At 66.4% G+C, this 55,755-nt stretch carries 56 protein-coding genes (2 of these 56 running past the window's edge); 33 read left to right on the top strand and 23 right to left on the bottom strand.

What is annotated here, in order from left to right; all coding sequences use genetic code 11:
* Nucleotides 1-18: the start of a GAF domain-containing protein gene (locus AC1DRO_RS12310; protein WP_243178242.1), read on the bottom strand. 801 nt of this gene lie to the left of the window's left edge; 18 of the gene's 819 nt are visible here — the first part of the coding sequence; it begins with the start codon at nt 16-18; its stop codon lies beyond the left edge, outside the window.
* 501 nt (nt 19-519) lie between these two features.
* Between AC1DRO_RS12310 and AC1DRO_RS12305 the strand changes: the two genes are divergently transcribed.
* Both AC1DRO_RS12305 and AC1DRO_RS12300 read left to right on the top strand, forming a co-directional pair.
* Nucleotides 520-981: a hypothetical protein gene (locus tag AC1DRO_RS12305; RefSeq protein WP_459383551.1), complete on the top strand. Its 462-nt coding sequence runs from the start codon at nt 520-522 to the stop codon at nt 979-981.
* 134 nt (nt 982-1,115) lie between these two features.
* Nucleotides 1,116-1,772 carry a M15 family metallopeptidase gene (locus AC1DRO_RS12300; RefSeq protein ID WP_459383550.1) on the top strand — a complete coding sequence of 219 codons (657 nt, stop codon included), beginning with the start codon at nt 1,116-1,118 and terminating at the stop codon, nt 1,770-1,772.
* Between the two features lie 90 nt (nt 1,773-1,862).
* Here the strand turns inward: AC1DRO_RS12300 and AC1DRO_RS12295 are convergent, their stop codons facing one another.
* From AC1DRO_RS12295 to AC1DRO_RS12280, 4 genes are all read right to left on the bottom strand, one after another.
* Nucleotides 1,863-2,099: a hypothetical protein gene (locus AC1DRO_RS12295; protein ID WP_476951005.1), complete on the bottom strand. Its 237-nt coding sequence runs from the start codon at nt 2,097-2,099 to the stop codon at nt 1,863-1,865.
* Nucleotides 2,100-2,380: 281 nt separating this feature from the next.
* On the bottom strand, nt 2,381-3,997 hold the full coding sequence (locus AC1DRO_RS12290) for a glycoside hydrolase family 32 protein (RefSeq protein WP_476951004.1): 1,617 nt from the start codon (nt 3,995-3,997) through the stop codon (nt 2,381-2,383).
* A 111-nt stretch (nt 3,998-4,108) separates the two neighbouring features.
* Nucleotides 4,109-5,707 carry a glycoside hydrolase family 68 protein gene (locus AC1DRO_RS12285; RefSeq protein WP_476951003.1) on the bottom strand — a complete coding sequence of 533 codons (1,599 nt, stop codon included), beginning with the start codon at nt 5,705-5,707 and terminating at the stop codon, nt 4,109-4,111.
* A gap of 468 nt (nt 5,708-6,175) precedes the next feature.
* Nucleotides 6,176-7,654, bottom strand: a complete 1,479-nt coding sequence (locus tag AC1DRO_RS12280) for an MFS transporter (protein ID WP_476951002.1) — start codon at nt 7,652-7,654, stop codon at nt 6,176-6,178.
* Between the two features lie 84 nt (nt 7,655-7,738).
* On the opposite strand from AC1DRO_RS12280, the gene AC1DRO_RS12275 reads away from it, so the two are divergent.
* A complete protein-coding gene (locus AC1DRO_RS12275) occupies nt 7,739-8,116 on the top strand; it encodes a MarR family winged helix-turn-helix transcriptional regulator (RefSeq protein ID WP_459383547.1) in 378 nt (125 codons plus the stop codon).
* 124 nt (nt 8,117-8,240) lie between these two features.
* Nucleotides 8,241-9,116, top strand: coding sequence for a PhzF family phenazine biosynthesis protein (locus AC1DRO_RS12270; RefSeq protein WP_476951001.1), 876 nt, complete (start codon nt 8,241-8,243; stop codon nt 9,114-9,116).
* Nucleotides 9,117-9,121: 5 nt separating this feature from the next.
* Here the strand turns inward: AC1DRO_RS12270 and AC1DRO_RS12265 are convergent, their stop codons facing one another.
* Both AC1DRO_RS12265 and AC1DRO_RS12260 read right to left on the bottom strand, forming a co-directional pair.
* A complete protein-coding gene (locus AC1DRO_RS12265; protein ID WP_476951000.1) occupies nt 9,122-9,328 on the bottom strand; it encodes a hypothetical protein in 207 nt (68 codons plus the stop codon).
* A 430-nt stretch (nt 9,329-9,758) separates the two neighbouring features.
* Nucleotides 9,759-10,016, bottom strand: a complete 258-nt coding sequence (locus tag AC1DRO_RS12260) for a hypothetical protein (RefSeq protein WP_079552554.1) — start codon at nt 10,014-10,016, stop codon at nt 9,759-9,761.
* A 274-nt stretch (nt 10,017-10,290) separates the two neighbouring features.
* Here AC1DRO_RS12260 and AC1DRO_RS12255 point away from each other — a divergent pair, with 274 nt between their 5' ends.
* Complete coding sequence (locus AC1DRO_RS12255) at nt 10,291-11,004, top strand: TetR/AcrR family transcriptional regulator C-terminal domain-containing protein (protein ID WP_476950999.1); 714 nt, start codon at nt 10,291-10,293, stop codon at nt 11,002-11,004.
* 34 nt (nt 11,005-11,038) lie between these two features.
* Here the strand turns inward: AC1DRO_RS12255 and AC1DRO_RS12250 are convergent, their stop codons facing one another.
* Nucleotides 11,039-11,515, bottom strand: coding sequence for a DUF4188 domain-containing protein (locus tag AC1DRO_RS12250; RefSeq protein WP_476950998.1), 477 nt, complete (start codon nt 11,513-11,515; stop codon nt 11,039-11,041).
* 71 nt (nt 11,516-11,586) lie between these two features.
* On the opposite strand from AC1DRO_RS12250, the gene AC1DRO_RS12245 reads away from it, so the two are divergent.
* Nucleotides 11,587-12,204, top strand: a complete 618-nt coding sequence (locus AC1DRO_RS12245; RefSeq protein ID WP_476950997.1) for a MerR family transcriptional regulator — start codon at nt 11,587-11,589, stop codon at nt 12,202-12,204.
* Here AC1DRO_RS12245 and AC1DRO_RS12240 read toward each other — a convergent pair.
* From AC1DRO_RS12240 to AC1DRO_RS12230, 3 genes are all read right to left on the bottom strand, one after another.
* Nucleotides 12,201-12,686, bottom strand: a complete 486-nt coding sequence (locus AC1DRO_RS12240) for a GNAT family N-acetyltransferase (RefSeq protein ID WP_043436934.1) — start codon at nt 12,684-12,686, stop codon at nt 12,201-12,203. The genes AC1DRO_RS12245 and AC1DRO_RS12240 overlap by 4 nt on opposite strands.
* A 32-nt stretch (nt 12,687-12,718) precedes the next feature.
* Nucleotides 12,719-13,069 (bottom strand): ArsR/SmtB family transcription factor, encoded by a 351-nt coding sequence (locus tag AC1DRO_RS12235; RefSeq protein ID WP_028278154.1) that lies wholly within the window; start codon nt 13,067-13,069, stop codon nt 12,719-12,721.
* A 121-nt stretch (nt 13,070-13,190) separates the two neighbouring features.
* Nucleotides 13,191-13,931 carry an aquaporin gene (locus AC1DRO_RS12230; RefSeq protein WP_028278155.1) on the bottom strand — a complete coding sequence of 247 codons (741 nt, stop codon included), beginning with the start codon at nt 13,929-13,931 and terminating at the stop codon, nt 13,191-13,193.
* A 45-nt stretch (nt 13,932-13,976) separates the two neighbouring features.
* On the opposite strand from AC1DRO_RS12230, the gene AC1DRO_RS12225 reads away from it, so the two are divergent.
* The 11 genes from AC1DRO_RS12225 (at nt 13,977) to AC1DRO_RS12175 (ending at nt 22,849) form a co-directional block, all read left to right on the top strand.
* Nucleotides 13,977-14,651 (top strand): metalloregulator ArsR/SmtB family transcription factor, encoded by a 675-nt coding sequence (locus AC1DRO_RS12225; protein WP_028278156.1) that lies wholly within the window; start codon nt 13,977-13,979, stop codon nt 14,649-14,651.
* A 163-nt stretch (nt 14,652-14,814) separates the two neighbouring features.
* Nucleotides 14,815-15,237 carry an arsenate reductase ArsC gene (locus tag AC1DRO_RS12220; protein WP_476950996.1) on the top strand — a complete coding sequence of 141 codons (423 nt, stop codon included), beginning with the start codon at nt 14,815-14,817 and terminating at the stop codon, nt 15,235-15,237.
* 195 nt (nt 15,238-15,432) lie between these two features.
* A complete protein-coding gene (locus tag AC1DRO_RS12215) occupies nt 15,433-16,863 on the top strand; it encodes an FAD-dependent oxidoreductase (RefSeq protein ID WP_476950995.1) in 1,431 nt (476 codons plus the stop codon).
* Nucleotides 16,860-17,282, top strand: a complete 423-nt coding sequence (locus tag AC1DRO_RS12210) for an arsenate-mycothiol transferase ArsC (protein WP_476950994.1) — start codon at nt 16,860-16,862, stop codon at nt 17,280-17,282. Before AC1DRO_RS12215 ends, AC1DRO_RS12210 begins: the two co-directional genes overlap by 4 nt.
* 3 nt (nt 17,283-17,285) lie before the next feature.
* Entirely contained in the window at nt 17,286-18,503 is a 1,218-nt protein-coding gene (locus AC1DRO_RS12205) for an MFS transporter (protein WP_476950993.1), read from the top strand.
* Between the two features lie 81 nt (nt 18,504-18,584).
* Nucleotides 18,585-19,127 carry a DinB family protein gene (locus tag AC1DRO_RS12200; protein ID WP_476950992.1) on the top strand — a complete coding sequence of 181 codons (543 nt, stop codon included), beginning with the start codon at nt 18,585-18,587 and terminating at the stop codon, nt 19,125-19,127.
* Between the two features lie 69 nt (nt 19,128-19,196).
* Nucleotides 19,197-19,574 (top strand): ArsR/SmtB family transcription factor, encoded by a 378-nt coding sequence (locus tag AC1DRO_RS12195; protein WP_223914797.1) that lies wholly within the window; start codon nt 19,197-19,199, stop codon nt 19,572-19,574.
* Nucleotides 19,571-20,647 (top strand): cation diffusion facilitator family transporter, encoded by a 1,077-nt coding sequence (locus tag AC1DRO_RS12190; protein WP_476950991.1) that lies wholly within the window; start codon nt 19,571-19,573, stop codon nt 20,645-20,647. Before AC1DRO_RS12195 ends, AC1DRO_RS12190 begins: the two co-directional genes overlap by 4 nt.
* Before the next feature lie 114 nt (nt 20,648-20,761).
* Nucleotides 20,762-21,676, top strand: a complete 915-nt coding sequence (locus AC1DRO_RS12185) for an alpha/beta fold hydrolase (protein WP_476950990.1) — start codon at nt 20,762-20,764, stop codon at nt 21,674-21,676.
* A 153-nt stretch (nt 21,677-21,829) separates the two neighbouring features.
* A complete protein-coding gene (locus AC1DRO_RS12180) occupies nt 21,830-22,435 on the top strand; it encodes a PadR family transcriptional regulator (protein WP_476950989.1) in 606 nt (201 codons plus the stop codon).
* Between the two features lie 237 nt (nt 22,436-22,672).
* Nucleotides 22,673-22,849 (top strand): CsbD family protein, encoded by a 177-nt coding sequence (locus tag AC1DRO_RS12175; RefSeq protein WP_243178219.1) that lies wholly within the window; start codon nt 22,673-22,675, stop codon nt 22,847-22,849.
* 80 nt (nt 22,850-22,929) lie between these two features.
* On the opposite strand, the gene AC1DRO_RS12170 is transcribed toward AC1DRO_RS12175, so the two are convergent.
* Nucleotides 22,930-23,868 carry a 5'-3' exonuclease gene (locus AC1DRO_RS12170; RefSeq protein WP_476950988.1) on the bottom strand — a complete coding sequence of 313 codons (939 nt, stop codon included), beginning with the start codon at nt 23,866-23,868 and terminating at the stop codon, nt 22,930-22,932.
* A 180-nt stretch (nt 23,869-24,048) separates the two neighbouring features.
* Nucleotides 24,049-25,566: a CYTH and CHAD domain-containing protein gene (locus AC1DRO_RS12165; RefSeq protein ID WP_476950987.1), complete on the bottom strand. Its 1,518-nt coding sequence runs from the start codon at nt 25,564-25,566 to the stop codon at nt 24,049-24,051.
* Between the two features lie 417 nt (nt 25,567-25,983).
* Between AC1DRO_RS12165 and AC1DRO_RS12160 the strand changes: the two genes are divergently transcribed.
* The 12 genes from AC1DRO_RS12160 (at nt 25,984) to AC1DRO_RS12105 (ending at nt 40,806) form a co-directional block, all read left to right on the top strand.
* On the top strand, nt 25,984-27,486 hold the full coding sequence (locus tag AC1DRO_RS12160; RefSeq protein WP_476950986.1) for a xylulokinase: 1,503 nt from the start codon (nt 25,984-25,986) through the stop codon (nt 27,484-27,486).
* Nucleotides 27,470-28,840 carry an iron-containing alcohol dehydrogenase gene (locus tag AC1DRO_RS12155; protein WP_476950985.1) on the top strand — a complete coding sequence of 457 codons (1,371 nt, stop codon included), beginning with the start codon at nt 27,470-27,472 and terminating at the stop codon, nt 28,838-28,840. Before AC1DRO_RS12160 ends, AC1DRO_RS12155 begins: the two co-directional genes overlap by 17 nt.
* 131 nt (nt 28,841-28,971) lie before the next feature.
* Nucleotides 28,972-30,723, top strand: a complete 1,752-nt coding sequence (locus AC1DRO_RS12150; protein ID WP_476950984.1) for a glycerol-3-phosphate dehydrogenase/oxidase — start codon at nt 28,972-28,974, stop codon at nt 30,721-30,723.
* A gap of 288 nt (nt 30,724-31,011) precedes the next feature.
* Nucleotides 31,012-32,421 (top strand): ethanolamine permease, encoded by a 1,410-nt coding sequence (eat, locus tag AC1DRO_RS12145; RefSeq protein ID WP_028278167.1) that lies wholly within the window; start codon nt 31,012-31,014, stop codon nt 32,419-32,421.
* Nucleotides 32,422-32,647: 226 nt separating this feature from the next.
* Nucleotides 32,648-33,469: an HAD-IIA family hydrolase gene (locus AC1DRO_RS12140; RefSeq protein ID WP_043436900.1), complete on the top strand. Its 822-nt coding sequence runs from the start codon at nt 32,648-32,650 to the stop codon at nt 33,467-33,469.
* A 73-nt stretch (nt 33,470-33,542) separates the two neighbouring features.
* On the top strand, nt 33,543-34,232 hold the full coding sequence (locus AC1DRO_RS12135; protein WP_476950983.1) for a beta/alpha barrel domain-containing protein: 690 nt from the start codon (nt 33,543-33,545) through the stop codon (nt 34,230-34,232).
* Nucleotides 34,233-34,283: 51 nt separating this feature from the next.
* Nucleotides 34,284-35,051 (top strand): GntR family transcriptional regulator, encoded by a 768-nt coding sequence (locus AC1DRO_RS12130; RefSeq protein ID WP_476950982.1) that lies wholly within the window; start codon nt 34,284-34,286, stop codon nt 35,049-35,051.
* Between the two features lie 288 nt (nt 35,052-35,339).
* The gene (locus AC1DRO_RS12125; protein ID WP_476950981.1) at nt 35,340-36,554 is read left to right on the top strand and encodes a PP2C family protein-serine/threonine phosphatase; all 1,215 of its coding nucleotides are present in this window, start codon (nt 35,340-35,342) and stop codon (nt 36,552-36,554) included.
* A 140-nt stretch (nt 36,555-36,694) separates the two neighbouring features.
* Nucleotides 36,695-38,692 (top strand): glycosyltransferase family 2 protein, encoded by a 1,998-nt coding sequence (locus tag AC1DRO_RS12120; RefSeq protein ID WP_476951029.1) that lies wholly within the window; start codon nt 36,695-36,697, stop codon nt 38,690-38,692.
* On the top strand, nt 38,676-39,008 hold the full coding sequence (locus AC1DRO_RS12115) for an STAS domain-containing protein (protein WP_079552596.1): 333 nt from the start codon (nt 38,676-38,678) through the stop codon (nt 39,006-39,008). Before AC1DRO_RS12120 ends, AC1DRO_RS12115 begins: the two co-directional genes overlap by 17 nt.
* The gene (locus AC1DRO_RS12110) at nt 39,001-39,429 is read left to right on the top strand and encodes an ATP-binding protein (protein WP_243178209.1); all 429 of its coding nucleotides are present in this window, start codon (nt 39,001-39,003) and stop codon (nt 39,427-39,429) included. Before AC1DRO_RS12115 ends, AC1DRO_RS12110 begins: the two co-directional genes overlap by 8 nt.
* Before the next feature lie 150 nt (nt 39,430-39,579).
* Entirely contained in the window at nt 39,580-40,806 is a 1,227-nt protein-coding gene (locus tag AC1DRO_RS12105) for a glycosyl hydrolase (protein WP_476950980.1), read from the top strand.
* A 65-nt stretch (nt 40,807-40,871) separates the two neighbouring features.
* Here the strand turns inward: AC1DRO_RS12105 and AC1DRO_RS12100 are convergent, their stop codons facing one another.
* From AC1DRO_RS12100 to AC1DRO_RS12085, 4 genes are all read right to left on the bottom strand, one after another.
* Nucleotides 40,872-42,620: an acetyl/propionyl/methylcrotonyl-CoA carboxylase subunit alpha gene (locus AC1DRO_RS12100; protein ID WP_476950979.1), complete on the bottom strand. Its 1,749-nt coding sequence runs from the start codon at nt 42,618-42,620 to the stop codon at nt 40,872-40,874.
* Nucleotides 42,620-44,368, bottom strand: a complete 1,749-nt coding sequence (locus AC1DRO_RS12095; RefSeq protein ID WP_476951028.1) for a 5-oxoprolinase subunit B/C family protein — start codon at nt 44,366-44,368, stop codon at nt 42,620-42,622. Before AC1DRO_RS12095 ends, AC1DRO_RS12100 begins: the two co-directional genes overlap by 1 nt.
* A 46-nt stretch (nt 44,369-44,414) precedes the next feature.
* The gene (locus AC1DRO_RS12090; protein WP_243178206.1) at nt 44,415-45,755 is read right to left on the bottom strand and encodes an MFS transporter; all 1,341 of its coding nucleotides are present in this window, start codon (nt 45,753-45,755) and stop codon (nt 44,415-44,417) included.
* 94 nt (nt 45,756-45,849) lie between these two features.
* Nucleotides 45,850-46,608 carry a LamB/YcsF family protein gene (locus tag AC1DRO_RS12085; RefSeq protein WP_476946245.1) on the bottom strand — a complete coding sequence of 253 codons (759 nt, stop codon included), beginning with the start codon at nt 46,606-46,608 and terminating at the stop codon, nt 45,850-45,852.
* 106 nt (nt 46,609-46,714) lie between these two features.
* On the opposite strand from AC1DRO_RS12085, the gene AC1DRO_RS12080 reads away from it, so the two are divergent.
* Genes AC1DRO_RS12080 through AC1DRO_RS12065 form a run of 4 tightly spaced genes read left to right on the top strand, consistent with a single transcriptional unit; the run spans nt 46,715 to nt 48,338 of the window.
* Entirely contained in the window at nt 46,715-47,407 is a 693-nt protein-coding gene (locus AC1DRO_RS12080) for a GntR family transcriptional regulator (protein WP_230007789.1), read from the top strand.
* Nucleotides 47,408-47,461: 54 nt separating this feature from the next.
* Nucleotides 47,462-47,743 (top strand): LacI family DNA-binding transcriptional regulator, encoded by a 282-nt coding sequence (locus tag AC1DRO_RS12075; RefSeq protein WP_476950978.1) that lies wholly within the window; start codon nt 47,462-47,464, stop codon nt 47,741-47,743.
* Nucleotides 47,740-47,976, top strand: coding sequence for a PfkB family carbohydrate kinase (locus AC1DRO_RS12070; protein ID WP_476950977.1), 237 nt, complete (start codon nt 47,740-47,742; stop codon nt 47,974-47,976). The genes AC1DRO_RS12075 and AC1DRO_RS12070 overlap by 4 nt, the downstream gene beginning before the upstream one ends.
* Entirely contained in the window at nt 47,973-48,338 is a 366-nt protein-coding gene (locus tag AC1DRO_RS12065; protein ID WP_476950976.1) for a PfkB family carbohydrate kinase, read from the top strand. The genes AC1DRO_RS12070 and AC1DRO_RS12065 overlap by 4 nt, the downstream gene beginning before the upstream one ends.
* 295 nt (nt 48,339-48,633) lie before the next feature.
* Here AC1DRO_RS12065 and mmsB read toward each other — a convergent pair whose 3' ends face one another.
* The 6 genes from mmsB to AC1DRO_RS12035 all read right to left on the bottom strand — a co-directional run.
* Nucleotides 48,634-49,923, bottom strand: coding sequence for a multiple monosaccharide ABC transporter permease (gene mmsB, locus AC1DRO_RS12060; protein WP_028278178.1), 1,290 nt, complete (start codon nt 49,921-49,923; stop codon nt 48,634-48,636).
* 5 nt (nt 49,924-49,928) lie between these two features.
* On the bottom strand, nt 49,929-51,458 hold the full coding sequence (gene mmsA, locus AC1DRO_RS12055; RefSeq protein ID WP_476950975.1) for a multiple monosaccharide ABC transporter ATP-binding protein: 1,530 nt from the start codon (nt 51,456-51,458) through the stop codon (nt 49,929-49,931).
* 107 nt (nt 51,459-51,565) lie between these two features.
* Nucleotides 51,566-52,690, bottom strand: coding sequence for a multiple monosaccharide ABC transporter substrate-binding protein (gene chvE, locus AC1DRO_RS12050; RefSeq protein WP_368859392.1), 1,125 nt, complete (start codon nt 52,688-52,690; stop codon nt 51,566-51,568).
* A gap of 243 nt (nt 52,691-52,933) precedes the next feature.
* Complete coding sequence (locus AC1DRO_RS12045; RefSeq protein ID WP_476950974.1) at nt 52,934-53,836, bottom strand: aldose 1-epimerase family protein; 903 nt, start codon at nt 53,834-53,836, stop codon at nt 52,934-52,936.
* Nucleotides 53,833-55,353, bottom strand: coding sequence for an L-arabinose isomerase (gene araA / locus AC1DRO_RS12040; protein WP_243178197.1), 1,521 nt, complete (start codon nt 55,351-55,353; stop codon nt 53,833-53,835). Before araA ends, AC1DRO_RS12045 begins: the two co-directional genes overlap by 4 nt.
* A 55-nt stretch (nt 55,354-55,408) precedes the next feature.
* Nucleotides 55,409-55,755, bottom strand: the 3' portion of a protein-coding gene (locus AC1DRO_RS12035; RefSeq protein ID WP_476950973.1) for an L-ribulose-5-phosphate 4-epimerase. 334 nt of this gene lie beyond the right edge of the window; only the last 347 of its 681 coding nucleotides appear in the window; its start codon lies beyond the right edge, outside the window; the stop codon is at nt 55,409-55,411.

Here is a 55,755-nt window from a genome sequence, read left to right as displayed (position 1 = left end):
TGCAATTCCTTGGGTCATGTTCCACGCTCGAGATCAAAGCACGCAGCTCACTGCTGAACCGATGAAAACAGCATACGTCCGGGCGGACACCGCCGCGCCTCCCATTTGTCAGAGCCAGGGCCTCCGTCGCATTGGGATGGTTCCGGGCTGTCCCGGCGACCTGTTTCGATTAACTGTTCCTCAGCTGTTCCGGCAGCTGTTCCGCTGAGCTGTTCCCGTGACAGCGGGAAATCCGCTTCAGCGCCGCGGCGGCCCAGGGAGGCTTTTAACATCCGCCCTGGACCGCCCGCCCCGGCTTCAACACCAGTCGCGGAGGACCCGTCCCGCCGTGGCACAACCATTAATACCCGCGTTCCGCCGGTCCCAAAAGGGCCTTTGGGCCCGTGCGGGCCGGCAGGGCACTACCGCCCATTTCACCCCCGGCGGATGAGGTCCGCACCCGCGTCCCGGCAGACGATGGATATGCCCTTCGATGCCCCACTGCTCGGGGGCGATCCCAGCTGGGAGAGGAGCCCTCAAATGTCAAGACCGCACGCAATCACCGTGGGATCCATCGCGCTTGCGACCGCCGTCGTACTGCTCACCGGATGCAGCCCCACGAGTCCGCCGGCTGCCACCCCAAGCCCCACAGCGGCCATCTCGAGCCCGCCCGCGAGCGTGTCGGAAATCTGCGCTGCTGCCGATGCCCATGCCGCGGCTCTGGCGAATTTCAAGGCCACGCTGAAGCCGGACGCCACCATCGAGCAGGTGCGCGCGGCCCAAGACCAGGTCTCCAAGACCTATGAAGAGCTGGCCAAGGCAAGCGAGAACCTCGCCCAGCAACGGGCGGAGGCGGTGATGGCCGCCGAAGCCAAGTTCAATGCCGCAGTCGCCGCGGTGCCTGACAACGCCACGTTGACTCAAGCAGCTGATTCCCTCCGGGACGAAGCCTCCAACGTCGAGGCCGCGATTCGCGACCTCAGGACCGAGGTCAAGTGCTGACGGTCCCGTGCGGACCGCCGTGGGCGCGTAGTTGTTCCGGATCCCTCTCGACCACGGACCCTGCAGGCCGGTAGAGTTCCCGAATCTGTTCCGGACACTTCTAGGAGGCCACCGTGCTTAGAGGAATCAGCAGGATGACGGGTGCTGTGGCGGGGCTGGTGCTTTCGCTCGGCATGATCGCACCGTCCGTGACGGCAGTGGCCGCGGCGGGCTACGACTTTGATTCTGCCTCCAGCCTGCAGGTGGTGGTCAACAAGCACCGGCAGCTGAACCCGGCCGCTTATGTACCGGGGCAGCTGGTCAGGGTCCAAGCGGAACGGTTGCGGGCGCCGGCCGCGGACGCCTACAAGCAGTTTGCCAAAGCCGCCAAGGCGGCCGGCGTGAACGTCATGCCGATCAGCGGCTACCGTTCGTTCAGCGAGCAGGCCAGCCTCTATGACAGCTACGTGCGCCAGTACGGACAGGCGACGGCGGACACCCTTGCTGCCCGGCCCGGCTACAGCGAACACCAGACCGGCCTGGCGATGGACATCGGCAATGCCAGCGGAACCTGTGCCCTGCAAGCCTGCTTCGCCAATACCCCGGCAGGGCGGTGGGCGGCCGAGCACGGCTGGGAGTACGGATTCATCATCCGATATCCGGCCGGGGCCGAGGCCACTACCGGCTACACCTACGAGCCATGGCATCTGCGCTATGTGGGAAAGGTTATCGCCGAGGATATGCAAAGCACCGGGATTGCCACCCTTGAGAAGTACTTCGGTCTGGAAGCGGCGCCCGATTATCTCCAATAGAGGGTTCTCTTTCCCGTCGCGGCCGATTGGGCGCCAAGGACAGCTCGCCCACGCAGGACCCCCCGGAGACGGGGTTAGGGTTGGGCGGAATCAAAGAAAGCGGTCATCCGAAAGGCCGCGGGCGGCTTCGCGTGCCTTGCCCTGGATGAACTCCCTGTCCTCGTCGCTAAGCACGGCTTCGCCATGGGTGTCGATGTCGGCGTTTTCGCCCGTTTCCTTGTTGAAAATTGCCGTCAGGGTGCGGGGCAGCACCATGCATCCAGGGTTGTCCATCAGCCACTGCTGGGTGGTCGGATCGAGCCGGTTCCATTGTTCCTTGATGTGCATGTTAGTCACTGCTGCCTCTCAGGCATCGGTTCAACGAAAAACCTGTCGGGCTTTTGCTGACAGGGGAATACGTGCGATGCCATCGGGCTGACTGGATATTGACTGCCGATGCTGACAACCCTACGTGTTCCAGGTTCGAATGAACCGTCCGTCAACATGACAAAACTAAAAACTCGTAGCCTCGTTCCCATGGAACCTGGCCCAGGCCTCTTGCCGGTAGCGATAGAGCGGAATTTCATCTCATCGACGTGGATCTCTGTGATCCTCCAAACGGGTGCTGGTCAGTGTGTGGCGGCCAGCTGCCTGGAGCTGAAGGACTTCAGCGTCAGCGTGCCCCCCGCCGTGACGGCCTTGATGTTCGGCGTCCCCGCGGTGGGGAAGACCAGTGACGTGATGGTCTTTTCTCCGCCATTGATGAAAACCTCCACCGAGCTGTAGTCGACGAAAATCGACAGCTCCACTTTCCCGTCTCGCGCTGGGCTGACTGCCCGCCGCGATGCCCGATAGTCCGGACTGAGTTCGGCCTTGCCGGTGGCGGCAGCATCAGCCTCGCGGGAGATGAATGCCGATTCTTCGGAAAAGTCATATCCGACCGTCGCGAACGTTCCGCCGTCGCTTCCGAGCTCGATCCTCGCTTCGGATCCGTCGTCTTCCTCCGTCCGCTCAAGAGTCACATCGAGCCGGTACGCCCGACCCTCCGGAACCGGCAACTGCCCTGCGCCATCCTGTGTCAATCGACGTTCCCCAGTTGTTGCCGCCGGGCCTTCAATGGACTTCATGGCGGCGGTGGGGTTCGAGACAAGAGTCGGCTCTCCCGCGATTGTTTCCAGCCGAATGTCGCGCACAATGGTGTCGGCACCGCCGTGCCAGTCCTCGGTGGGCAGTTGCCGGGCGTACGCCCAGTTGTTCATCCACCCGAGAGCGTGCCGGGAGGACATCCGCTGGCTTTCGCTAAGCCTCGGATCATCCCACGTCACGGCGGCGTAGAAGTCGGAGCCGGCGTCGAGCCACTGATGCGGTCGGCCGGACGGGGTGAATCGGGTCCCGTCCCACTCGCCAGTCCAGTAGGCAACGCCCGTGGTGAATCCCTCTTCACTCCCGTTGGCGCTGGCGGCAAGGACCCAGGTCCGTTTGGCTGGATCACCGTCGAGATCCAGCTGGAAGAGGTCCGGGCATTCCAAGGTGCCAAGACCGGTGCGTTCGACGCCCGAGGCGTAGCGCCAATTCTTCAGGTCCGGCGAGGTGTACATGCCGATTTTGCTGCCTTCGGCCAGGGCCATCACCCATTGGCCGTGGGCTTCATCGCGGATGATCTTAGGGTCCCGCCAGTCCGGTTCGCCAGGATTTTCCATGACCGGATTCTGCGAATACGCGGTGAATGAGTATCCGTTGTCGGTGGAATAGAACAAGGATTGGCGCTGGACGCCCTGGTCCTGCTGCGTCATTACCGCGATGACGGCTCCCTTGCCGAAGCCGGCCGAATTGTCGTGGTCCACCACGGCGCTTCCGGTCTCGATGTCGCCCAGCCCGTTTTTGTACTTGCTGATCGCCACCCCCTCCTCCTTCCAATGCACCAGGTCCGTGCTGGTTAGGTGGTACCACTCGGTGCCGTTCTCCTTCGGGTAACCCGCGTTGTAGAGGTAGTAGTAGTGCCACACGCCGTCGAGCAGGATGGGACGCTGCGGATCATTCATCCAGTGCTTTCCGGGCGTGATGTGATAGCTCGGCCGGAACTCGGATGCTCCCTCGGCCCGGCCGAAAGCTGAAACAGTGGGCGCCGGCTCGGCCTGGCTCTGGGGGCCCGGACGGGATCCCGTCGCAGGGACCAGCGCCACAGCGACAAGAACGGCCACGGCCGTTGCTGCCAGCACAATCCAGATCGTCCGACGGTTTTTCATGATTCTTCCTGGTTCTGGCGGAAGCCATCCCGCCCCACCTGTGGCTTGTATATGCGAAGGACGGAAGCACCCGGGATTCCGGGCGCTTCCGCCTCATGACTGCCTACTGCACTACTTGTACAGCCCGGCACCGCCGACGTTGAGGTTCGTGGGCAGGTACCCGAACGGGCCCAGGCCGTTCTGGCCGAAAGTGCGGTCAACGGCCGAAACTCCGTTGCGGAAGTTGATCTTCACGGTGGGCGAGAGGGAACCGCCGCGGACGCCGTCCACGTTGTCGATAAAGGACTGCACCAGCCCGCCCGGCTGCACGTAGTGCGAGTAGGCCTGGAACTGGCGGCCATTCTGGCGGGGATCCGGCCCTTCGGGCGCATTGGCTGGCATGTTCAGGTCCGTGGGGGATGCCAGCGTCAGGCCGCTGTTGTTCATGGGCTGGTAGTCGGAACGGACGCCGTCGCCAACGAAGCCATAAACGCCGTCGGGGCCGCGCATTCCATCCGCATAGGTGAACTGGTGGCTGATGGTGAACAGGTAGTACTTGTTCTTGCCGCCCTCGCTCTGGATGAAGATCTGCGGACGCTCGGTCTGGTCGTTGACGCAGTTGGCGGACAGGATCGGCGGCAGGAAGTGCCACTTGGTCAGGTCTTTGTTGTCCGCCACGGCCAGGCCCACGTTGGCGGTCTGGAACCATGCACCGGTGGTGGTGTTGACGGTGTTCGCGGATTCGGCGCGGGTGTCCCCGGGCTGGTAGCCCAGGTCCTGGTCCGTGCACTTGTAGTCGCCCCGCTGGCCACCGGTGTTGCCTTCGAAGACCATGAAGGTCTTGCCCGGGTGCGCCGGGTCTGCGAACGTGTAGGGGTCCCGGAAGGCGAACCCTGGGTTCTGGGCCTTGTTCTGGTACATGACGCCGTCCGGCTCAAGGAGTTTGGTGTGCTCGAAGCCGTCGAAGCTCACGCCGTTCTTGTCAGCGTGGATGTTGCCCAGCGCCTTGGCAATCACGGCATCCGGGGCGATTCCGCCGCCGCCGGCGTTGCGCTCGGCAACGTCGTAGAACGTCGTTGCGGTGTAGAAGACGTTGACGTGGTTCCCCTGCATGAGGCGGGTCGAACCGGACCATTCGGTGTTGCCGACGGAGGTGTTGTCCAGGAACAGGTGTCCGCCGTAGTTCCACTTGTCCTTGGCCGGATCGGCGTTGGTCTTGCGGAAGAAATAGCCGATCCGGGCGTTCCAGTGCCGCTGGTCGAAGCCGTAGCCGGCGTGGCGGTCGGCAACGAGTGAGAAGATCACGTCCCAGCCCTTGTAGCTGATCTGGTTTGCGTTCTCGTCGGTCAGGGACCAAGTGTCCCAAACCCAGACGTCGTCGTTCATGGCCGGGAAGTCCTGGGGGATTTCCGGCATGGTGACGTTCGGGCTCATGGAGTTCTGGCCCGGGGTTACGCTTGTGCTGCTTTGGGCCATAATCTGCTTGGCATCGGCACGCGTCCACTTGGAGGTGAAGGCGGCGGCCGGATCGAACGCCTGCTGGGTGTGCTTCGTGGGCAGGGGGAAGCCGGGGGTCGGAGCCGGCATCTGCCCGCCGCTCGGCGGATCCGAGGGCGTGTTTGCCTGGGCTGACGGAACGGCAAGGAAGACGGAGGCCGCCACGGCCGCCGCCAGTGCCGCGGCGACAGAACGCCACCGCAGCTTCCGGTGTGTATTGGGGTGCTCGTGCATTTTTGCTCTTCTCGCGGAGTTGAGGCCATTCGTGGAAGACGGGCATATGCCCTCATTCCCCGAAACTCCGGCAGCCCCGATGACACCGGAGGCGTCATCGGGGACGCCATCGTGTCGAGGGGACAGGACCTCGGTAGGGCCCCGTCGGTGGCCCGGGAGGGTGCTGACCTCCTGGACGTTCATCACCGTAGACAGTGCTGGCGAGGATTCAAAACCACATTTCAGACGCCAAAACGGCTCACCCTCGTCAATGTAAGCGCTTGCACAACTCATTCCGCGCGCGTGCCATGACTCAAATTTTGAGTCAAATGTGTCAAATAAATATGTTTTATTTTGCAAGTTGCCGGCCGTTGCCCGTTTGTTGCTCCGTAGTCGTCCGCCATTCAGTCCACCACGGCGGATTGGCCATCGCGAACCAGAGCCCTCGGCCTAAGCCGAGGGCTCTGGCTGGAAGTCACGTCCAGCCGGTCAGTGTTCTACTGCCACCCGTTTCCGGCTCCGGGAGGGCGCCGCTGCGATCAGCAGGGCTGCAACCGCCACAGCTGCGCTCAGGATCAGGCCGGGGCGATACAGTTCCAGCATGGCCGCCGCATCCAGGCCAGCGCCGCCGTCGGACGCGTTGCCGTGACCGCTGACCATAGCGGTGGTGACGGCGAGAACCAGGGCGGCCCCCACCTGGGTGCTGGTCTGGATCAGGCCGGCTGCCAGGCCCTGTTCAGAATTCCGGATGCCCGCGGTGGCCTGGACGTTGATTGACGGGAACGCCAGGGCGAAGCCGACGCCCAGCAGCAGAACTGAGGGCAGAATGTCCGTCACGTAGTTCGGCGAGGTGCCCACGCGCAGGAACAGGAGATAGCCGAGCGCCAGCGAGGCCAAACCGGTCCGGATCAGCCACGGGGCGCCAAACTTGTCGATGAGCCGGTCCGCGAAAGGTGCGCTCGAGGCCACCAGCAGGCCCGTGGGAAGAAGCGCCAGGGCCATGCCGAGGGGGCTCCATCCCAGCACGGACTGCAGGTACAGCGTGAGGATGAACTGGAAACTCAAATATGAGCCGAACAATCCCACGGCGCTGAGGTTCGCCCGCGCCACCCAACCTTCCCTGAGGATGCTGAACCTGATCAAGGGGCGCCTGACCCGGTTCTCGATCAGGGCGAAGGCCGCCAGCACCGCTGCGGAGGCCACGAATCCGGCGATAGTTGCCACAGATCCCCAACCGTTCCCGGGTGCCGCAACGAGCGTGTAAACGAGCCCCAGCATGCCGGCGGCGAGTGTGACGGCGCCCCAGAGGTCATGCCCGCTGTCCTGATTACTGCCTTCGGCCCTGCCGGCGGCGTTGTCCCGGGGGATGTATTTCAGGCCAAGAATCACGACGGCGACCGCCACCGGCACCGAGACCAGGAACGTCCAGCGCCAGCTCATCGCGGTCATCAGGCCTCCGACGACCAGGCCGAGTGAGAAACCGCTCGCACCGAAAGTGGTGAAGATAGACACAGCCCGGTTGCGTTCGCGACCTTCCGCGAAGTTGGTGGTGATGATCGAGAAACCGGCAGGAGCGGTGAATGCGGCGGCAAGGCCCTTGAGGAAGCGGGTGCCGATCAGCAGGGCTGGGTCATCCACCAGGCCGCCGAGCAAGGAAGCTGCGGCAAAGACGCTGAGCGCGATCAGGAAGATGCGCCGCCGGCCGAGCAGATCGGCTATCCGGCCGCCGAGCAGAAGAAGACTTCCGTAACCGAGCACGTAGGCAGAGACGATCCACTGGAGGGACTCGGTTCCAAGGTGAAGTTCGGTTCCGATTGAAGGCAGTGCCACACCGACCATGGATACGTCCAGCGCATCGAGCGCCAAAACGGTGCACAGGACCAGGAGAAGCATCCACTGGGCACGGCTCCAGCGGACGGGAGCAAGCCGTTCTCCGGCAGGTCTTTCAAGAGTGGAAGTTGAGGTCATGGCACCAATTTATATGACGCGTCATTGAATGACAAGGAATATTATGACGTGGACTTTTATTTCGTCATGAACTAGAATTTCGGCATGGCAAGACCGCAGGACCGCCAGCTGGTAGAGCAATGGCGCAGCATCCAGACCACGTACTTTCGCACCGCGGGGGCGATCGACCGCGCCCTGGAGTCGCGGTTCAACATCGGCCTGACTGAGTTTGAAATCCTGGATCTCGTGGCCGAAAGCGCAGACTCAGCATGCCGGATGAAACAGCTGGGTGAGCGCACCCCCATGACCCAGAGCGCCATGTCCAAGGTGGTGGATCGGCTCGACAAGGCCGGGCTCATTTCCCGCCACTCCTGCGAAGATGACCGGCGTTCACTCTTTCTGGAACTCACCGACGCCGGCCGCGCACTCCACCGCGAAGCCGCCATCGAGCACCGCGCCCTGCTCAAGGAAAACCTGGCCTGAGCCGCATCGCCAGGATTTGCCGCGACGCGCCACCGCTTTTTACCTCTCCGTGATGCCCTGTCATAGACCGCCCGCATGGGTGGATCAACGCTGAGGCGGTGGCTGGAGGTGGGAGGATCGGGGTATGGAAAACACCCCCGAGGTCCTCCGTTATACGGCTTTTTCCACGACGCCAGACGGCGGTAATCCTGCCGGTCTGGTCCTGGATGCCCGCCATCTCGACGATGCCGGGATGCTGGCGGTGGCGGCCGCCGTCGGGTACTCCGAAACTGCCTTCGTGACGGAGCCGGGTCTCGGCGGCGACCCGCGCCGGAGCCGGGTTCGATACTTCTCGCCGATCGCCGAGGTGCCATTCTGTGGCCATGCGACCATTGCGCTGGCCGTTGCGCTGAGCGCACGCGACGGGGCAGGATCCTTCACCTTCGACACCCCCGTCGGCCCCGTCCTCATCGAAACAGCGGGCGACGGCGACGACATCACCGCATCGTTCACGGGTGTTGAGCCACAGCTGGCCGTCTTCGACGACGACATCCTGGCTGACCTTCTGGGCTTGCTCGGCGTCGGGCTGACCGATCTCGATCCCGCTTATCCGCCACGGATCGCGTATTCAGGGAACTGGCATCCGGTGCTGGTCTTCGCCGACAGCACCCTTTTCGACTCCTTTGCCTTCGATCCGGAGACGGTGCGCCAGCTCATGGACGCACAGGGCTGGGCCGCAACGGTAGCCGTCCTGCACCGGATTGCAGACGGCGAATTCGAAGCCCGGAACCTGTTCCCGGTGGGAGCAATCACGGAGGACCCCGCAACAGGGGCCGCCGCGGCGGCGGTCGGCGCATACCTGCGCATCCTGGGCCTGGTCGAGCCCCCGTCGAGAGTCTTGATCCACCAGGGACGGCACGTCGGCCGCCCGAGCCTACTCACAGTGGACATTCCCGCGGCCGGCGGAATAGTGGTCAGCGGCAGGGCCGTCCGGATCCCCGCCGGTGCGGGCCACATCTGACTTGGTTAGCTGTTGCCGGTGTAGACGAGGCTGTCCGGGTCGACTTCGTTCGCCGGGGCATCCGCGAGTCCCTGCGGGGACAGATCCATGTCCATAAGCCCGGGTCGTTGAATGTGGGCCGCGGAGGGTCCGGTGATGGCAGTGCTGTGGCTGGAAACGGTATGCCCCTCATGCTTTGTTCGTTGCAGACCCTGGAGGGTGCTGTTTGTCACGGGCGGGGTATCTCCATCTGGAACCCGCACCGGCACCGGAGAACACGCGTCCGGAGATAGTCACCCAGAACATCCGGGCTCCCGGCGTGTGTGGACACCGCCCGGTGCGCACTTCGCCGTTCGGGGTCCACTGCGGACATCGGCTCCTGGCAGTGGCGGTATGCGTCCTCCCGGTGCATGGCGCCGCCGCTGTTCCCGTTCCGCGCCGGGATGATAGCGAGAAACGCCGCAGTCGTAGCTACCACGTGCGAGCTGCCGCAGTTGGTACAGCTGATGGCGGCCGCGAGGGTTTCCTGCTGCGGATTCATGGTGGCGACAGAGTCCAGGAGCAGGTGCCGGTCGGTCTCACAAGTCGCACACCAAGGCCGGCGCCCTCGGGGCTGGTGGGCATCCCGGGGCAAGTACGTGCTTGACGTGATTGTCACCCGGGTCAGACCAGGCCCGGGTAGCTGGCCAGGATGTAGTCCGCCGCGGCTGGTCCTTTCATGCGGAGGCCGTTGCGCTTGGGGTGGACCTGCTTTTCTTTCATGGCCGCCCAGAAGGCATCTTCGGGGCGGGGCGCGGTCTGGCTCAGGAAACACCAGCTGGTGTAGAGCCCGTAGAGGCAGTCCCGGCCCAAGGCGTGGTCGGATGCAGGGTCCCGGGTGGTGGCTTCCTGCAGGAATTGGTCGTATTGGGAAGTTGCCATGAGTGGCTCGTTTCTTCGCGGTGCATTTTGTGCCGCCGTGTGGCTACAGCAGCTGAGCGTCAAGGCCATGCACGGGGCGATGAAGCAAGATCCCGCACTGCTGCGTCACCGCAGATCCGGGAGTAAAGCGTTACTGGGCTGGCGGTCTACGTCCTGCGGAAACCAGCCAATGCAGCTTCTCTACAATGTAGACTGTAGGCGTAGACTACACATTAAGCAACCGGCTTTTCATCCCGGAACTCTAACCACTCTGTATCGACCCGAACGGAAAACCATGTCGCCCGAAGAGCACCCGGCGCCCCCTGCGGCTCCCGGCAAGAAGGCTCGCCTCAGCCGGGAGATTGTCCTGTCGTCGGCGCTGGCACTGGTGGATGCCGAAGGACTCGACGCCCTCACCATGCGCAGGCTCGGGCAGGAACTCGGGCGGGACCCCATGAGCCTGTACCGCTACGCCGCCAACCGCGCAGCCCTGCTGGACGGCGTCTCAGAACTCGTGCTGGATGAACTGGCCATCATTCCCGATGATCCCGACTGGCAGTCGCAGCTCCGGCGCATTGCCCACGACCTGCGGCTCCTGGCGCTCCGGCACCCCAACATCGTGCCCCTCCTCGTGACCCGCCCCCTGTCAACGCCCCTGGGTCTGCGGCCGCTGGGAACATTGCGTCCGCTGGAGCAGATACTGTCCCTGCTGATCGACGCCGGATTCGCCCCCGTTGACGCATTGCACGTCTACCGCGCCTACTACGGATACCTCTACGGGCACATCCTCAACGAACTGCAGGAATTCGTCGTCGACCCCGAGGAAAATGAGGCCCTTCTCCGCCTGGGCCTGCACCGCCTGCCGCCGAAGGAATTCCCCCGTCTCCGCGCCCTCGCCCCGGTCCTCGCCGACTACGACGGGATGGCCGAACTGGATGAGGGAATCACCATCCTGCTCACGGGGCTCGCGGCCCGCCTCCCGCTGCCGGACTCCCCGACCGAACCCTGATCCGGAATTTCCCCTTGGAAAGGCACCAGTCATCTCAGCCCGGGTTGGACAGCCGATCCTTCGCCTGGTGGCTTCCTGGCCCCACGGGCAGAAGCTCTGTGGCCTGCGCGAGACCTTCGGTAGGCATAGAAACATACATGCTCTCGGCCCTGCTTACCTGGAAGGTCTCATGCCAGATGCCGACAGCTTTTGGGGCCTTCCTTGCCTGGCGGTTGAAGGCAGCCCAGGCGGGTCTGTGCTCAGACTGGGGCGCGCTGGCGTAGGCATACAGCTTGTCCACCGAGTCCCAGTACTGCACAATGACCGGCCCGCCGACTCCGAGGGCAAACCGGCAACCAAGGAGGCCCGACCCCGGCTCCCGGAAGAGTTCGGTCAGCATCCGGGGCATCGCAAGGAACACCGGCAGCCAGAGATCCGGACGCCAGGGGCTGTTGATGCGCATGCCGATGAGGAAGACCACCAAATCACCGGAATGGCGGTGAGTGAAACGTCCAGCATTGATGCGTGCCATACTTTTCTCCTAACTGGATATCGCTACTCCCCAATATTGGCGAGTGCGACTATCCAAGTCAAGGAGAAACTTTGCGCATCTCACAGCTGGCCGCTGCTACTGAGATTCCGGTGGCCACCATCAAGTACTACCTTCGGGAGAAATTGCTTCATGAGGGCGTGCTGACATCCGCGACGCAGGCCCGCTACGACGACTCGCATGTTCGGCGGCTGAAGCTCATCCGGGCACTCATTGGGACCGCCGGGCTCAGCATCAGCGCCACCCGCCAGGTACTGCTTGGCATGGAGAACCCGCCGGAGTCACGCCACGACCTGCTCGGAATTGCGCACCACGCGGTCACTCGGACCGCACCGGACGACGTCGACCTCTCCCCGGCACAGCGGCTCCTGGCCCGCTGGGGATGGGGCGCAGAGACATGCGACCGCGATACTCAGGCCGCCCTGGTGGACGCCCTGCACGGGCTCTCAGATGCCGGGTTCGATGCGCCGGCCGCGCTCTTGGACCGCTACGCCGCGGCAATGCGGGACATCGCGGCGGCCGACGTCGAAAGTGTCCCCACGGATTCGGCCGAGGCCGCCATGAGGCACGTGGTTCTTGGGACGCTCCTGATGGAACCGGTACTCCTGGCCATGCGCCGGCTTGCCCAGCAAAGCGCATCCTTCCAGCGGTTTGGTGAGGCGGAGTCCTAGACGACCGGGGAGCGCCGCTCGATCAGCACCGTATCCCGCCATTGCCCCTCGCTGGGGCCGTAGCTCATGCGGGCAATGCGGTTCCGCCGGCCGACGACGGCAAATCCGTTCGCGAGGTGGAGCTTCAGGCTTGCTTCGTTTTCGGGGAAGACACTGGCCTGGATCGTCCAGATCCCGCACCGTTCGGTCGATGCGGCCAAGGCCTGAAGCAGCGCGGCCCCGACTCCCTTGCCGCGGGCTTCCGCGGCGACGTAGACGGAGTGTTCGACCACGCCGGCATAAACGGGCCGCGCCGACACCGCGGAGACAGCCGCCCAGCCAAGGATCCCGCCCTCGGGAGCCTCGGCGACGAGGCGGTGCGCGGGAAGCCGGGAACTGGTGAAGCGTTCCCAGTCCGGCACTTCCGCCTCAAAGGTGGCGTGGCCGGTGGCGATTCCTTCGCGGTAGATTCCCCGGACGGCCGGCCAGTCGTCCTCGCGCATGGAGCGGATCGTCACCGCGGACTGTTGCGCGGTCACAGCGTCGCCAGGAGCCCGGCCGTCTGCTCGAGCGCCCCGGGCACCAGGGAGTAGTAGGCCCACGTGCCGCGCTTTTCACGGTGCAGCAGCCCGGCCTCGACCAGGACCTTCAGGTGGTGGGAGACCGTGGGCTGGCCCAGGTCCAGCGGCTCGGTGAGGTCGCAGACGCATGCCTCCCCTGACTCGCCGGCCTTGACGATGGAGAGCAGCCGGAGCCGGTTCGGGTCGGCCAGCGCCTTGAAAACCAGGGCCCTCTGCTGGGCTTCCTCGGCACCCAGGGCAGGGGGCTCTGCCGGGGTGCAGCAGGATTCATCCGTGGCCGGCTCGAGTACAGGCAACAATTTCATGTACCCATTATGCCCTGATATTGATAGACATCAATGTATTGGAGCGGGGGCACGGGTCGGAAGCGTCCCCGGCGCAGATCTGCTTTGGGTAGGGGCGGCATTGTTCGGCCGCCGGCCAAGGCTAGGAGCGGGCCGTTTCGGCACTGCGCGCCAGGACGACGCCGTCCGCGGTGCGGGCCGCGGAGGGGAACAGGATGAGGAGAAGGCCAATTCCTATTGCTGCGCCGATCAGCTGCGCCAGAACGTAGCCGGGAACCGAGGCCGGTGCGATGCCGGCGAAGGTGTCGCTGAAGATGCGGCCCACCGTCACTGCCGGATTCGCGAACGAGGTCGAGGACGTGAACCAGTACGCGGCTCCGATGTAGGCGCCCACCGCCGGCGCGGCAAGGACGCCGCGGGAGGTGGCAGCCAAGGCGAAGATCAGCAGGACCAGCCCCGCAGTGGCGACAACTTCACCCAGGAGATGCCCCGGTGTTGCGCGCTCCTTGGACGAGATGGAGGTGCCCACCTCAAACATGGCGTTCGCGACCATACTGCCGCTGACCGCACCCACGGTCTGGGCAACCACATAGGTGCCCAGCTCCGGCAGGGTCAAGCCGGTACCGGCGCGTCGGCCCAGGATCCAGTCGGCGAGGGATACCACGGGGTTGAAATGCGCGCCGCTCACAGGCCCGAGCATCAGGATCAGCACCGTCAGCCCCAGCACTGTGGCGGTGCTGTTCTGCAGCAGCTGCAGGCCAACGTCACCGGGTGAGAGCTGCTGCGCGGCGATCCCGGAGCCGACGACGATGGCCACGAGCAGGCTGGTGCCGAGCAGTTCAGCGATGGCGCGGCGCCACAGCGGCGGCTGGTTGGAAATCATGGCAACAGCTTGACCGAAAGAATTAGCTCAGTCAAAATTGAACTAATGAATATTGAGACAGCAGAGGGCTTTCGGGCGCGGGTAGCCAAGCACGCAGCCCTCGGCGATCCTGCGCGGCTGCGCATCGTTGATCTGCTGACCCTGGGGGACTTCTCCCCGACGGAGCTGCAGGCCGAGCTGGGGATGCCGTCGAATCTGCTGTCCCACCATCTGCGCACGCTGGAAGATGCCGGACTGGCAACCCGGCACCGCTCCGAAGCCGACGGGCGCCGCAGCTATATCCGGCTTGCTGCCGGCGCTCTGGAGGGCCTGGTGCCGGGGGCCGAACACGGGGCGCGCCGCGTCCTGTTTGTCTGCACACGGAACAGCGCCAGGTCCCAGCTGGCCGCCGCTCTCTGGCAGCAGGTCAGTGAAATTCCCTCGACATCGGCGGGAACGCACCCCGCAGACCGCATCGCCCAAGGCGCTATCGACGTCGCCCGCCGTCATGGCCTGGACCTTGCGGACCTTCCCCCGCGCACCCTGATCCAGGTGGCAGACCAGGGCGACTTCATCGTGACCGTCTGCGACAAGGCCCACGAGGAACTGCCCGGACTGGGTGGAATCCACTGGTCCGTGCCGGACCCGCTGCGCCCGGGCACCAAAGAAGCTTTCGACATGGCGTTCAACGACATCACCCGCCGCATCAATGACCTTGCACCCCGCGTAACCGCCGTCTAGGTCCGTCGCAGAAATCCACCGACAGCAAATATTGACATTCATCAATCTATAGCCCGATACTCTCTATATCGATCATCATCAATGTTCGGTTGAGAGTTTCAAGCCGGGCGCAAGACTCCAGACTGTATCGCCCACTCACCTCATTGATTCCAGGAGAAACCCCGTGAGCACCGAAACCGCCAAGAAGCCGTCCGTCCTGTTCGTTTGCGTCCACAACGCCGGCCGTTCCCAGATGGCCGCAGCCTTCCTGACCACCCTCGGTGAGGGGCGGATCGAGGTCCGTTCCGCCGGCTCCCAGCCCGCCGACAAGGTCAACCCGGCCGCGGTCGAGGCCATGGCCGAACTCGGCATCGACATGTCCGCCGAAATCCCCAAGATCCTCACCACCGAGGCCGTGCAGGAATCCGACGTCGTGATCACGATGGGCTGCGGCGACGAATGCCCCTACTTCCCCGGCAAGCGCTACGAAGACTGGGTCCTGGAGGATCCGGCAGGCCAGGGCGTGGAAGCCGTACGCCCGATCCGCGACGAGATCAAGGGCCGCATCGAGGACCTGGTCGAGTCCCTGACCCCTGCCGCCAAGTAAGGGGCAGCACCACACGTCTGACAGAGGACGGAGAGGGGGTGAGCTGAATGAACACCGGATGCTGCAGCGACGGATGCTGCGACGACGAGGACCAGGACTGCTGCTAACCCAACCCCGGCGCCTGCCGGCCCAACCCCGGCCGGCAGGGCCAACCGAAAACAACCGCAACACCACAACGGATGAAAGAGGACACCAATGGATTCAGCGAAGAACCTTCCCGTTGCCGTGATCGGCGCCGGCCCCGTGGGCCTGGCCGCCGCGGCCCACCTGATCGAACGCGGACTCGAACCGCTGATCTTCGAAGCAGGCCCCTCCGCCGGCGCCGCGATCGAGCAGTGGCGCCACATCCGGCTGTTCTCCCCGTGGCGGTTCAACATCGATGCCGCCGCCGTTCGCCTGCTCGAAGCCGCCGGCTGGGAGGCGCCCCGGCCCACCGCGCTGCCCTACGGCGGGGAACTCATCGATCGGTACCTGGCCCCGCTGGCCGCGCTCCCGGTCATCAGCTCCCGGCTGCAGACCGGCGCCAGAGTCATCGCCGTCACCCGCACAGGCATGGACAAGACCCACACCCGTAACCGCGAGATCACACCGTTCGTCGTCCGCGTCCAGCACCAGGACGGGGAAACCCGCGACCACACCGTGGCCGGGGTCATTGACGCCTCCGGAACCTGGTCCACCCGCAACCCGCTGGGGACCTCCGGGCTTCCCGCCATCGGCGAGGACTCCGCCGCAGACCGGATCTCCTCGCCGCTCCCTGACGTCACGGGCCGTGACCGTGGCGCTTTCGCCGGACGCCGTGTCCTGGTCGTCGGCGCCGGCCACTCCGCCGCCAACACCCTGATCAGCCTCGCGGACCTGGCCAAGGACGAACCGGGCACCCGGATCCTCTGGGCAGTCCGCGGCGCGTCCGCGGAGAAAGTCTACGGCGGCGGCGACGCCGACGGGCTGCCCGCCCGCGGCCAGCTCGGTGCCCGCCTGCGCCGCCTCGTCGAGGCCGGGACCATCGAACTGCATACCGGCTTCGGCATTGCTTCCCTCAAAGCCCTGGATTCCGGCGTGACCGTGGAATCCGTTGACGGACGCACCCTCGAGGCCGACGTCGTCGTCCCCTGCACCGGCTTCCGCCCGGACCTGGACATCCTGCGTGAGCTCCGCCTGAACCTTGACCCGGCCGTCGAAGCACCCGTGGAGCTCGGCCCGCTCATCGACCCGGAGTTCCACTCCTGCGGCACTGTTGCACCGCACGGCGCCAAGCTCCTGGCCCACCCGGACAAGGACTTCTACATCGTCGGCATGAAGTCCTACGGCCGTGCGCCAACCTTCCTGCTCGCCACCGGCTACGAACAGGTCCGCTCCGTCGCCGCCGCCCTGGCCGGCGACCGCGAGGCCGCGGACACCGTCCAGCTCGAACTCCCCGAAACCGGTGTCTGCTCCTCCGACGCTGGCACCAGCTGCGACGTTCCGGCGGCCGTAGCCGTCGCATCAGGGTCCTCGTGCTGCGCCGCTCCCGAGCCGGTGCTCGTCGGCTTCCCCACCGGACTGTCCCACGGACGCTCCGGCGAAGATCAACCGGCAGTATCACTGCTCCACGAACCCAGCCCAGAGAAGGAAGAATCAAACGCATGACCGAGACCACGAAAACGCCCAGCGTCCTGTTCGTCTGCAGCAAGAATGGCGGAAAGTCCCAGCTCGCCGCAGGTTTGATGAACCATCTCGCCGATGGGAGCGTCACGGTGCACTCCGCCGGGACCAAGCCCGGTCAGTCGCTGAACCCCCAGGCCGTGGAGTCTCTGAATGAACTCGGCATCGGCATCACCGGCGAGTACCCCAAGCCCGTCACCGACGAGGTCCTGGACACGGCCGACGTCGTCATCGTCTTGGGCAACCAGGCTAAGGTCGAGCCCCGCAAGGGCCAGCGGCTCGAGTTCTGGGATACGGACGAGCCCTCCGAACGCGGCATCGAAGGCATGGAACGCATGCGCCTGGTCCGGGACGACATCAAGGCCCGGGTCCGGAAACTGCATGCGGAGCTAACCGGGGACTAGGCCATGCCCGCCCCGGCGTTGTCCCGGACAGTGGTCGCGGAGGGTGCACCGCGCGGCGGCCTGGCCGCGCTGTGTATCACCCAGACGACCGGGTGGGGCGTGCTCTACTACTCGTTGATCGCGGCGGTCCGGCCCATCAGCGAGGACACCGGCTGGGACCCGGCGCTAGTGACGGGAGCCTTTTCCGCCGGCCTGCTGGTCTCCGCTGCGGCCGGGATCGCCGTCGGCAGGAGGCTGGACAGGACCGGGCCGCGTGCGCTGATGATCGGCGGATCCCTGCTCGGAGTGCTGGCCCTGGTCGCGGTGGGACTGGCCCCTAATCTGCCAGCGTTCTTTGCGGCCTGGCTCGTCGCCGGGACCGCGCAGGCCACGGTGCTGTACCAGCCGGCCTTCACGGTGATCAGCCGCTGGTACGGACGCGCCCGGGTACGGCCCCTGACCGTCCTGACCCTCGTCGCCGGGTTCGCATCCACCATTTTCGCCCCGCTCACCGCAGCCCTGACATCCGCGTTCGGCTGGCGCGGCGCCTTCCTCATCCTCGCCGGGATCATGGGAATCATCTCCGTGCCGCTGCACGCCCGGTACCTGAACCGGAATTGGGCCCCGGCTGCCCCCGGAATCCCCGCCACGGACCACCAGGTGATGGTGCGGGCCGTGCGGCGAAGCCCGGAATTCCTGGGTCTGCAGGCGCTGATGGTCCTGCTCTGCCTCGGGCTCTACACCGTGACGCTGAACATCATTCCGCTGCTCGTAGAGAAAGGCGCCGACTATGCCACGGCCGCGCTCGGGTTCGGTCTTGTGGGCGCCGGTCAGGTCGGCGGCCGGCTACTGTTCGCAGCCATCCCGTCCGGCGCCCGGCTGCAGGTCATCGCCGGAACGGCGGCCTGCGCCGTCTTCCTGCTCGCGGCACTGCCCGGCCCGATGCCGGCGCTGATCGCGGCGGGTATGCTCGCCGGCGCGGTCCGCGGGTGCCAGACACTGCTGCAGGCCACCATCGTGGCTGACCGCTGGGGAACCCAGAATCTTGGCACATTGCAGGGACTGTTCGCGGCTCCGCTCACAGCTGTCACGGCCGTTGCCCCGGCGGCGGGACCCGTGCTGGCCGCCTGGCTCGGGACATACACGAGCATGGCGTACGCCATGACCGCTGCAGCCGCCACGGCCGCCATTCTCGCCGCTGCCGGAGGCGTGCGGCAGCTCAGGCCCTCCAGAACCAGCTAAGAGACCCGCTGCCCCTGAGGCTGATAGACACGGGACATAATAAGGGCACGACTGAAGGCGTGAGACTGCGAAGGGCACGTTGTGGAGCCGACGATGGACGAAATCCTGGCCGGGTACAGCCGCGCCCGCCGCCACCTCGACGCCCTGCTGCAGGACGCGGCGCCTAATGACCTCGGCCGCAAAAGTACGGGCACCCGCTGGACCAACGAGGAACTGCTCTTCCACATGGTCTTCGGCTACATGGTGGTCCGCGCCCTGCTTCCGCTGGTCCACGTCGTCAGCCGGCTCCCCCGCCCGGCGGGCCGGGCATTCGCTGCTGTCCTCAACGCGGGCACCGGTCCTTTTGATGTGGTGAACTACTGGGGTTCCCGGACCGCCGCCCGCGTCTACAACAGGCGCAGGATGAGCCGGAAACTGGATAGAACCATCGCCGCGCTCTCCCGCCGGCTCGAACACGAGAACCCGCAGACCCTTGCCAGGTCAATGCCGTTTCCCGACAGGTGGGACCCCTTCTTCACGCCGCTGATGACACTCAGCGATGTCTACGCCTACCCCACGCTTCATTTCGACTTCCACGCCAGGCAGCTGAGCCTTCGGAATCCGGACGCACCGGAATCGTCCTGATGGCCACTAACGGTATCCCGTTGAGTCGGCCGTCTTGAGTGGAGCGTGGTTATATGTAAGTATCTGCGTATGAATGCAGATAACAAGGCTTGCGCGCTCACCGCGGACAGCCAGTACGTCGAGCTGGCCGTGGAGGTGTTTGCCATGCTGGCCGACGCCACCCGGGTCAGGCTCATCCTGGCACTGCGCCACGGTGAACTGCCCGTCAACGTACTGGCCGAAAAGGCCGGGAAATCGGCGGCCGCGGTCTCCCAGCATTTGGCCAAGATGCGGCTGGCGCGCATGGTCGCCACCCGCCAGGAAGGCACTAAGGTCTACTACCGCCTGCAGGACGGGCACGCCTGGCAGCTCGTGGCCGACGCCATCCACCAGGCCGAACACACCCTCGGCACGGCCCCGCATCACAGCACAGCCCCGCACAGCCCTACAAGGGAGGCCGGCGCATGAACCGGCCAATGCATCCCGGCCACGATGTCCACCCGCACCCGCACGGACATGCTCACGACGACGCCCATCACCATGACCACGGCCCGCACGGCCATGTCCACGCGACCGGGTTCAAGGGCTGGCTGCAGGAGCTCTTCGTGCCCCACTCCCATGACTCGGCCGACTCAATCGACTCCGCCCTGGAGACAAGTTCCCAGGGCATTCGCGCCGTCAAGGTCTCCCTGCTCGGACTGGGGGCCACGTCATTGTTCCAGCTGGTCATCGTCCTCATCAGCGGCTCCGTGGCACTGCTGGCGGACACGGTCCACAATTTTTCCGATGCCCTGACCGCCGTTCCGCTGTGGATCGCCTTTCTGCTCGGACGCCGCCGCGCGACCCGGACGTACACCTACGGATTCGGCCGCGCCGAGGACCTCGCAGGGCTGTTCATTGTGGCGATGATCGCGCTCTCCGCCGTGGTGGCCGCCGTCGAATCCATCCGGCGTTTCTTTGAACCCCAACCCGTCCAGAACCTGGGCTGGGTGCTCGCCGCCGGGCTCGTGGGCTTTGCCGGCAACGAACTAGTCGCGATCTACAGGATCCGCGTGGGACGGCGGATCGGGTCCGCCGCGCTCGTCGCCGATGGCATTCATGCCCGCACCGACGGCTTCACCTCGCTGGCCGTCGTCGCCGGAGTCATCGGCATATGGCTCGGATTTCCGCTTGCAGATCCGATCGTGGGCCTGCTCATCTCCGCAGCCATCGCCGTGCTCCTCTGGGGAACCATTCGCGACATCGGGCGCAGGCTCATGGACGGCGTGGACCCGAACCTTACGGAACGCCTGGCGGCGGTTGTCACTGCCCACGCCCCCGCGGGCGCAACATCCCGGCTGCGCTGGTCCGGCCACCGGCTTCACGTCGAGGTCTCCATCCCCCTGACCACGATCACCGGCGTGGGCGAACTTGCCACAATCCACGACGAAATCGACCACGCCACCCGCCACGCACTCCCGAACGTGGGCTCCGTGACAATGGTCCCCACGTTCGGCCCGGCCGCGACGGCCGGACCACCGCCTCCCCCGAGCCGCGGATAACGGCGGCCTCGGAGGCCCTGATCCGCACCGGCCTCCACCGCCTCGAGCCTCGCGTCCGGTCCTGCACCCCCGCCGCTCCGAATCACCTTCAAAGACCACGAACAGAAGGTGTCCATGGGTGTTCAGCAGGAAACCGCAAGTACGGGGGCTGCCACGCTGCGGCGGCGCACCCTTGCCACGGAGCTGGGCCCCTGCACGGTGCATGTCCAGGAAGGCACCGGGGGCCCGCACGCCGTATCCGGGACGGCGGATGTCTACCTCCACGGCGCCGCGGGCTCCTGGACGTCCTTCCGGGAGCTTCTTCACGCGACAGCGGCACATGACCGGGTGCTGATAGACCTGCCGGGCTGGGGCGAGTCCACGCAGGACGCCCGGATGGCGAATTTGAGCATCGAAGCGATGGCACGCGCCGTCACCGGTACTTTGACCTCGCTCGGCTACCGGCGGTGGAACCTGGTGGGCCACTCCATGGGAGGCTTCCTGGCATTGCACATCGCCGCGGCCTGGCCCGGGCGGACCGCCAGCGTGACCGCGATTTCGGCGACCACCTTCGGCGTGTCCGAAGCGGCCGGCAAGCCACTGCGCAGCCTGTTCCGGTTCCCGATGTTTCTGGGCATGCTGCTGGCCATGCGCGCCGCGGCAGCCCTCGGCCCGGCAGGGCCCGCGCTGGTCCGTGCAATCGGGTCCACCGCCGTGATGCGGCCGCTGTTGTTCCCGTTTTTTGCAGAACCCGCATCCATCTCCGCGGGGGTGCTTCGAGGGCTTGGCGAGGACGCCCGGCCGGCCTGTTTCTCCGCGGCAGCCCGGGCCGCGGCGCACTACGATTTTGGCCAGTGGCGGGGCATTCTGTGTCCGGTGCTGGCGATCCGCGGGGACAGCGATGTGTTCACACCACCCTCTGACCTGCTCCGACTGGCCGAGATAATCCCACGCGTCCAGACGGTGACACTCCCGCATTGCGGCCACTTCGCGAACATCGAGCGGCCGGAGCATGTGCAACGGCTGCTCGATGACCTGCTGTATCCGTGACCTGTACGGCAGCGGCTGGCAGCGTCCGCGAGTCAGCGGATGCCGGGGTAAATCGACTCTTGACCGCCGATACTCACCGATATATCGTTAATTATCGCCGAACAATCGGCGACCATCATTGATCACAACTGATTGAGAAAGGTCGATGCCGCTATGAAAGGCATGCATGACGACAAATTCACGGACGGCGGACCCGCCCAGGCACGTTTCGGGCGCGGCAGGAGCCGCCGCGGACCCCACGGACACGGTGGTTTCGGCCCGGGCCGCGGGTTTGGACCGGGCTTCGGACCGGGCTTCGGACCGGGTTTTGGCCCCGGCGGGTCGCGGCGGGCCAGCAGGGGCGATGTTCGTTCGGCGATTCTCTCCCTCTTGGCCGAATCACCGTCCAACGGCTACGGGCTGATCAAGACCATTGCGGAAAAAACCTCGGGCGCCTGGCGTCCGAGCCCGGGGTCCGTCTACCCGACGCTCCAGCAGCTCGTTGATGAAGAGCTCATTGCGCCCGTAGGTGATGGCCGGCGCACCGAGTTCACCCTCACCGATGCGGGCAACGCCTACGTGGCCGATCACGCCGAGGAGCTGGGGAACGCCTGGAACACCGACCCGGAGGGATCCGGGCCGGCGTTCCACCAAAGCGTCGGAAAACTCATGGGAGTCATCCACCAATTCCGCTTCTCGGCAACCGAGGAACAACGCAATGCCGCAATGACGGTCATCGATGACACCCGCCGCGCGCTCTACCGCATTCTTGCCGACTAACACCGCCGCTTCGGCCGGCGCACTGCCACCGCTGCCAAGGGTCCCTGCCCGAATAACTTCGGCTGGCGGCATTTGTATTCTGGAACCGTGACCGCCTGACCTGGATTGTTGTCCCGGAGCCGGGAATGGCCCGGACCGCACCAAATGGCCCCCGCTTTCCACGGTTCCGTCCCTACAATTAAGTGTGGCCTCCATGGCATTCACGTCGCGGGGGCGACATAACTAAGGAGGTTCATCATGGGCCTGGGTGACAAGATCCACAATGCCGCCGAGAAACTCCACGGCAAAGGCAAAGAGGCGGCCGGCAAAGCCACCGGCGACGACAAGATGAAGGCCGAGGGCAAAAGCCATCAGGTCAAGGCAGACCTGAAGCAGGCCGGCGAAAAGGTCAAGGACGCCTTCAAGAAACACTGAAAACAGGCCGCCGGCGGGCGGAGGTGCGGTCCGGATCGCACCTCCGCCCCGGCATTTGCCCACGCAGTCCAGGGACTTCCCTAACGACGCAGGTCGAATGCCTCAAGGAGCCGGCCGACCGAACCGCCGAGGTTCCATTCTGTGGCGAGACGCTCAAGCTCGGCCCGCGAACCGCCGGAGACAGCGTGCAGCCGCGCGCCTGCCTCCTCGAGCGTCGGCAGTTCCAGGTCCCTCACGATCTTCACGACGGTGGGCGCGACCGTGAGGTAGTCCGCCGCCGCGGCGAGTTTCGACCGCACTGCGGTGGACAGCCCGCTCCCTGCATCCGCGGCAGCCGCGAGCAGCGCATCGAGCGTGCCGTACTCACCGAGCAGCGACGCGGCAGTCTTCTCGCCGATGCCGGCGACGCCTGGCAGCCCGTCGGAGGTGTCGCCGCGCAGGGTCGCGTAGTCGGCATACTGCACGGGCAGCACACGGTACCTGCCGACGACGTCGGCGTCGGTCAGGACTTCGAGGTTCCTCATGCCGCGCGCGGTGTAGACCACCCGCACCTGACGGGCGTCGTCGACAATCTGGAAGAGGTCGCGGTCGCCGGTCACCACGTCGACCGGAAGCTCGGCGTGGCTGGCGTAGGTGCCGATGACGTCGTCGGCCTCGTGGTCGGCAGCCCCGACGACGGCGATGCCGGCGAGTTCGAGCACGCGGCGGATCATCGGAATCTGCGCCTCGAGCGCGTCCGGCACCACCTCCGCATCGGGGGCGCCTGCCACCTCCTCGGCAACCCGATGCGATTTGTAGCTCGGGATGAGGTCTACCCGCCACTGCGGGCGCCAATCGTCGTCCCAGCACGCGACGAGATGCGTCGCACCGTAGTCGGTGGTGAGCCGTGCGATCATGTCGAGCAGCCCGCGAACAGCGTTCACCGGGGTGCCGTCGGCGCGGCGGATCGTGTCGGGCACGCCGTAGAACGCGCGAAAGTATAGCGACGCGGTGTCGAGGAGCATCAGGCGGTCGGTCATGACTGATCCTGACACGGATGCGCCCGCAGGCGGTGGAACGTCACGGTCCAACTTCGGAGGGGCACAAAGTAATGCTGGCGTCGCTGGGGTCCCCCGGGCACTGGGCATGGACGAACACGGCCGCGAGGTCCTCAGCTTCATCGACGGCGATGCAGCACTCGACGCTCGACGCGTCCAGGATCAGGGTCGCAGCCGCAAGCGGCGAAGCTTCTTCCCTGCCTTGCGGGCTTTGTTCTCCGTCTTCCGGGCAATGCGTTCTTCCATCTCCAGCAAACCCTCGAAGCCGAGGTCGGCATCGGCGGGCCGGTCCGGGGTGGCCGCGAGTCTGCGCAGGAGGTCGGTCGCCATGACGCTGTCCTGATGGTCGCCGAGTACTGTCTGGAGCCGTCCGGCCGCTTTGGTGAGTTTGGCGGCGCGCTTGCCGTGGATCTCCAGGACCGACTCACCCGCGTGGCGGAGGCGCTTGGCGTCTTTTCGGACCTCGTGCAGCGCTGTGTCGCGCGCGGCCCTGTCGGCCGAGCCTTTGACGGCCTTCCGGGCACGCTCCACCCGCTTCGCGGCTTTGTTGACCAGCTTGGCCGTCACGCTGCGCGCGGGCCGGAAGGCGCGTGGCTTGGCAGGCGGGTTGTCCCGGAAGTCCTCCAGGGAGCCCAGGAGACGGAAGTAGCGGCCGGTCCGGAGGGTCTCCAGGACGTTTCTGTAGCCCGCGTCGTGGGCTGCGACCAGCTCCTGATCGATCATCTGGGCCAAGAGGCCGGACCTCTGTTCTTCCGGGAGCTCCAGGATGTGCTGGCGAAGCCGCTCCAGCATGACTTCGGCATCGCGGGCCGGGCCCAGGATCTGGCCCAGCCACTTCAGTTCAGCCTGGAGTTCCCGCACCGCTGAGCGGTTGAAGAGTTTGCGGTACGTGGCCAGGGCGGAGCGCGCCCGGCGGGTCGCGGACCGCATCTTGTGGACGGAATCCGGTGTGCCCATCCGCACACCCGGATCATTGGCGATGAAGTCACCAATCCGCGCGTCTAAATAGGCGGTCACGACGTCGACTGCCGGTCCCTTCTTCCGGGGTTTTGGAGTCCGGGGACTGAACTCGGCCGGCCAGGCATCGCCCAGGGCACGGGCGATCTTGGAAGGATAAGCGGAGTGGCCGGCTCCGGTAGACGTCAGAGTTGCGGCGGCAGCCTCAAAGAGCTCCGCTGTGCCGTGGACGAGTTCGAGCTCCCATTCACGCCAGTCGACGGCCGGCCCCGGCGGCCGCAGGGCCTCGGCATGAACGTGGTCGTCGGCGAAGTCGGCCAAATGCTCACCGCCTGGCCCGTAAAGCCGGTAGGTGGTGCGCCGCGTACTGAGCCGGGCGACGGGCTCGAGTTCGTCGCCCCGGATGAGGACCTGCAGATGGTCGGACAGTTCTTCCGGAACGGTCTCCGGCTGCCCCAGCGGCGCATGGATCTCCTCCCGCTGGTCCGCCCCGGCGGGAAGCTTGAGGTGCCAGCCCTCGTCCACCCCGCCCGTGCGGCGCCTAAGGGTAATGCGACGCGCCGCGAGGACCAGGGCCGGGGTATCGAAGTACACAGCCTCGAGCTGATCCGTCACAGGCTCCGCGACGTGGTCCACACCTTCGATTTCCTGCAGATCCGGCAGCGCCGCAGAGGTCCCGGCGTCGTACTTTTGTTCCGTTTCAAGTTTTCCCGTGGTGTCCATAGCGGTCAAGACCCCCCACCGGACGCGCGTTCCCGCGGCAGCGAACTGTTGGGCCTGTTGATGACCGCCATGGCGGGCCTCCCCTATCGGCACCGCTGGAACATGGACGTGATCTCCGGCGGGCGTGTCCGGCCGGTGCCTTGGCCCGGTGCGCCTAGCCCGATTCTAGGCTCTGCGCGAATCGGCGACCAGACCGCGGTCGGCCCTTGACAACGTCCGTGACGGCTTCACCCCGGGCCAGCGGCTCGTGACGCAAGCGAGGCCGGGGACCTCGGCGGGGGTGCTCGTGCCGGAAGGACATCGGCGGGGCTTGACGGCCGGGAGCCGCACCCGTAACCTAGTTATTAGACGTCTGACGACTTACGCAGATGGTGATGGCTTCGGGGGAAGGCCACTGGGATACAAAGGAGTATTTCATTGGGATATGTAATTGGCTGTGATCTTGGCTCGCAGAGCGCGAAGGCGGTGCTGATGTCGCCGGAGGGCGTGATCGTCGCGACCGCAAGCAGCGCGTATGCGATGGCGCACCCGCACAGTGGCTGGGCAGAGCAGGATCCGGCGCACTACCGGCACGGGATTGCCTCCAGTGTCCGGGCCGTGCTGGCCCGGACCGGCGTGAAGCCGGCCGAGGTGACCCATATCGGGCTCTCGAGCCAGGTGGACGGCGTCGTGCCGGTGGACGCCGACATGCGTCCGCTGCGGCCGGCCATTATCTGGCTGGACCGGCGCGCCACCGAACAGGTTGCCCGGCTCGGGAACGCGATCGATCCGGACTGGCTGTTCGCCCGGACGGGGCTGAACCTGGACGCCAGCCACACCGGACCAAAGCTGATGTGGCTGGCCGACAACGAGCCCGAGGTGTACCGGCGGGCCGCGTCGCTGCCCTCGGTCGGGGGCTACGCTGTCGCATGGATGACCGGCCGTTCGATCCAGGACCACGCGAATTCCTCGTCCTCGCTGCTCTATGACGTAGTGACCCGGGACTGGAGCGATGAACTCATCGACGCCGCCGGGCTGGACCGGGCCAAGCTTCCGGAGATCGGCCGCGCCACCGACGTCGCCGGGACCCTGACCGCGGAGGCGGCTGCGGCGCTGGGGCTGACCACGGGCTGCGCCGTTGTGGTCAGCACCGGGGATGACCACGCCGCATGCCTGGGCGCCGGCGGGGTCCGGCCCGGGGTGGTCGTCGATATCCTCGGCACGGCCGAACCGGTCGGCGTCTCCAGCGCCGTCCCGGTCTTCGACGAGACCAAACTCGTCGAGACCCACGCGCACGCCGTGGACGGCACCTACCTGATCGAGAACCCCGGGTTCGTCTCGGGCGGCAACACGCTGTGGTTTGCCCAGAACGTCCTCGGCGTCAGCCAGCAGGAGTTCTTCGACCGCGCCGCCCGCTCAGAGCCCGGCGCCCGCGGGGTCCGCTTCATCCCGGCACTGACCGGCTCCATGGCGCCCCGGTGGAACGACTCCCTGCGCGGGACGTTCGCCGGGCTGTCGATGAACCACGACTCCACCGACATGGCCCGGGCGATCATCGAGGCGAACTGCTTCGCGTTCCGTGACATCTACGACCGGATTGATGCGATGGGCCTGGCCCAGTCGGTCCGGGTCGTCGGCGGCGGGGCCCGCTCCGCGCTGTGGCTCTCGGCGAAGGCCACGCTCTGTAATACCCCGATCCAGAAGGTGCTCACCGAGGAGACCAGCGCCACCGGCGGGGCACTGCTCGCCGCCGTCGCCGCCGGCACCTTCGCCAGCCTCGAATCCGCCGTCGATGCCGTGGTCGAACTCGACCCGGTCAGCATCGACCCCGACCCTGCCCATGCCGAGGCCCTTGAAATGGCCTACCAGGACTACCGCTCCCTCTTCGACGCCGTCGAATCCATCCCGCAGAAAGTGACACGCCATGACGCTCTCGTCTGACCTCGACCGCTACCTCTCCCACCCCCTGGTCGGCCTCGACCAGGTCGTCATCGGCGCCGACGTGCTGGACTCCGTCCACGACATCGTCGCCGCCCTCCCGGCCCATAACAGCATCGCCGTCCTGACCGACGAGGACGTCTACACCACCGGCTCGGGTACCTACCTCAAGCCCGCCGTCACGGCCCTCCTGGAAACCCTCGGCACGGTCACCACCGTGGCCCTCCCGGGCCACGTCCACGCCGACGAGACCACGGTGAGCGCTGCGACCGCCGGCTGTGCCGGCGCAGACGTCATCGTCACCATCGGCTCCGGCACCCTGTGCGACATCGGCAAGGTCGCCGCCGGGACCCGGCCGCACGTCGTCGTGCAAAGCGCCGCCTCCGTCAACGGCTTCGCCGATGACCAGTCCGTGCTGCTGATCAACGGCGTCAAGCGCACCGCCCACTCCGGCTGGCCCAGCGCACTCGTGGTCGACAGCAACGTCCTGGAAGGGGCGCCGGCACTGCTGAACCGCTCCGGACTCGGCGACATGATCTCGATGTTCACCGCCCCCGCGGACTGGTACCTGTCCTCCCTCGTCGAGATGGACCGCGGCTACTCCGCCGAGGCCGCGACCATGACCCGCCGCCACGGCGCCGAACTCCTGGGCCTTGCCCCCGGCGTGGGGACCTCTGACCCGGAGTCCTTGTCGACGCTGGCCAAGTTCGTGACCCTGTCGGGCATTTCGATGGGCGTCGCGGGACAAACCTCCCCGTCCTCCGGCATGGAACACGTCATCAGCCACCTCCTGGACATGGCCAGCACGGCCCGCGGCACAGACACCGCCCACCACGGCGCCCAGGTGGGCGTCGCGACCGTCGTCGTCGCGATCCTCTGGCGGAACATGAACGAGAAGCTCCGCACCGGAAGCCTCGGCGTCGTCCGGCTCCCCGAGCCGGACGACGCCGAACGCACCGTCCGGGAGGCCTTCGACTGGATGGACGAGGCCGGCTCCACGAGCAACGAGTGCTGGTCCGACTACTCCAAGAAACTCGAACACCTCCGTACCGTCGACGCCGGCGCCAAAATCCGCGACGCCGCCGCAACCTGGCCGGCGCACGCCGAGGTGCTCTCGGGCCTGCTGGGCGAACCGGAAGCAATCGTCGCGGCGCTCCGCGCCGCCGGCGCGCCCACCCGTTTCTCCGAACTGGAAAACCCCAGCAAGGAAGACGACGTCATCTGGGCGCTCACGAACTGCCACCTCATGCGCAACCGCTTCAACATCGCCGACCTCGCCTACCTCACCGGAGCGTGGACGAAGACCGACGTCCTGGCCGCCCTCGCCGAAGCGGAACGGATCGGCGCCGGACTGTAAACGCCGGGCCTCACCGCACGCGAAACCAATTCCCAAACAAACAACATCAACTTTTATTCGTCAGACGTCTAATGACATTTGATGCTGATGAAGCCTGGCCACGAAAGGCAGGCAGACCCTTGGAGGCCACAATGAGCAAGACCGCCACTTCCCCCGGAACCGGGCGACTCAACACTGCGCAACGCGAAGCAGCCCGCGCTGCGATGAAGTCACAAGTACTCGACGTGCTTGTTATTGGCGGCGGCGTTGTCGGCGCCGGCGCTGCCCTCGATGCGGCATCGCGGGGACTTACGGTTGGCATTATCGAGAAGAGCGACTGGGCCAGCGGCACTTCCAGCCGGTCCTCCAAGCTGGTGCACGGCGGAATCCGCTACCTTGAGCAGCTCAACTTCAAGCTGGTCAAGGAGGCCCTTGTGGAGCGCGGCCTTCTCCTGCGCACAATCGCACCCCACCTCGTCAGGCCTGTCTCGTTCCTCTACCCCGTCACCGCGCCGCTGGCTGAGCGGTTTTATGTGGGGGCCGGGATGGCCCTGTATGACCTGTTCAGCTATGCCGGCGGCCGCCACCCGGGCGTCGGACTGCACCGCCACCTCAGCCGCAAGCGCGTCAGGGCTGAACTGCCCGGCCTGAACCGTGCTGCATGCCGTGGGGGCATCAGCTACTTTGATGCCCAGGTCGATGACGCCAGGCTGGTCGCAACGATCGTGCGCACTGCGGTGTCACGGGGCGTCCATGCGATGAATCGCGCCGGCGCAGTGGAGATCGTGCCCGGCACCGGCAGCGCGGACCACACAGTACTCGTCTCGGATGAAGAGACGGGTGAGCGGTTCGAGGTGCGGGCCCGCTCCATCATCAACGCAACGGGTGTGTGGACCGCAGAATCGCAAACCATGATCGGCGTCGACTCGGCAGTCGAAGTCACCATGTCCAAGGGGGTTCATATCCTCGTTGACCGTGATCGCTTCCCGTCCACCATGGGATTGATCCTGCGAGCAGGGGCAAGTGTCCTTTTCGTCATCCCCTGGGGCAACTACTGGATCATCGGCACCACCGACACGCCATGGGACCTGGGAAAAACGAACCCCTCCGCCACCTCCGCGGACGTCCAGTACCTGCTCGACCACGTCAACAAGGTGCTCGAGGTCCCGATCGTCCACGAGGATATCCTCGGTGTCTACGCCGGACTCCGCCCGCTCGTGAAAGGCAAGGCAGGCTCGACCGCGCAGCTGAGCAGGGAACACGTCGTTGACGTGCCCCACGAGGGCATCGCGGTGATCGCCGGCGGCAAACTCACCACCTACAGGGTCATGGCAAAGGACGCTGTGGACGCCGCGACGAAGGGGCGAAGCACTGCCCGCCCCTCGCAAACACTGGACCTGCCCCTCCTCGGTGGCGAAAACTTCGTTGCCGCCGAGATGGAAAGCGTCTGCGCCTACATGCTCGAAACCCTCGGACTGCCGTCCAGCCACGCGGCACGCCTGGTCGGTCGCTACGGAAACATGGCCACTGAGGTCTTGAAGCCTGTGGCCGAGAACAGGGTGCTCGGGCTGGAGATCTGCGGCGGCGGCGGCGCCCTTCTGGCTGAAGCGCTGTACGCGGTGACGCACGAGGGGGCCCTGCATTTGGAGGACGTCCTTGAGCGCCGCCTGCGTATTTCCATTGAATCCAAGGATTTCGGCGAAGAAGCCGCGTCCGAGGTTGCCAGGGCCGTGGCCCCGGCCCTGGACTGGACTGCGCAAGACGTCGACGACGAACTGGAGCGCTATCAGGAATTCGTGCGCCTCCAGCGGGAAGCGATCTCCGTACCCGATGACGCCTCTGCCGATGCTGTCATGAAAAGGGCAGTTCCTGCCGCCCGCGCGGCGGCCGGCCTGCACGCCTAACCGTCCCGGAAAACAACAAAAACTTTTTCTTGTCAGACGTCTAACGACTTGGTATGCTTGATGAACAAGGTCGCGAAAGCCCCTTCCGGACACTTTCCCTGCCGATGACGCCAGAGAAAAGCCAGGCCCGCCGCCCCCGCGGCGGCCGTTCGTAACACCCGGTCCCGGAGCGCTGATTTCAGCCCGGCACCCAGCCACCGGAGCAATCCCGCGGCTTCCTCGTCAAACATCAGACGGCCCACCTCCCGTGGCGCCGATGATGGATACAACCCGCAAAGGAGCAGGTCAGTGTCACAAGCCACAATTTCGCCAGTGCAGGCGGAGCACAAGAAAAAGAATCTTCACAAGGTTGCAGGGCCCGTCCTGCTCTGGGGCATCGGCGTCGGCGCCGTGATCTCCGGTGATTACTACGGCTGGAACGCGGGCCTGGGCCTGACCGGCTACTGGGGTTACCTGATCGCAATTGCGATCATGGGCCTGCTCTACGCCGGCCTCTCAACCGTGATCGGCGAACTGTCCGCAGCAGTACCCCACGCCGGTGGAGCCTACGCCTACGTCCGCACAGCACTGGGCCGGGTCTGGGGATACCTCGCCGGAGTCAGCGTCCTTCTGGAATTCGTGTTTGCCCCGGTCGCGGTGGCGCTGACCGTCGGCGCCTACGTGCAGGTCCTCTTCCCCGACGTGCCGGTCCTGGTCAGCGCCGCAGTCCTCTACATCGGCTCGACCGTGGTCCATCTCCTGGGCGCCGGCAACTCGATGAAGATCGAATTCGTGTTCACCGCCGTCGCGGTCGTCGGCCTCATTGTCTTCATGGTGATCGGTGCGCCGAAGATGTCATTGGATAACCTGAACGCCTACTCGGGCGGAGCCATCCTGCCCAACGGCATCGGCGGCCTCTGGGCCACCCTGCCGCTCGCCGCATGGTTCTTCTTCGCCATCGAAAGCCTCCCCATGGCTGCCGAAGAGACCAAGAACCCGGCCAAGGACATCCCCAAGGCCCTGATCATGGCCTTCATCACCCTCGCCGTGATCGGCCTCGGCACCCTCACCGTCGCCGCCGGCGTCGGCGGGTCCGACTTCCCCGGCGCAGCGGCCCCGCTGACCGTGGCCCTGTCCAACGTCGTGGGATCCCAGACCTGGATCGTCCCGGTGATCGCGATCTTCAGCCTCGCCGCCCTGGTCGCCTCGTTCCACGCGATCGTGATCGCCTACTCACGCCAGACCTTCGCCCTGTCCCGTGCAGGCTACCTGCCGGCATCACTGTCCAAGCTCAACAAGCATCACGCTCCGGTCGGCTCGCTGATCGTGCCCGGCGTCATCGGCTTCGTCTTCGTCATCCTGGGCGCCACCATCCTCCCGGACGCCATCCCGGTCCTGGTCACTCTCTCCGTGCTCGTCGCGGCCGTGTCCTACATGCTGATGATGGCCGCAGCCCTGGTGCTGCGGAAGAAGCGCCCCGACCTGCACCGCCCCTACAAGGCACGCGGTGGACGCGTCACGATGTGGATCGCACTGATCCTGGCCGGGATCCTGATCCCCGCAGCCCTGGTCAGCTTCCCCCTCGCGTTCGTCATCGCCGTGATCATGGTGGCCCTGTTCATGGCCTACTACTTCGCCGTCGGCCGCAAGCGCGTCGGCAACTACACCGCCGAAGAAGAACTCGCCCTCACCGACCAGGCCCTCACCGCGGACGCCTGACCAACCCAGCCCCACCAAAAAGCCCGACAGCCCGGCCAGCCCGCCAGGCTGATCTGGCCGACCGCCCGGCGGGGGCGCCGCGACCCGGCAGCCCCCGCCCGGCACCAGCACCACCGGCACCACACCGCGAAACTTTCTTCCAAAGATTCCACCATCGACTTGAGTCGTTAGACGTCTAACGTTAGACTTGTATTGTGTCCCGCAAGGGGCCGAAAGGAGGGCAACGATGCCCGTTGAACTACTGGCCAAAGAAACCGGCCGCCGCGAAGCGGCCCCGCTCTACCGGGGCTACGCCTTCGACCTGGACGGCACGCTGTATCTGGGCGATGACCTGATCGAGGGCGCGGACACCGTCGTGGCGGCGCTGCGCGACTCCGGGGCCCGGGTGGTCTTCGTGACCAACAAGCCGCTCGAGACCGCCGAGGCCTACGCCGCGAAGCTGACCCGGCTCGGCATCCCGGCCCAGGCCCAGGACGTAATCTCCGCGCTCGACGCGCTCACCCTGTACCTCGCCGGCCGCCACCCCGGGGCCCGTGTCCTGGCCGTGGGCGAACCGGTCCTGATCGAATCGCTGCGCGGCGCCGGGTTCACCCTGACCGAGGACCCGGCCCAGACCGACGTCGTGGTGGTCTCCTTCGACCGGACCTTCGACTACGACAAACTCACCCGCGCCTACCAGGCCGTGAAGGCCGGCGCCGTGATCGTGGCCACCAATCCCGACCCGTACTGCCCCACCCCCGACGGCGGCCTGCCCGACTGTGCCGCGATGCTTGCGGCCATCGAGGCCTGCACCGGCGGACGCGCCGAAGCGATCGTCGGCAAACCCAGCGTCCACATGGCCAACGCCTTCCTGCACCGCCTCGGCGTCCCTGCCCACGAGGCCGTGATGGTCGGGGACCGGCTCCTGACCGACGTCGCCATGGGCCTGAATGCCGGCATGGCCTCGGCCCTGGTGATGTCCGGAGCGACCACCGATGACCACCTCGCCGCCTCCGGCATCCTGCCCACCCACGTCCTGGACGACGTCCGCGGACTCCTCCCCGCCTGACCCACACACGCACCACCCCACCAGCAGCAGCACCCACCCGGCACCACCCACCACAAGCGAAAGAACAAGAACAATGTCTGAATTCATCTTCATGCTCACCCACAACGACCGCACCGTCGACAACGCCTTGGAGGTCCTCGAGCAGGTCAAGGACACCGGGCTGCGCCACATCGGCTTCAAGGACGTCGGCGCCACCGCCGAGAAGGCACGTGAGCTGACCGCCGCCGCGCACGCCGCGGACCTGGTGGTCTACCTCGAGGTGGTTTCGGTCGACAAGGCTGATGAGATGGACTCCATCGACGCCGCCATCGCCGCCGGCGTGGACTGGATCGTGGGCGGCAAGTTCGCCGCCGAGGCCGTCGAGAAGCTCGCCGGCACCGGAATCAAGTTGGCCCCCTTCCCCGGCCGCGTCGCCGGGCACCCCAGCGCACTGCTCGGCACCATCGAGGAGATCACCGCGCACGCCGCCGAACTCTCCAAGCTCGAGGGCGTCCACGGCGTGGACCTGCTCGCCTACCGCCACGCCACCGTCGATCCGCTGGAACTCACCGCCGCCGTCGCCCGCGTTGTCGATGGGCCCACCATCGCTGCCGGCTCGGTCGTCAACGAGGACCAGATCCGCGGTCTCGCCGAAGCCGGCGTCTGGGGCTTCACCATCGGCGCGGCCATCTTCGACGGCAAGCTCCCCGGCGAAAAGGACGTCGTGTCCCAGGTCCGCACCGCCCTGTCCTACGCCGACGCCGCCGCCGGCGCCCGCGTCTAATCAGAACCCGCACCGCCAGTACACTGGATTTATTGCCCCAGGGAGGACACCATGTCAGGTCGCCGGCCAAATCTTGCAGAACAGGTTCGAGATGAACTCACCGAGCTCATCAGCAACGGCACGTATAACGTCGGCGACCGGCTCCCCAACGAGGACGAAATGTCGGTGAAGTTCGCGGTCAGCCGCGCCACGGTCCGCGAAGGCTACCGGGCATTGATCGACGCCGGGTACCTTTCCCGCCTCCATGGCAAAGGCACCTACGTCACCAGGGTGCCACAGCGCCACGCGCTGGACCTGAACGTCAGCTACACCGCGATGATTCAGGCCGCCGGGTTCACCCCCAGCATCCGGATCATCTCCCAGCGCGTGGTACCCGCCGATGACGGCGACCGGGCCCGGCTCCGCCTGGACCGCGGGGCCGAGGTCGTCATCGTCGAACGGGTCCGGTTCGCCGATGCCCGGCCCGTCGTCTACAGCCTCGACCGCATCCCTCTGGCCCTCGTGCCCCAAGCGGCCCGGTCCAACCTCGGCCCGTCCCTGTTCGACCTGCTCGAGACCCTCAACTACGGCGTCCGGAACGGGCGGGCCAAGCTGCTCCCCGTCCTCGCCGGACCCCCTGAGGCCGCACAGCTCCAGGTCAACGAAGGCGTTCCGCTGCTCTACTTCGACGAGGTCGACTACGACATCAACGGCACCCCGGTGCTCGCCTCCTTCGAGTGGCACACCAGCGACGTCTTCGAAATGTGGCTCAACCGCCGCGCCCAGCCACCCGCCCACCAGGTCCAGGCCGCTCCGGCCCTCTCAGAGTCACGGAGCTGACCGGGCAACAACCACAAACACCGGACACACGGCCGGGCACGCTCCCCAGCGTGCCCGGCCGTTCCCGTTGTGGAGGTTGTCCGGCCGGAGACTGCCTTATACGGGCTCGTTAAAGACGTGACAACGCCCTGAACACCGATCGACGGTAGGGTTGCCGTGACCGGGTCCCGCTGGCTGGCGGGAAGCTCGATCGAAGCGTGGGAGCCCGCCGCGAGGACAGCGGACGCCCACGTCGAACGGCCGTACAGGCCTCGTTGGGCTCAATCGCCTCAGATGTGTGAAGGACGTATGACAAGCACGGGCTACCAATCCGAATCGCGCCTCAGCGGGGCTGAAGCCCCGGAGTGGGCGCGGCTGGAGGACCTTTCCAGAACCCGCCTTCTGGACACACCATCGGAGGAGCGCTTCGACCGGATCACGCGGCTCGCTCAGGGGCTTTTCGGTGTCAGTGCGGCCAGCATTTCCTTGATCGCCGAGGACCGGCAATTCCTGAAATCTTTCGTCGGTCCGCTCGCCCGCGAGTCGGAGCGGCGTGACACGTTCTGCACCGAGGCGATCAAGTCCTCGGGAACCATGATCGTGGAGAACGCCCTCACCGACGAACGCTTCCGGCAGAGCCCGCTCGTGACCGGCAATCCCCATATCCAGTTCTACGCGGGCCATCCCCTCACCGGGCCCGGCGGCACGCATGTCGGAACGTTCTGCATCATCGACCAGGCGCCCCGGGTATTCAGCGCAGAGCAGCAGAAGATCCTCGAGGACCTCACTGAGATCATCCAGCGCGAAATGAACCTTTCGTGGGACATCGACAACGGAGCCCGGGTGCAACGGGCCCTGCTTGCGCCCACTCCCCCTGCACCGGCCGGCTACTCGCTGGGCACCTGCTTTTACCCTGCCTCCGGGCTTAGCGGTGACTTCTACGAGCTCGGCATGACCGCGGCCGGCCAGTTCCGCATTACCGTCGGCGACGCCATGGGCAAAGGTATCGGTCCGGGAATCGTGGCCGGCACCGTCCGGTCCGCCTTCGCCCACACCGGCTGGGAAGCCGGGCCGTCCCGAATCTTCGAGGACGTGTCGGGGAGCCTCGACGATACCTTGGCCCGTGTGGGCTCCTATGCCACGGTGTTCCACGCGCTGATCGACCCTGCAACCGGCACAGGCCACTATGCGGACGCCGGCCAGGGACTGAGCTATATCCTCCGTTCCGACTTCACGATTGAACGCCTGTCCCCGACGGGGCCGCCACTGGGCCTGATACCCGGGCAAAGCTGGGAAACGCACACCTTCCGGCTCGCCCCGGGCGATGCCCTCCTGGTTCCGACGGACGGCCTCCTGGACCTGCACGGCGGTGACCTCGGCCGTCTCGCCGCAGCCCTGGACAGCCGCCAGGCGCAGGATCATCCGGACACCGCCGTGAAGAAACTCTGCGACCGGCGGGGAAAACACGGCATCCTGGACGACATCACTGCGGTCCTGCTCCAGCGCGAACCAGAATCCGCCTAAGTGCGCCCGTCCTGGGTGCCGCACCGAGGCCCGGCAGGATGCCCACTCACCCCTCGCGAAAGGACGCTCGCGTGACCGAAACGCCGCGCTACCCAGACCCGGACCGCGCCGACGCGCCACAGCAACGCTCCGGGAGCGCCGTGCAGCTCTTCGGGGTACGGCTCCTCGTGCTCCTGACGTTGCTGGCCGGCGTCAACTACGTGGCCTGGCGCTGGCTGGCGTCACTGAACTGGGACGCGTGGTGGATCGCCGTGCCGCTGGTCGCCGCCGAGACCTACAGCCTGATCGACGTGCTGCTCTTCGGAATGACAGTCTGGCGGCTAAAGTCCCGCACACCGCCGGCACCGGCCCCCGCGGACGCCACGGTTGACGTTTTCATTACGACGTACAACGAGCCGCTGGAGCTGGTGATGACGACGGCGCTTGCCGCCCAAAAGATCCGGCACCCGCACAGCACCTGGATACTTGACGATGGTGACAGGCCCGCGCTCCGGCAACTGGCCGCGGCGAGCGGACTGGGGTACGTGACCCGAAGCGCGGAATGGAGCGGGATGCCCCGGCACGCGAAAGCGGGGAATCTGAACAACGCCCTGATGCAAACCGAGGGCGAGTTCCTGCTCATTCTCGACGCGGATCAGATCCCCGAACCGGACATTCTGGACAAGACGCTGGGCTACTTCAACAACCGCAAAGTCGCCCTCGTCCAGACGCCCCAATATTTCAGCAACGTCCCGGCCGACGATCCCCTGGGCAGCCAGGCGCCGTTGTTCTACGGCCCCATCCAGCAGGGCAAGGACGGCTGGAACGCTGCCTTTTTTTGCGGCTCCAACGCCATCCTCCGCAGGGAGGCCCTCATGCAGCTGGGACTGTCGGGGTACGTCAAGGAAACCGAGAAGAGTATCCGGCGCGCCCTCAGCGCATCCCGGGCGGCTATCCGCAAGGCACGCAAAGCGGCAACCGACGAATCCTTGCTGATTCAGCACACCCTCGACGAGGTCGAAGCGGCAACCGAAGAGGCCCGCCGCCGGCTCGACGCCGGCGACTCACTCAGCGAAATCACGTACCGGGCACGACGCCGGGTGGACCAGGCCGTCCAGGCACTGGTGCTGGCCGATGTGTCCGCCCTTCAGGCCGACCTGAAGGAAATTGCCGCGATGGCGCCGGTGGAGGTCGGTGACGCCGGAGTGCCCGTGGTGACCGATGATGCTGTGCAGCGCATGGCGGCCAGGGACTGGTCTCCCCTTGGGGCAATCGAGTCCGTGCAGGCGGTGCTGGACGCGTTATCGGTGGAACGGACCGACGAGGCCCAGCCGGTCATGCCGCTGGCCACGATTTCCGTGACGGAGGACATGGCGACTTCCATGCGCATGCACGCCATGGGCTGGCAAAGCGTCTACCACCACGAGGTCCTGGCCTACGGGCTGGCACCGGAAGACATCGGCACCATGCTGACCCAGCGCCTGCGCTGGGCCCAGGGCACCATCCAGGTGTTTCTGCGGGAGAACCCGCTCCTTCAGCGCGGGCTGAAGCTGGGCCAGCGGCTTATGTACTTCGCAACGATGTGGACCTACCTCAGCGGCTTCGCCGCCGTCGTCTACTTCGCCGCGCCGATCATTTACCTGCTCTTCGGGATCCTGCCCGTCACCAGCCTGAGCGCCGACTTCTTCCTGAGATTCATTCCGTTCATGGTGGTCAACCAGCTCCTCTTTGCCGTTGCCGGCAGAGGCATCCCCACCTGGCGCGGTCAGCAGTACAGCCTCGCCCTGTTCCCCACCTGGATCAAAGCATGTACGACGGCGGCCCGGAACGTCTGGTTCGGGCATCCCCTCGGCTTCGCCGTCACGCCGAAGGACCGCCAGTCTGGAGGTCCACGATGGAGCCTGATCCGCCCACAGATCGCCGTGTCGGTCGTACTGTTCATCGCGTCGGTTGTTGGGATTGGGCGGCTCGTTGCCGGAATGTCCGAGCCGATCGGCACACTCGTCAACGTATTCTGGGTGGTGTTTGACCTGATCGTCATGAGCATCCTGGTGCGGGCCGTCCTGTACCGCGGATACTCTGCCGGCGGTTCCGGCGATGACCCCGACACGAGCAACGAGACCTCCACCGAAAGGGCCCTCCGTGGACCTGAGCTATGAAGTGAAAGACAGCTACGCCGAGATAACAGCCGCCGGCCGGCTCAACATGGTGTCGGCGCCGAAACTGCGGGAAATGGTGGCGGAAGTTGTCGCTTCGGGCTCGGCCCGGATCGTGATCAACCTCGAAGCGACAGCGTTCATGGACTCGTCCGGGCTTGGAGCGCTCATCGGGTGCCTCAAGGCCGCGCGGCAAGCCGGTGGCGACCTTCGGATCGCGGCCGTCCAGCCCCAGGTTCAAATGGTCCTGGGCCTTACGAGCATGGACAAAGTCCTGACGTCGTACCCCTCCGCGGCTGAAGCTTTCGGGGATGACTGACATTCTCGCCCGGCGGACGCTCCGCCAGACGGCACTTCCGGAAGCCATCGAGGCCGTGCATACCGAGCTCGACAAACTGTGGGATGACGCTTCCTTCGTTCCGGACCTGGACCGCATGACGTTCGCCACGGCCGTGATCGAAGCTGCCAGCAACGTGGTGCAGCACGCCGTTCCCGAATCCACGAAGCCCGTGGAACTCGGGGTCGACATCAGCGCTACGTCCGTCAGGCTGGAGGCCCGGGTCAGTGCCTTCAATGCCGTCTGCCCCGACCCCATTGACACTGACGCCGCCATGCCCGACGGCGAGGCTGAATCAGGGCGCGGGCTCGCCCTTATTCGCGCCCTGGTCACCACCGTGACATTCAAGCGCCAGGACGGGACGAACACCTGGATCCTGTCAAAGTCCCCGCTGCGCGACTGAGCGGAATCCTTGGACAATCCTCGGGATCTCCTGCTTCGTTTGACCCCGGAGCGGAACCGTCATGACGGACACTGGATATTGTGGCTTCCGTAGGCAAGCCGCGTTCCGTCAGGATGCCCCGCTTGGCCGGGGCCCGGCCAAGGAGCCACGATGAAGCCGCTGCTAAGCGTGGCCTGCGTTCTTCTCCTCATGGCGTTCAGCCTGTCCCTCGCGGCGGTACCCGCTCAGGCCGCCTCCCCGTCCCTTAGCCTCAGCCCGGCCAAGGGCCCGGCCGGAACCGCGGTCACCGTCACCGGCACCGGTTTTCCCAAGAAGGGCTCCGGAACTGTGAGCGCCGGAGCCAGTTCCGTCGCCTTCAAGGTCAGTGCCTCTGGAGGCTTCACCGCCGACGTCGTTATCCCGCAAACGTCCCAGCCGGTCCTTGACGTCCAAGCTGTATCCGGAACCGTCAAGGCGTCGACGGGCTTTACGGTCGTGGCGGCCGCGCCGGTGGCGGAACCTTTGCCCCCCGTCATCAGCAGCTCGCCGCTGCGCTTCGGCGTCGGCACCCCCGGCGGGCCGCTGGCCCAAGCGGAATTGGACGGGGCCGCGTCCCTCGCCGGGGAGGCGCCGTCAATCATTCTGTCCTACAAGGACTTCAATCAAGGCCCGCCCATCACGGAGCTGGATGCTGTTCGCAGCCGAGGCGCCGTAGCCCTGCTGACCTGGGAGCCCTGGGCTTGGGGCGGCGGAACCGATCAGCCGGCCTATGCCCTGGACCGCATTACGGCCGGCAACTTCGACCCCTACTTGCGGCAGTGGGGCCAGGCGCTGGCAGCCTGGGGGCATCCAGTGATGGTGCGCTTCGGGCACGAAATGAACGGCAACTGGTACCCCTGGTCTGAGGGAGTCAACGGTAACGAACCCGGCGATTACGCTGCGGCGTGGCGGCACGTCCATGACGTCGTTGCTGCTACCGGCGCCTCCAACATCTCTTGGGTCTGGAATCCCAACGTTCCGTATTGGGGGTCAACCCCGCTCGACGGGCTGTATCCGGGCTCCGCTTACGTGGATGAAGTGGCCCTCGACGGTTACAACTGGGGTACATCAGCAGCCTGGAGCAGCTGGCTTTGGCCATCGGAGCTCTTCGGCCCGGGCCTGTCCGAACTGAGACGGCTTGCCCCAGGCAAACACGTGCTCGTGGCAGAGACTTCATCTGCCGAACAAGGCAGGTCCAAAGCCGACTGGAACACTGCCTTGATCAGCTATCTGGCTGCCCAGCCCGATGTCACAGCAGTTGTCTGGTTCAACTTCAACAAGGAAACAGACTGGCGGATCGACAGCAGTCCCGGCTCCGCCACCGCTCTGGCGTCCGCCCTGGCGGCGCGCCGCAGATAGCCAAACACGCAGGGAAACGGGCCGCTTCCGCCGGCGGAAGCGGCCCCGACACTGCCGGAAAATGGCTACCCGATCAGCGCGAGCACCGCGCCGGCCGTGACAACCCCGCCCGCTTTGGTGCGGACGTCGGTGACGGTGCCGTCCCGGTGCGCGGAGACCTGGGTTTCCATCTTCATGGCCTCAAGGACCACCACCGGGTCCCCGGCCGAGACTTCGGCTCCCGGCTCGACGAGCCATTTCACGACTGTCCCTGCCATGTCCGCGCGCAGCTCCCCCGGGTCGCCGGCGGCGGCACCGCCGTCGGACGCTACCGACACCCCGGCGGGCGCTGAACTGCCCGAGCGGGCCCAGGCGTCCAGCAGATCGGCCGGAAGGCCGACGGCGAGGCGCCTGCCGTCCACGTCGACAGTGATGGTGCGGCGTTCGCCGTCGGGCGCGGTGGTGCTGTAGTCGGGATCGGCAGGGATGCTGTCCGCGAAGTCGGTTTCGATCCAGCGGGTGTGGATCCCGAGGCCGTCCTCGGAGGTGAAGTCCGGGGATTCCAGCACGGCCCGGTGGAAGGGCAGCACGGTGGCGACGCCGGTGATCCGCATTTCGGCGAGGGCCCGGCGGGCACGGCGCAGGGCCTGCTGGCGGTCCGCGCCGGTGACGATCAGCTTCGCGAGCAGGGAATCGAACTGCGGCGCGACGAAGGACCCGGAGCGGACGCCGGTGTCGAGGCGGATGCCCGGGCCGGTGGGCCCGGCGAATTCGCCGATGGTCCCGGGCGAGGGCAGGAAGCCGCGGCCCACGTCCTCGGCGTTGAGCCGGAATTCGAAGGCGTGTCCGCGCGGCGCCGGGTCCTCGGTCAGGCGTAGCGGCTCCCCCGCGGCGATCCGGAACTGTTCCTGGACGAGGTCGATCCCCGTGGTTTCCTCAGTGATCGGGTGCTCCACCTGGAGCCGGGTGTTGACCTCCAGGAATGCCACGGTGCCGTCCGCCGCGACCAGGAATTCCACCGTGCCGGCGCCGGAGTAGCCGGCTTCCCGGCAGACGGCCTTGGCGGCGTCGTAGATCAGCGTAGTCTGCTCTTCGGTCAGGAACGGCGCGGGAGCCTCCTCCAGAAGCTTCTGGTGCCGGCGTTGCAGGGAGCAGTCGCGGGTTCCGACGACGACGACGTTGCCGTGCGCGTCCGCCAGAACCTGCGCCTCGACGTGGCGCGGACGGTCCAGGTAGCGCTCCACGAAGCACTCGCCCCGGCCGAAGGCGGCCACTGCCTCACGGACGGCGGAGTCGAAGGCTTCCTCGACCTCGTCGATGACCCGGACCACCTTCATGCCGCGGCCACCGCCGCCGAAAGCGGCCTTGATGGCGATCGGCAGGCCGTGCTGTTCGGCGAAGGCCCGGGCCTCGGCGGCCGTGTCGACGGGACCGTCGCTGCCGGCCACCAAGGGTGCGCCGGCCCGGACGGCCGCGTCGCGGGCCGTGATCTTGTTGCCGAGCAGCCGGATCGCGTCCGGCGTCGGACCGATCCAGGTCAGTCCAGCGTCCAGAACGGCCTGGGCAAAGTCGGCGTTCTCGGAGAGGAAACCGTAGCCCGGGTGGACGGCGTCCGCTCCGGACTCGGCCGCCACGGCGAGGAGCTTGGGGATGTTCAGGTACGTGTCCGCGGGCGAGTTGCCGCCCAGGCTGAAGGCTTCATCCGCGGCCGAGACGTGCAGGGCGTCGGCGTCGATGTCGGCGTAGACGGCGACGGACGCCAGCTGCGCGTCGTCGCAGGCCCGGGCTATGCGGACCGCGATTTCTCCACGGTTGGCGATCAGGACCTTGCGCATCAGTTACTCGCTTCTTCTGTGGTGGTGGCGTGTTCAGTAGTGCCGTGTTCGGTGGGGTGTTCGGTGGTGGCGGATTCGGCCCAGCGGAAGCGGATCCTGCCGCCGATCGGGACCTGGGCGGCGAGGTCCAGCTGGGAGTCGACCACCACGGCGATCACCGGGTAGCCGCCGCTGATCGGATGGTCGGCCAGGAAGAGCACGGGCAAGCCCTCCGGCGGGACCTGCAGGGCGCCGGCGACGGTCCCTTCGCTGGGCAGTTCGCCCTGCCGGCTGCGCTGCAGCGGCGTACCGTCCAGCCGCATGCCGACGCGGTTGGACTGCGGCAGCACGGCCCAGTCCTGGGCGGTGAAGGAGTTCAGTGCCGCCTGATCGAACCAGTCGGCGCGGGGGCCGGGGACGACGTCGAGGACGGTCACCCCGGTGCCCGGGTAGTCCGGCTGCAGTTCGGGATTTCCGACGACGCCGGTCTCGGCTTCTCCGCCGGCGCCCAGTTGCTGCCCGGCGGCCAGGGGCGCAGGACCGATCCCGGACATGGTGTCGGTCGAGCGGCTGCCCAGTACCGGGGCGGCATCCACCCCGCCGCGGACCGCGAGGTAGCTGCGGAAGCCGCTGTGCGGCGCACCAATGCTGAGCGTTTCGCCGTCGAGCAGCGCAAAGGGAGTCGCCACCGGCACGGTGCGCTGCCACGTATCGCCGGCGTCGTCCGGTGCGGACGCGATACTCAGTTCCGACGGCGCCCCGGCGACGGCGAGGACCTGGTCCCCCACGGCCTGGACCTTGAGTCCGCCCGCGACGGTCTCGATGCCGGCTGCGCCGGGGGCGTTGCCGACGAGGCGGTTGGCCCGGCGCAGCGAGGCCCGGTCCAGCGCGCCGGCGGCGGAGACGCCCAGCCCGGAGTGGCCGTCCCGGCCGAGGTCCTGGATCAGGCTCTGAAGTCCCGGTGAAACGATCCGGATCCCGGCCGTGACATCCTGCCCGGCAATCGGTTCCGGCGCGGTGCCCTCGGCCGCAGGCGCCGCGGCCGGCTCGACAGCGGGCTCCGCTACTGGCTCGACCGCGAGGGCGAGTGCATCCCGGACCGGACGGAACTGCACCCGGTGGCCGGGGGCGGCCAGGGCGGGCGGCTCCCGGTCCAGGTCCCACATCTTGGCGTTGGTGCGCCCGATCAGCTGCCAGCCGCCCGGGGAACGCCGCGGGTACACGGCCGAGTAGTTGCCGGCCAGCGCCACGGACCCCGCGGGAACTGCGGTGCGGGGCGAGCTGCGGCGCGGCACTTCCAGCTGCTGGTTCTCCCCGATCATGTACCCGAAGCCGGGGGCGAAGCCGGCGAAGGCCACGGTCCAGATCTGCCCGGAGTGGGCGGCGATCACGCCGTCGGTTCCCAGGCCGGTGAGCCGTCCGACTTCGGCGAGGTCCTCGCCGTCGTACACGGTGTCGATGACCACCAGCTCACCGTCGCGCTGGACGGGTGCGGTGAGGTCGAGCTGCATCAGGCGGGCGGCGATGCGCCGGGCCGAGGCCGGGGACTCGGCCTTGACCAGGACGGTCTCGGCCGCGGCCAGGATGTCCTGCTGGCCCGGCAGCGGTTTCTCGAGGAGCAGTGCCTGCAGGGCGAGCACGTCCTGCGTGCCGGAGAGCTCAGCGAGGACCGCGCGCGTCCCCACGGCACGCACGGAGCGGACCTTGTGAACTGCGGTTTCGCCTGCTGCGGCGGCTTGTACCTTCAGGGGTTCCCCTGCTGTCTCAATCACGAGTTGCCTCAATCATTGTGCCGGTGAACAGGATCCGCGCCGCTCAGGCGCGGGCATCTTGCAGGAGCCGCTCTTCTTCCTCGGGCTGCGGGTTGCGCCCAATGGCCAGTCCGATCACCGTCACGATCGAGGCGACCGCGAGGTAGCCGGCGATCAGGAACCAGTTGCCGCTGACGGCGAAGAGGGCGGTGAAGACCAGCGGTGCGACGGCGCCGCCGATCACGCCGGCCAGGGTGTAGGCCAGCGAGCTGCCGGCATAGCGCAACCGGGCCGGGAACTGTTCGGTGATGTAGGCAGCCTGCGGGCCGTACATGAAGGCGTGGAACGCCAGTCCGATCACAATGCCGACGGTCAGCATGAAGACCGACTTGCCCTGGATCATGAGGAAGAACAGCGGGATGTATGCGGCCGTTCCGACGGCGGCGACGCCGTAAACGAGGCGGCGGTTGACGCGGTCCGTGAGGGCGCCCGCCGCCGGGATCAGGACCAGCTGGAATGCGGAGCCGATCAGGATGGCGCTGAGGACGTTGCTGGTGGTCATGCCCAGCTCTTTGGTGGCGTAGACGGCCATGAAGACGGTGAGCAGGGAGTACAGCACGTCCGGGCCGACACGGCACAGGGCGGCCGAGACGAGGGCGCGCGGTTCCTTGGTGAAGACATCCTTGATGGGGGCCTTGGCCTGTTCGCCGTGGGCCTTGATGGCCTTGAAGACGGGCGTTTCCTCGAGCTTCAGCCGGATCAGCAGGCCGAAGACCACCAGGATGGCCGAGGCGAGGAAGGCTACACGCCAGCCCCAGGAGAGGAAGTCTTCGTTGCTGAGCGTCGCGGCCAGCACGGCAAGGACGCCGTTGGCCATCAGGTTGCCGGCGGGCGGACCGATCTGCGCGGCGGAGGACCAGAAGCCGCGCTTGCGGGGGTCGCCGAATTCGCTCGAGAGCAGCACGGCGCCGCCCCATTCGCCGCCAACACCGATTCCCTGCGCCAGGCGCAGGAGCACCAGGATGGTGGGAGCGGCCAGGCCGATGGCGGCGTAGCCGGGCAGCACGCCGATCAGCACGGTTGCGATGCCGATGAGCAGCAGGGTGGTCACGAGGACGTTCTTGCGGCCGATCTTGTCACCGAGCCGCCCGAAGATCACGCCACCGATGGGACGGGCGAGGTAGCCCACGGCAAAGGTCGAGAAGGACAGCAGCAGCCCGACGAATTCGTCGTTGCCCGGGAAGAAGACTTTGGGGAACACCAGGGCCGAGGCCACGGAGTAGATCGCGAAGTCGTAGTACTCCAGCGAGGTGCCGGTGAGGCTCGCGACGTAGGCCTTGAGGGCGCCGGGCGGGAGCTTCCTCTTGCCGGCGGCCGGGGTGGCCTGATGCGGTGCTGCAGTCATGGTTTCCTCCAGGTGTGCGGGGTGCTGCCTGTTGCTTGGGTTTAAGTGCGGGTGGTCCCGGCGGAACCGGGGTGTGAAGCGGTGAAGCTGCGGCCTAGACGAAGGCGGCGGTGGTGATGTCCGCGGCGTTGAGCGCTTCGCGGACGGCAGCGGCCATGGCGACGGCCCCCGGGGAGTCACCGTGCACGCAGATGCTTTCGGCGCGGATTTTCAGGATGGAGCCGTCGATGGTGCGGATGGCGGAATCGGTGGCCATCCGGAGGACATGCTCAGTGACGAGAGCGGGGTCCTCCAGCACGGCTCCGGGGAGCGTGCGGGACACGAGGGTGCCGTCCGGGTTGTAGGCCCGGTCCGCGAAGGCTTCGGTCACCGCGCGGAGGCCGGCGGCCTCGGCCAGGCGCAGCACTTCCGAGCCCGGCAGGCCCAGGATGGGCAGGTTCGGGTCAACGGATTTCACGGCGTCGACAACGGCCTTCGCTTGGGCGGTGTGCGAGACGATCGCGTTGTAGAGGCCGCCGTGCGGCTTGACGTACTTAACCGTGCCGCCCTCGACGGCGGCCAGCGCCTGCAGGGCACCGATCTGGTAGACGACGTCGTCGGCCAGTTCGATCGGGTCGATGTCCAGGAAGCGGCGGCCGAAGCCGGCGAGATCGCGGTAGCCGACGTGGGCGCCGATCACGACGCCGGCGCCAATCGCCTCGCGGCAGGTCCGGCGGATGACGCTCGGGTCGCCCGCATGGAATCCGCACGCCACGTTGGCGCTGGAGACCGAGCGGAACATCGCCGAGTCGTCGCCCAGGGTCCAGCGGCCGAAGGACTCGCCGACGTCGCTGTTCAGGTCAATGGTTGCCATTTGTGATCCTCGTCTCATGATAGCCCCCTACTAGGATGCATCAATTTCACGGATTGTTCAACAATCCGACGATTCAACATTGGGACAATCGTGTAGATTCGGCACTATGACCACTCCCGATGCAGCTGCCGGCTCCGCCCTCGGCGCAGCTGCGGCGCGGCTGCGCGTGGCCGTCCCCTCCGTGGCGGACCGGGTGGCGGCCGAGCTGCGCCTGCAACTGGCGGAGGGCCTGCTCCTGCCGGGAGCCCGGCTCACGGAGTCGACCATCGCCGAAGACCTGGGCGTCTCCCGCAACACGGTCCGCGAGGCCTTCGCCGAACTGGCGGCCGAGCGCCTGGTGGTCCGGCACCCCAACCGCGGCGTCTTCGTGGCCAGACTCGAGGCCGGCGACATCCACGACGTCTACACCGTGCGCCGCGCCATTGAAGTCAGTGCGATCCGCGGCGGCGGGAGCCCGGAGCGCGTGGCCGCGGTCCGCGCTGCCGTTGAAGAGGGCAAGGCCGCCGCCGCCGCCAATGACGAGGAGGGCCTGGGCAGCGCCAACCAGCATTTCCATGGCGCGATCGTGGCCCTGGCAGGCAGCCGGCGGCTGGACACGATCATGTCCCAGGTGCTGGCCGAGATGCGGCTGTTCTTCCACAAGGCCACCGTGGACGCGCACTTCTACCGGGGCTACCTGCCGGACAACGAGGAAATCTGCACCGCCCTGGAAGCCGGAGACCTGGACCAAGCCGGCGCGCTGCTGCTGGCCTATTTGAACCGGTCCGAGGAGCGCCAGGCCGCCGTCCACGGCGAGTGAACGATTCCATGGAATCGATTCCATGATTTGGTTTGAGCGCGAGAGGCGGCAGCAGTGACGGGACCATCCATCACCATCAAGGACGTGGCGGCACTGGCCGGCGCCTCCCCCGCCACGGCGTCCAGGGTGCTCTCCGGAAACCCGGCAACCTCCGCCGAGTCCCGCCAGAGGGTGGCCGCCGCCGTCACCCAGCTGGACTTCCACCCCAACGCCCAGGCGCGCGCGCTCCGTTCCACCGGGACCAACGTCATCGTGACGGCAGCGCCCCTAAATTCCGCCCCTATGTATTGCGGCTTGGGGCACCGTCCCGCACCACCGAAGGAGCAGGTCCAATGAGCACGGTTTTTGTGGTCGGAAGCCTCAATATCGACCAGAACATCCGCGTCAGCACCCTGCCCCGGGCAGGCGAAACCGTCCGGGGCTCGGACGCAACGTACAGCCCCGGGGGCAAGGGCGGCAACCAGGCCGTCGCGGCCGCCCGGGCCGGCGCCGCAGTGACGTCCTCAACGCCGCCCCGGCCCCCCGGCAGATCGAGGCGCTGCTCGACGACGTCGACCTCCTGGTGGTGAACGAACAGGAAATCCAGGTTCTCGCCGGCCTCACCGGCCTGGCCGGAATCCAAGGAAACCACCGGGACCTGGTCACGTCGCTCCCGCCCGTCCTGGGCCCCGCCATCGTGTGCACCGCCGGCGCGGAAGGATCCTTCACCGTCGTTGACGGCAGTCCCGTGCACGTGCCTGCGACGAAAGTGGACGCCAGGGACACCACCGGAGCCGGCGACACGTTCGTGGGCTACCTCGCCGCATCCCTCGCCGGCAGCGACCGCGAGCTGCCTGCGGCAATGCTCCACGCCACCCGGGCCTCCGCTGTCGCCGTGACGCGCCCCGGCGCTATGGAATCGATTCCATGGCGCGATGAAGTACCGGCATAGCTGCCAAACCCCGCACCACCCCGCCTGAACGTCCCGCACTCAGTCCCGCACGAAGGAGACCCATGAAAATCGCACTCGGCAACGACCACGCCGGCTGAACACCCGCGAAACCTGGGGGCCAAGGAAAAGGCTGAAGTCGACGCCATCATCGCCGGCGAACCGGCCGCCGCCGCGGAGGACCAGACGGCGCCATCGGCGGCCCGGTAGCGGCCCAGCAAAGACCCGCAATAAACGTCCGACCGGGGCCGGCCTCTTGGAGGCCGGCCCCGGTCGCAGCAGCCTGGAGTATTCCGTGCTACTTTCCGGCCGCTACCGGGACCGGATGCTCTGCCGCCGGCTTCCCGGCGTCGACATCAGCCGCGGGCGGGGTTTTCAGCTTGAGACGCTCGATGATCGAGATCCCACCGCCCTTGCCGCTGCGGTTCTTATTGAAGATGTCGAAGCCGACGGCGAGGAGCAGCACCAGGCCCTTGATGAGCTGCTGGTAGTCGGTGCCGAGGCCCAGGATCGACATGCCGTTGTTGAGGACACCCATGATGAGACCGCCGATCATGGCCCCTGCCACGGTTCCGATGCCGCCTGTGACTGCGGCGCCGCCGATGAACGCCGCTGCGATGGCGTCCAGTTCGAAGCCCGTGCCGCCGGCCGGCTGGGCGGAGTTGAGCCGGGCGGTGAACACGAGGCCGGCCAGTGCGGCAAGGACGCCCATGTTCACGAACAGCCGGAAGGTGACCACCTTGGTTTTGATGCCGGACAGCTCAGCCGCGTGCAGGTTGCCGCCGAGTGCGTAGGTGTGCCGGCCGAAGACGCTGTTGTTCATCAGGGCCGTGTAGACGATCACCAGGACCGCCAGCACGATCAGGACGATCGGGGTGCCCCGGTAGCTGGCGAGCAGGAAGGTGATGGTCAGCATGAGCAGGGCAATGAACGCGGTCTTGGTGGCGAACCAGGCCATCGGTTCGTTCTCGAGTTCGAACTTCTTGCGGATCCGGCGTTCCTTGACCGCCTGGATCACCAGCGCCAGGGTGGCGCCGACGCCAAGGATGACCGTCAGCCACTCCAGCACCGACGTGCCGCCGGAAATGTCCGGCAGGAAGCCGCCGCCCAGCGCCCGCAGTTCGCCGGGGAACGGCGTGATCTGCTGGTTTTTGAGAACGATCAGTGTCAGGCCGCGGAAAATCAGCATCCCGGCGAGGGTGACGATGAAGGCGGGAATGCCGACGTACGCGATCCAGTAGCCCTGCCAGGCACCCACCAGCGCGCCGATCAGCAGGCAGGCCGGAATAGCAAGCCACCACTCCCAGCCCCAGTGCACGATCATGACACCGGCACAGGCGCCGATGAAGCCGGCGACCGAACCGACGGACAGGTCGATGTGGCCGGCGATGATCACCATCACCATGCCGATGGCCAGGATCAGGATATAGCTGTTCTGGACCACCAGGTTGGTGACGTTCTGCGGCTCCAGCAGGATCCCGTCCGTCAGGATCTGGAACAGCAGGACGATCAGGATCAGGGCGACAAAGATGCCAACCTGGCGGAGGCGGCTTGTCAGGAAGCCCAGGGATTCTCGGAGGGCGGACATGTTCGCTATTCCTTCTCTTTGGTCATGTAGTGCATGAGGGTTTCCTGTGATGCTTCGGCGATCGGGACCTCGCCGGTGATGTGCCCGGCAGACAGGGTGTAGATCCTGTCGCAGATGCCCAGCAGTTCGGGAAGTTCGGAGGAGATCACAATGACCGCCTTTCCTTCCGCGGCCAGCTTCGCGATGATCGTGTAGATCTCAAACTTCGCGCCGACGTCGATGCCGCGGGTGGGTTCGTCGAGGATCAGCACGTCCGGATCGGAGTACATCCACTTGCTCAGCACCACTTTCTGCTGGTTGCCGCCCGACAACTTGCCCGTGACGGCGGCAACCGAGGGGGCCTTGATATTCATGCTCTTCCGGTAGTCGTTGGCCACCACGGTTTCCTGGTTCTTGTCCACCCAGCCGCCCTTGACCAGCTTGCGCAGCGCCGCCATGGATACGTTCCGCTTGATGTCCTCGATGAGGTTCAAACCGTAGAGCTTGCGGTCCTCAGTGGCGTAGGCGATGCCGTGCTTGATGGCGTCGGAGACGGTGGAAGTGTTGATTTCCGTGCCGTGTTTGAACACCTTCCCCGAGGTGGCGGTGCCGTAGCTCCGTCCAAAGACGCTCATGGCCAGCTCCGTCCTGCCGGCACCCATCAGTCCCGCCAGCCCCACCACTTCCCCCTTGCGGACGTTGAGGCTGGCGTTGTTGACCACCACCCGGCTGTAGTCCTGCGGGTGCCGGACGGACCAGTCCTCGATCCGCAGGACTTCCTCGCCAATCTGTGGTTCCCGGTCCGGATACAGGCTTTCCAGGTCCCGGCCCACCATTCCGCGGATAATGCGTTCCTGGGTGATCTCGCCGTCGCCCAGGCGGAGCGTCTCGATCGTCTTGCCGTCGCGGATGATGGTGACGGCGTCCGCAACCTTGCGGATTTCGTTGAGCTTGTGGCTGATGATGATGCTGGTGACACCCTGGCCCTTCAGGTGCAGGATCAAGTCCAGCAGGTGGCTCGAGTCCTCGTCGTTGAGGGCCGCCGTCGGTTCATCGAGGATAAGGAGCTTGACCTCCTTCGAGAGCGCCTTGGCGATTTCCACGAGCTGCTGCTTGCCCACGCTGATGTGCTGGACGGGGGTGACCGGGTTTTCGCTCAGGCCCACCCGGGCCAGGAGTTTCGCGGCCTCCAGGTTGGTCTTGCGCCAGTTCACCCAGCCGCGCTTGGCCTGTTCATTGCCGAGGTAGATGTTCTCGGCGATGGACAGGTAAGGGCTCAGTGCCAGCTCCTGGTGGATGATCACGATTCCGCGCTTCTCGCTGTCGCTGATGCTGGAGAAGTTGCAGGGTTCGTTTTCGAAGAGGATGTCGCCGTCGAAGGAGCTGTGCGGGTAGACGCCGGACAGGACCTTCATCAGGGTGGATTTCCCGGCGCCGTTTTCACCGCAGATGGCGTGGACTTCGCCGCGGTTCACCTGCAGGGTGACGTCCTGGAGGGCCTTCACGCCCGGGAAGGTCTTGGTGATTCCTCGCATTTGAAGAATGGGTGTGTTCATCGCCAATTCTCACTGACTGGTAGTACCTGAGACGTCCTGCGGCTGCAGGGGTCTACGGGAAGGGTGGCGGCCCGGACTCGACGGCGGCCCGCCACCCTTCGACGTGGCTACTTGACGTCGGCCGCCGTGTAGTAACCGGAGTCGATGAGCTCCTTCTTGTAGTTCTCATTCGTGATGATGACGGACTTGAGCAGGTACGCAGGGACGACCTTGACCTTGTTGTTGTAGGTCTTCGTGTCGTTGACCTCGGGTTCCTGACCCTTCAGGAGGCCGTCGACCATCTTCACAGCCTGGGCTCCCAGCTGGCGGGTGTCCTTGAAGATCGTGGAGTACTGTTCGCCGGCGGTGATGGACTTCACCGAACCCTTTTCGGCGTCCTGGCCGGTGACGATCGGCAGGCTTCCCTTGGCGTAGCCGCCGGTGCTCGTCAGGGCCGAGATGATGCCGATGGAGAGGCCGTCATACGGGGAGAGGACGCCATTGAGCTTGGTGCCGGAACTGTAGGCGGCCGTGAGGATGTCCTCCATGCGCTTCTGGGCCACGGGGGCCTGCCAGCGCAGGATGGCAGCCTGCTCAAACTTGGTCTGGCCGCTGGGCACCTTCAGGGTTCCGGCGTCCAGGTACGGCTTGAGGGTGTCCATGGCGCCGGTCCAGAAGAAGTTGGCGTTGTTGTCATCCGGGCTGCCGGCGAAGAGCTCCACATTGAACGGGCCCTTGCCTTCGACCTTTTTGCCGCTGGCGTCAACAAGGCCCAGGCCGGTCAGCAACGACGTGGCCTGCTGGACGCCCACCGTGTAGTTGTCGAAGGTGGTGTAGAAGTCGACGTTCGGCGTGCCGTTGATGAGCCGGTCGTACGCGATGACCTTGACGTTCTGTTCCTTCGCCTTGGCGAGGACATCGGTCAGCGTGGTGCCGTCGATGGCTGCGACGATGAGGGCTTTGGCACCCTTGGTGAGCATGTTCTCGATCTGGGACACCTGGGTGGGGATGTCATCATTGGCGTACTGCAGGTCGGCTTTGTAGCCGAGCTTCGTCAAGGATTCCGAGACGTTCTTGCCGTCGGCGATCCACCGCTCCGAGGTCTGCGTCGGCATCGAGATCCCGACGAGGGAACCGGCGGCGTCGGCGCTGGCGGCCGGGGCGGCCGTGCCGGGCCGGCTGCCGCAGCCTGTGGCCCCTACGGTCACAGCGAGGACAACCGCGACGGCGCCCAGGAGTTTCCTGATCTTCACAATTTTCTCCTTCCGCGGACCATAGTCCGCGAAGTTGCTCCTGATCGCAGTCCTGCACGTCATCGTGCCCCTGCGGGGCGGTAACAGCGGGAGGATTGCGGAGGTCTGAATGGAACGGGGGTTCAGCCGTCAAGGGAACTGCGGCTGATTGTTATCGCTAACAATATGGTCAAAGATAGCTTCTTGAAACATGTGAGTCAACGCACATTCGGCGCCAATCTCCTTCGGACCGCCACCGGACCCTCACGCGGCGAAGATGCGCCAGGCCGCGCGGTGCGAGTCTCCGGGTTCGAGCCGCACGAGGTCCGTGCCGGTGTTGAAGGCATCCGGCGGGCACGTCATGGGTTCCACGGCGAGTCCGAGCCGGCTGGGCAGCGGCGGTTCAGCATCCCCGGTGTAGAGCTGCAGCCAGGTGCAGCTGCGGTCCCAGGCCATGCCGACGCCGGTCCCGGCCGGGTCCCGGACCACGAGGTGTGCCTGCCCGTCGCCGTCGAACACCATGTCGGTGAAGGCATGGTCTATCTTGGTGGATCCGATGACGCGGGCCGCGCGGAAGTCATATCCGTGTCCTTCAACGGATCGGGTGGCGATCGGCAGCAGCCGGTCCGGCGTGACCTCGAGGAACGTCCGTGCCGGCACCTCGAGGCGCCATTGGTCCAGCGGCGCCGGCCCGGCCAGCAGATACGGGTGGGGACAGACCCCGTAGGGCGCGGACCGCTGCCCCACATTGGCTGCTGTGACGTCAGTGTGCAGGCCCCCGCTGGCCAGCCGGTAGCTGGCGGTGATCGACAACGCGAAGGGGTAGCCCGGCACCGGCCCGATGGCGCAGGAGAACTCCACGGCGGAATCCGTCCGGGACTCCAGCCTCCACTCCAGCTCCGGGGTGAAGCCGTGCAGGGCGCATTGCCGGTCGGGTTCGTTGACCGGGAGCTCGTAGTCCGCACCGCCAAAGGTGTACGTCCCGTCGGGAATCCGGTTCGGCCAGGGTGCCACGATGACGCCGCGGAAGTCCGGGTTGGGCCCGCCGGCCGGGAACGGGACGATCAGGTCCCGCCCGCGGAACTGCAGCGTCCGCACCGCTGCACCGCGGGCGGCGACGACGGCGGTGTACTCCCCGTGCCGGAGCCCGTATTCGTCCCCGGTCACAGACCGCCGGCCAGCTTGTAGTAGGCGGCGTTCCAGGCGAGTTCCTTCTTGAAGCCCCTGATGGTGGTGCCGTCGTCAATGGTCAACAGCTCGGTTTGGGCGATCTCGGCGAAGTCCTCGAAGACGTCCATGCCGACGGCGGTGGAAAGCACAGTGTGGTGGGCGGCTCCGGCGGTCAGCCAGGCAGCAGCGGAAGTGGCGAAGTCCGGCTTGGGCGACCAGAGGGCACGGGCCACCGGCAGGTTGGGCAGCGGCTGTTCAAGGTCCACGACGTCGACGGCGTTGGCCACGAGGCGGAAGCGGTCGCGCATGTCGGACAGCGCCACCACGACGCCGGGGCCGGCATCGGTGTCGAAGACCATGCGGACGGGATCTTCCTTGCCGCCGATGCCCAGCGGGTGGATTTCCACGCGCGGCTTGGCGGCGGTCAGGGACGGGCAGACCTCCAGCATGTGCGCGCCCAGGATTTTCTCCTGGCCCGGGACGAGGTGGTAGGTGTAGTCCTCCATGAGCGAGGCGCCGCCGGGGAGCCCGGCGCCCATGACTTTGGCTGCCCGGACCAGGATGGCAGTCTTCCAGTCACCCTCGGCGCCGAAGCCGTAACCGTCGGCCATGAGGCGCTGGACGGCCATGCCCGGCAGCTGGCGCAGTGCGCCGAGGTCTTCGAAGGACGTGGTGAAGGCGGCCGAGCCGTTGGCCTCCAGGAAGCTGCGGAGCCCAAGCTCGATCCGGGCGCTGTAGCGCAGCGACTCGTGGCGCGGGCCGCCGGTGCGGAGTTCGGGGGCCACGTCGTAGAGCCGCTCGTATTCGGCGACGAGGGAGTCGACGTCGGACTCTGCCGCGCCGTGCACGGCGTCGGCGAGTTCATTGACGGACCAAGTGTTGACCGAGACGCCGAAGCGCAACTCTGCCTCGGTTTTGTCCCCTTCGGTGACGGCGACATTGCGCATGTTGTCGCCGAAACGGGTCAGCTTGAGGGTCCGGACGGCCGCCCAACCCGCCGAGGCGCGCTGCCAGGATCCGACCTGGCGGGACACCTCGGGGTTGGACACGTGGCCGACGACGGTTTTGCGCGGGATGCCGAGGCGGGACTGGATGTAGCCGAACTCGCGGTCGCCGTGCGCGGCCTGGTTCAGGTTCATGAAGTCGAAGTCGATGTCCGCCCACGGCAGTTCGACGTTGGCCTGGGTGTGCAAGTGCAGGAGCGGCTTCCGGAGCAGGTCCAGGCCCTGGATCCACATCTTGGCCGGGGAGAAGGTGTGCATCCACGCGGTCACGCCGATCACGGCGTCGTCCGAGTTGGCATCCAGGGCGGTGCGGCGGATGGCGTCCGAGTCCGTGAGCACGGGCTTCCAGACGATTTTCACCGGGACGTCGGCGGAGGCGTTCAGCGCGTCAGCGATGTCTTGGGACTGGGCGGCGACCTGCTTGAGGACGTCCTCGCCATAGAGGTGCTGGCTGCCGGTAAGGAACCAGACCTCGTACTGCTCAAGGGACGTGTTGTTGGCGTTGGACATGTTTTCTCCTGCGGATGGTTTGGGGGCGACGCGGCTTCGGGGCCTGGTTGTGGGCCTAGCGGCCGTAGACGTTCTGGTAGCGGGCGTAAAGCGAGTCGATCTGGGCCGGGTCGATCGGCAGCGGTTCACCGAGTTGCCGGGAAATATGGACGGTCCGTGCCACTTCCTCGCACATGACGGCGGCTTTGACCGCCGAGCGGGCATCCTTGCCCACGGTGAAGGGCCCGTGGTTCTGCATCAGCACGGCCGGCGAGCTGGACTGGGCCAGGGTGTCCACGATGCCGCGGCCGATCGAGTCGTCCCCGATCAGCGCGAACGGGCCCACCGGGATCGTCCCGCCGAACTCGTCACCCATCATGGTCAGCACGCAGGGGATCTCCTCTCCGCGCGCGGCCCAGGCCG

This window comes from Arthrobacter sp. P4_F11, assembly GCF_056401395.1.
The sequence above is the reverse complement of the archived record's forward strand: the minus strand, read 5'-3'. Positions and strand labels throughout refer to the sequence as shown.

What these genes read in the sequence shown, in the direction of transcription:
- AC1DRO_RS12305 (WP_459383551.1), top strand. Translation starts at nt 520, where the DNA reads ATGTCAAGACCGCACGCAATCACCGTGGGATCCATCGCGCTTGCGACC.
- AC1DRO_RS12300 (WP_459383550.1), top strand. Translation starts at nt 1,116, where the DNA reads ATGACGGGTGCTGTGGCGGGGCTGGTGCTTTCGCTCGGCATGATCGCA.
- AC1DRO_RS12295 (WP_476951005.1), bottom strand. Translation starts at nt 2,099, where the DNA reads ATGCACATCAAGGAACAATGGAACCGGCTCGATCCGACCACCCAGCAG.
- AC1DRO_RS12290 (WP_476951004.1), bottom strand. Translation starts at nt 3,997, where the DNA reads ATGAAAAACCGTCGGACGATCTGGATTGTGCTGGCAGCAACGGCCGTG.
- AC1DRO_RS12285 (WP_476951003.1), bottom strand. Translation starts at nt 5,707, where the DNA reads ATGCACGAGCACCCCAATACACACCGGAAGCTGCGGTGGCGTTCTGTC.
- AC1DRO_RS12280 (WP_476951002.1), bottom strand. Translation starts at nt 7,654, where the DNA reads ATGACCTCAACTTCCACTCTTGAAAGACCTGCCGGAGAACGGCTTGCT.
- AC1DRO_RS12275 (WP_459383547.1), top strand. Translation starts at nt 7,739, where the DNA reads ATGGCAAGACCGCAGGACCGCCAGCTGGTAGAGCAATGGCGCAGCATC.
- AC1DRO_RS12270 (WP_476951001.1), top strand. Translation starts at nt 8,241, where the DNA reads ATGGAAAACACCCCCGAGGTCCTCCGTTATACGGCTTTTTCCACGACG.
- AC1DRO_RS12260 (WP_079552554.1), bottom strand. Translation starts at nt 10,016, where the DNA reads ATGGCAACTTCCCAATACGACCAATTCCTGCAGGAAGCCACCACCCGG.
- AC1DRO_RS12255 (WP_476950999.1), top strand. Translation starts at nt 10,291, where the DNA reads ATGTCGCCCGAAGAGCACCCGGCGCCCCCTGCGGCTCCCGGCAAGAAG.
- AC1DRO_RS12250 (WP_476950998.1), bottom strand. Translation starts at nt 11,515, where the DNA reads ATGGCACGCATCAATGCTGGACGTTTCACTCACCGCCATTCCGGTGAT.
- AC1DRO_RS12240 (WP_043436934.1), bottom strand. Translation starts at nt 12,686, where the DNA reads ATGCGCGAGGACGACTGGCCGGCCGTCCGGGGAATCTACCGCGAAGGA.
- AC1DRO_RS12235 (WP_028278154.1), bottom strand. Translation starts at nt 13,069, where the DNA reads ATGAAATTGTTGCCTGTACTCGAGCCGGCCACGGATGAATCCTGCTGC.
- AC1DRO_RS12230 (WP_028278155.1), bottom strand. Translation starts at nt 13,931, where the DNA reads ATGATTTCCAACCAGCCGCCGCTGTGGCGCCGCGCCATCGCTGAACTG.
- AC1DRO_RS12225 (WP_028278156.1), top strand. Translation starts at nt 13,977, where the DNA reads ATGAATATTGAGACAGCAGAGGGCTTTCGGGCGCGGGTAGCCAAGCAC.
- AC1DRO_RS12215 (WP_476950995.1), top strand. Translation starts at nt 15,433, where the DNA reads ATGGATTCAGCGAAGAACCTTCCCGTTGCCGTGATCGGCGCCGGCCCC.
- AC1DRO_RS12210 (WP_476950994.1), top strand. Translation starts at nt 16,860, where the DNA reads ATGACCGAGACCACGAAAACGCCCAGCGTCCTGTTCGTCTGCAGCAAG.
- AC1DRO_RS12205 (WP_476950993.1), top strand. Translation starts at nt 17,286, where the DNA reads ATGCCCGCCCCGGCGTTGTCCCGGACAGTGGTCGCGGAGGGTGCACCG.
- AC1DRO_RS12195 (WP_223914797.1), top strand. Translation starts at nt 19,197, where the DNA reads ATGAATGCAGATAACAAGGCTTGCGCGCTCACCGCGGACAGCCAGTAC.
- AC1DRO_RS12190 (WP_476950991.1), top strand. Translation starts at nt 19,571, where the DNA reads ATGAACCGGCCAATGCATCCCGGCCACGATGTCCACCCGCACCCGCAC.
- AC1DRO_RS12185 (WP_476950990.1), top strand. Translation starts at nt 20,762, where the DNA reads ATGGGTGTTCAGCAGGAAACCGCAAGTACGGGGGCTGCCACGCTGCGG.
- AC1DRO_RS12180 (WP_476950989.1), top strand. Translation starts at nt 21,830, where the DNA reads ATGAAAGGCATGCATGACGACAAATTCACGGACGGCGGACCCGCCCAG.
- AC1DRO_RS12175 (WP_243178219.1), top strand. Translation starts at nt 22,673, where the DNA reads ATGGGCCTGGGTGACAAGATCCACAATGCCGCCGAGAAACTCCACGGC.
- AC1DRO_RS12170 (WP_476950988.1), bottom strand. Translation starts at nt 23,868, where the DNA reads ATGACCGACCGCCTGATGCTCCTCGACACCGCGTCGCTATACTTTCGC.
- AC1DRO_RS12165 (WP_476950987.1), bottom strand. Translation starts at nt 25,566, where the DNA reads ATGGACACCACGGGAAAACTTGAAACGGAACAAAAGTACGACGCCGGG.
- AC1DRO_RS12155 (WP_476950985.1), top strand. Translation starts at nt 27,470, where the DNA reads ATGACGCTCTCGTCTGACCTCGACCGCTACCTCTCCCACCCCCTGGTC.
- AC1DRO_RS12150 (WP_476950984.1), top strand. Translation starts at nt 28,972, where the DNA reads ATGAGCAAGACCGCCACTTCCCCCGGAACCGGGCGACTCAACACTGCG.
- AC1DRO_RS12140 (WP_043436900.1), top strand. Translation starts at nt 32,648, where the DNA reads ATGCCCGTTGAACTACTGGCCAAAGAAACCGGCCGCCGCGAAGCGGCC.
- AC1DRO_RS12135 (WP_476950983.1), top strand. Translation starts at nt 33,543, where the DNA reads ATGTCTGAATTCATCTTCATGCTCACCCACAACGACCGCACCGTCGAC.
- AC1DRO_RS12130 (WP_476950982.1), top strand. Translation starts at nt 34,284, where the DNA reads ATGTCAGGTCGCCGGCCAAATCTTGCAGAACAGGTTCGAGATGAACTC.
- AC1DRO_RS12125 (WP_476950981.1), top strand. Translation starts at nt 35,340, where the DNA reads ATGACAAGCACGGGCTACCAATCCGAATCGCGCCTCAGCGGGGCTGAA.
- AC1DRO_RS12110 (WP_243178209.1), top strand. Translation starts at nt 39,001, where the DNA reads ATGACTGACATTCTCGCCCGGCGGACGCTCCGCCAGACGGCACTTCCG.
- AC1DRO_RS12105 (WP_476950980.1), top strand. Translation starts at nt 39,580, where the DNA reads ATGAAGCCGCTGCTAAGCGTGGCCTGCGTTCTTCTCCTCATGGCGTTC.
- AC1DRO_RS12100 (WP_476950979.1), bottom strand. Translation starts at nt 42,620, where the DNA reads ATGCGCAAGGTCCTGATCGCCAACCGTGGAGAAATCGCGGTCCGCATA.
- AC1DRO_RS12090 (WP_243178206.1), bottom strand. Translation starts at nt 45,755, where the DNA reads ATGACTGCAGCACCGCATCAGGCCACCCCGGCCGCCGGCAAGAGGAAG.
- AC1DRO_RS12085 (WP_476946245.1), bottom strand. Translation starts at nt 46,608, where the DNA reads ATGGCAACCATTGACCTGAACAGCGACGTCGGCGAGTCCTTCGGCCGC.
- AC1DRO_RS12080 (WP_230007789.1), top strand. Translation starts at nt 46,715, where the DNA reads ATGACCACTCCCGATGCAGCTGCCGGCTCCGCCCTCGGCGCAGCTGCG.
- AC1DRO_RS12070 (WP_476950977.1), top strand. Translation starts at nt 47,740, where the DNA reads ATGAGCACGGTTTTTGTGGTCGGAAGCCTCAATATCGACCAGAACATC.
- mmsB (WP_028278178.1), bottom strand. Translation starts at nt 49,923, where the DNA reads ATGTCCGCCCTCCGAGAATCCCTGGGCTTCCTGACAAGCCGCCTCCGC.
- mmsA (WP_476950975.1), bottom strand. Translation starts at nt 51,458, where the DNA reads ATGAACACACCCATTCTTCAAATGCGAGGAATCACCAAGACCTTCCCG.
- araA (WP_243178197.1), bottom strand. Translation starts at nt 55,353, where the DNA reads ATGTCCAACGCCAACAACACGTCCCTTGAGCAGTACGAGGTCTGGTTC.